We start from the raw sequence: 43513 nt of genomic DNA, 5'->3' as shown, positions 1-43513 counted from the left end.
GAATTTCCCCCGTTTTGGCCTTCAAACCTTATTTGCGGGGGAATACCTAAAGATACAAAAAAGCCAGCTAATTCGCAATATTTTGTGTATGAATTAGTTGGCTGATTTTATATTATTTACTGAATGTCCCTCTATAAACGATTGCACGTTCATAGAGGGCTTTGCTATAAGGTAAGATTAGTTATTTGGAAATCAATCCATAATCAGGATAAGTCCGTTACACCCTAATCTAAATCTGTCTAAATCTGTCTCAATCTATATATCTGTCTCAAACCGTACATGTCTTAACCTACACATATGCCTTAATCTGCATATCTATCTCAAGCCGTACATGTCTTAACCTACACATATACCTTAATTTGCATATCTATCTCAACCCGTACATATGCCTTAATCTACACATATACCTTAATTTGCATATCTATCCCAATCCGTACATGTCTTAACCTACACATATACCTCAATCAGCATCTATCTTAAGCCGTACATCCGTCTACCCCCATACATCCGCCTTCAATCTGCGTCAATCTGGGTAATCTGCGGTGAGTTCTCCCCCTTATACAGCAAAACAAGATTCGGATACACCACCCCTTCCGTGCAAGTAAACTGTATAGCAATAACGAAATGGCGGAAAAACTTGGACTGCCGGAAGAAGAAATTCGGCAGCAGACGCACATAGTTTTCCGGTTGGCGCATCATCTCCTCCATATCCGCCATCATAGTAAAATTATAATACGGAGAAAGACTGCCTACCCCCTCCTCATATACCGACGTGCCGTCCAGCACATCCTTATTCTCGACAGCATCTATATAAGCGGAAAGACTCTGCGCATCGGGCGCCAGCAACAAAGCCCCCTTATAAAAACAAGCATAGGTATAAAGCGCAGATTCCGTGATACCGGTCAGTTGCGTCAGCATGGTATTCCGCGGCAACATATACTGGCGGTATTTCCGTGCATGCGGATACAACTTATAATCGGGAGACGTGCGGGGCACTGCCGGAGCATCCTTTTCCTTCGGAGTAGCATACAGCAAACTTTGCAGATAACGTTCCGCCCGCGCTTCATCCTTCACGGCAATACTCATTACGGCACAAGGACGCTTGTACGCGGTATCCCCGGACTGGAACAAGCAAGACATGATACTCTCTCCGGCATGCTCCTTCATAAAAGACATCCACTCCTCGTCCCGTTTCCTGATGTAGTCGGAATAAGTAGCCTTAGCATACTCCTGCCGCGAAGTAAAGCCGAACATAGACTCCATATCCGAAACAGCCCATTGGTCGTAAAAGAAAGTAGAAGACGGCAGACGCTCTCCCGAAAATCCCTTTATCGGCTTCTGCCTGCGCAGCGCGTTGATAAACGTCCGGGTAGAATCCGCCCCGTGGCTGATTCCGGAACAGTAAATGGCATCCTCGTTGAACTTCATATCGAACTCCGCCCAACTCCCCAAACGCGTCTGCGGGCGGATGCCGTCCGTATCCTTGCCCATATCCACCTCTTTCATACGTACATACACCGTAGCCGCCACATTAGTGCGCTTGCCGGCATACATAGTGCGGAAAGACTGCGTATCCATTAATGACTGTCCCGAACGGCGGGCATCTATAACCTGCTCTATCAAACGTTTCTGAAAGCTGACCGCCAGAAAATCCGACGTGAAGTACGCCGCCAGGAAACGCCCGTCCGCCATAGGATAGATACGTATTTCCTCACCGTTATAGTCGAAGTATTTGGAAGGGAAAGTGCTGGAACAATACTTGCGTACGAAAGACTCCACCAACTCGTAATCTCCGGAGCCCAAACTGCAATACAACACCTGGTTCAAAGGATTATCCGGCTCGTGGAAGCTGATAAGCATCTTATTCATCTGCCTGCTCAACCCATGCGGCGTATCGCCCACCAGCGTATTGAGATATTTTTTCAGATAAACGAAAAGCTCCGATACATACAGAAAATGGTCGTCCCTGCTGCAATGCAGCCCGTTGATATCGTCCATTAAATCCGCCATGCGGTCTGTCTCGAGCACGGCAGTGGCATCCTGCGGCACTAATGTAAAGAGATTAAAATCCTGCCGGCTCTCCACCGCATTCAAGCGCAGAAACGAATATGCACCGAAGCCCGTACATAGCAACACTATGGACACAATAACGGCTATTCGTATAAGGAGTCGGAGCTTCATGGCATATATTCATCAACTGTTGGCAAAAGTAAGCAATTCTACTAATAAAACAAAACAAATGTTTTAAAAAGTTTAGAAATCTATTTTCATACCGTCATAAGCAAAGTGCATATGGGGCGGCAGCCTACGGTCTATTTCGGCATGCAACCCTGCATTATGACTCATGTGGATGAAATACGTTTCCTTAGCGCCGATACGTTCCGCCGCAGCCAACGCCTCCGATATGCTCTGGTGCGTAGGATGCGGTTGCGTCCGTAAAGCGTTTATTACCAAAACATCCAACCCCTGCAATTGTTCATACGAAGTGTCCGGCATCGTAAGCATATCCGTTACATACCCCAGGCGTCCGCCGATACGGTAACCCAGGATAGGCAGCCGCCCGTGCATCACGGCAACCGGCAGCACCTCTGTTTTCCGGATAAAGAACGGCTTGCCCGCTTCCACTTCCTGCAAATAGATACGCGGCACACCCGGATATTTCTTATCCACAAAACAATAAGGCATCCGCCCCCGCAGATGCCCGGCAGTATAAGCATCCGAATAGACAGGTATTTCCGAAAAACGGCAGAAAGGGCGCAAATCGTCCAATCCGCCCACATGGTCGTAATGTTCGTGGGTTACCAGCACGCCGTCTATCCGTTCATAGATAGAAGCACGCAACATCTGTGTCCTGAAATCGGGACCGCAGTCTATCAGTATCGTCGCATCGTCCGTATGCAACAATGCCGATGCCCGCAGACGTCTGTCCCGCGAATCAGCAGAAGTGCAGACGGCGCACGTACACCCTATTTCCGGTACTCCGGTAGAGGTTCCGCTTCCTAATATAATCAACTCCATAAACTATAAAAACTAAGGCATTATACATGCCTATACCCTATACTATGACATTATACCTTATATATACCTATGCCCCTATATATTCCCTATACTATATAAAGATTATATTATATAACTATTATACTATATAAATTATGCTATATAACTAACACTATACTATGTAACCCTATAATATATAGCTCTACAATATATAGCTCTACAATATATAACTCTATACTACATAACTCTATACTACATAACCCTATATTATATAACACTATATATATTATAATACCATACTACTATAACCCTATACTATCCTCCCCACCTTATACCTTTCTCAAATAAAGTTCACCTCCGGCTGAATATCCACCCCGAACTCCTTCTTAACGGAAGCCCTGACAGCATCCGAAAGGGCAACCACATCCTTCCCGGTTGCACCGCCTAAGTTCACGAGTACCAACGCCTGCTTGTCATGTACGGCAGCAGCGCCTAAAGCCTTGCCCTTCCAGCCGCACCGGTCTATCATCCAGCCGGCGGGAATCTTTACATGACCGGCATCCACCTCATAATGAGGCATGGAAGGATACCGGCACAGCAACGCTTCGAACTGCGCACGCGGCACAATAGGATTCATAAAGAAACTTCCGGCATTGCCCAGCACCTTCGGGTCGGGCAACTTGCTTTTGCGGATATCGATAATCACACGGCGCAAAGTAGCCAAGTCCACTGCCGGATAAGCAGTAAGCTCCTGGCGAATCGTACCGTAATCCAACGTATAATGTTCCTTTTTGCCCAGCACGAAGTTAACATAAGTCACAAACACCGACTTCATCCCAGGCTCCTTGAAGATACTTTTCCGGTAAGCATATCCACATTCATCCTTGCGGTAAACACGTTTCTCGCCGCAAATGTTCATCGTCTCCACCGACGAAATAATATCCTTCACCTCCACGCCGTAAGCCCCGATATTCTGCACCGCACTCGCACCTACCTCACCGGGAATCAGCGACAAATTCTCGGCGCCATACCACCCCCGCTCTACACAGTAAGCCACGAAATCATCCCATACCACGCCTGCCCCCACACGTACAGCCACACTTTCATCATCCTCCGCAGTCACCTCCACCCCGCCTATGCGCGAATGCAGCACAACACCGTCGTAATCCTTTACAAACAACAAATTACTGCCGCTTCCCATATGCAAAAAAGGAGAAGTGATACGCCCTCCGGCTATCAATTCCTCCAATTCCTCTACCGAGCCGTATTCCACATACGCCGTAGCCTTCACATCGAATCCGAATGTATTGGGTATCTTCATAAATCTTTAAATACTCGTATCCTCATACTTATACAACTCCCATTCTCCACCCCGCCTCCGGAAATAGAAAACATTGGAATATCCGTTGCCGATGCCGTTCACTTTCAAAATCTTCGTATTCGAATTATCCTCGTTCCTCTGTCCGTAGTTGATGTTAGACAACCTGTCCGCAGGCAACGGCGGGCGGAAAGCATACCACTGGTTCACATCGAGAGTCGTCTCCAATATGGCAAACTCATCGTCCGGGTCGATAGTGACGAACTGCAACGGGTTGGCGATGTGCCTGCTCTGATATACACTATCCGTTACGAAGCGGGTGTAGAAATCCACGAAATTCTCGCCCTCGCACTCCTCCACAGGACGCAAGTTAATAGCCTCGAGCATCCACATCCCCCTCTTGCGTTCAAAATAATACTTCTTTACCGTACGCGTATCCAGGTAAATCCACTCCACCTGCACAGACTTCAACGTCGTGTCGCCCACCATATCCATATCGCTCTCGCGGTCAAACAGCAACGTATAATAATTCTGCTTGGTGAACAAGTAATCGTGCTTCCAGAAACGCTCCTCTATCTTCGAAGACGTATCCCCGTCGTAATAAGGCAAAGGAAACACCGTCCTCTGCCGCTGCAAAACATCGTCCGAAGCGTAGTTGAAGATAAAATCGTCGAACAACTCGTCCGCCTCCGACGGCTTAGGCTCCACCTCCGCCTGTTGCAGCGTATCGGCTCTATGGCTTGCCGAATCCACCATTCCGGTAATGGTAGCGAAGGGGTCTATTTTCGGCCTCCCGTTTCCGCACGCAGACAGAAAAGCGAGAACGAACAACCCCGTTAATAATCGTTTCATCCTTTACGCACCCCTCTACGGCCGCTTATTTAGTTTTGCCCTTAATTTTTCAAGCATATCCACCGTCATGGACTCCAGGTCGAACTGCGGCATCCAGTCCCACTCCTCGCGGGCGCAAGAGTCATCCAGAGAATCAGGCCAGCTATCGGCAATAGCCTGCTTCAAAGGGTCTATCTCATAACTCATCTCGAAGCCCGGCACATGCTTCCTGATAGCGGCATAAATCATCTCCGGGTCGAAGCTCATGGAAGCGATGTTGAACGCATTCCGGTGCTTCAAGCGTGCCGGGTCGGCCTCCATAAGCGAGATAGCCGCATTAATGGCATCGGGCATATACATCATATCCATAAACGTACCCGCCTTCACGGGACATACGAACCTCTCGCCCTTCACCGCCGAGTAGAAAATATCCACCGCATAATCCGTCGTACCGCCACCCGGAGGTGTCACGTTGGAGATAATTCCGGGAAAGCGCACCGCACGGGTATCCACACCGTATTTCGTATAATAATAATCGCTCAACAGCTCGGTCGTCACCTTAGTTACACCATACATGGTACGCGGACGCTGAATAGTGTCCTGCGGCGTCTTTACATGAGGAGTATTCTCGCCGAACGAACCGATAGAACTCGGAGTAAACACGGCACAACCATACTCGCGCGCCACCTCCAACACATTCCACAACCCGTCGATACCTATCTTCCATGCCATTGCCGGACGGCTCTCGGCAACAACCGACAGCAAAGCCGCCAAGTTATAAATTGTATCGATTTTGAATTGTCGCGCCACAACCTCAATGGACTGGCGGTCTGTCACATCGGCAATTGCCGAGGGTCCCGAAGCCTTTAATTCACCCTGCGGCATAGCACTCGGAATATATCCGGCTACAACATGGTCATCACCATAGCGCTTGCGCAACTCCAATGTCAATTCCGAGCCAATCTGTCCTGTGGCCCCAATTACCAAAATATTTTTCATACAACTCTTTTATAAGGTATTCTTTCATTACCGAGGCGCAAATATACGCACTTTTTTTTCATTTTTCTATCAAAAAGATATTGTTTATTCCAATAAAAATGATGTCCTTTGTAGAGCTTCAGACAACGATGTATCACCTATTAAAATAAAAAGCTATGTATGGTAAAATGAAAGACCATCTCAGCAAGACCCTTGCTGAAATTAAAGAAGCCGGACTCTATAAAGAGGAACGCCTGATTGAGAGTGCACAACAAGCCGCTATCACCGTAAAAGGCAAGGAAGTGCTGAACTTCTGCGCCAACAACTACCTGGGACTTTCCAATCATCCCCGCCTGATAGCCGCCGCCCAAAACATAATGGAACGCCGCGGCTACGGCATGTCGTCCGTCCGCTTCATCTGCGGCACACAAGACATCCACAAAGAGCTGGAAGCCGCCATTGCCGATTACTTCAAAACAGAAGACACCATTCTCTATGCCGCCTGCTTCGATGCCAACGGCGGCGTGTTCGAACCCCTGTTCACCGAAGAAGACGCCATAATCTCCGATTCACTGAACCATGCCTCCATTATCGACGGCGTACGCCTCTGCAAAGCCAAGCGCTACCGCTATGCCAATGCCGACATGACCGAGCTTGAAAAATGCCTGCAAGAAGCCCAGGCACAACGTTTCCGTATCATCGTAACAGACGGCGTATTCTCCATGGACGGCAACGTAGCCCCTATGGATAAGATATGCGACCTTGCCGAGAAATACGACGCACTGGTTATGGTAGACGAGTCTCACTCGGCAGGCGTAGTAGGCGCTACGGGACACGGCGTGAGCGAACTGTACAACACCTACGGCCGTGTGGATATCTACACCGGTACACTGGGTAAAGCCTTCGGCGGCGCCCTGGGCGGTTTCACCACAGGACGCAAAGAAATTATCGACCTCTTGCGCCAGCGCAGCCGTCCGTACCTGTTCTCCAACTCGCTCGCCCCCGGCATTATCGGCGCCAGCCTCGAAGTATTCAAGATGCTCAAAGAAAGCAATGCGCTGCACGACAAGCTGGTAGAAAACGTAAACTACTTCCGCGACAAAATGACCGCCGCCGGCTTCGACATCAAGCCCACCCAAAGCGCCATATGCGCCGTGATGCTGTACGATGCCAAGCTGTCCCAGATATATGCCGCCCGCATGCAAGAAGAAGGCATCTACGTAACCGGTTTCTACTATCCCGTCGTACCCAAAGACCAGGCACGCATCCGCGTACAAATCTCCGCCGGACACAACAGGGAACACCTGGATAAATGTATCGAAGCATTTATAAAAGTAGGAAAAGAATTGGGAGTGCTGAAATAAACAAATAAAAAAGCGACAGGGCGATAACAGAGTAACAAGAAAAAGTTACTTCATTTTATCGCCCTGCCACCCTATCGCTTTCCTATCGAATGCCCCGCATCCTTCAATGCTACAAACAAGGTACGGCAATCAACTCGCGTCCTATCGCATGTATCGTTTCTATTATTTCATCGAAACGCTGTTTAGACGGCTTCTTCGCTCCACTTATATATTGCGCAAACAAGCTTTGCGACAAACCCAGCCTACGAGCTACCGCAGAAGCATTCAGTTCGGGGTGAGCAATAAACAAGTCGTACAAAGGATTCGATTTCTTTTCCTGGAAAAAGCCTTCAAAGCTCAAATCTTCATCCAGCTCTCTCCAATGAATGCCATACTCACTCACCTCAAAGTTCGCACGCTGTTCGGGAGTAGCGAACTTCAATCTTTGATAATCCGCAAATTCTTCACAGGCTTCTCTACCGTCAGTTGTACGTATCCATACAGCCGCATCGGTCAACCATACTTTTTCTATTACGTCCTTCATAACCGTTCAATTCGCTTTGTTAAAGAATTTATTCCAATGCTCCGCTATTACCTCCTGGTTTTCTTCAATTACAGATTCTACAAGCTTCAACTCGGAAGGCTTCAAACCATTGTTTTTTACCAACATAACAGGGAATAATGCGAATTTCGCACTGACATCCCCTTTTATTACATGAACATGAATAGGCTCATGGTCGTTAGCATAAAACATAAACCGAAAACCGAACAAGATAAATATTGTAGGCATAACTATTTCTTTTTCTTCTTATTACAAAGATAGGTAATAATTTAATTACCCACAAGAAGAAGCACGAAATAATATAAACCCACCTTTAATAAAGACAACAGAAAACAAGGAAAAGAATTGGGAGTGCTGAAATAAAAATGCGGTAAGATGATAACAGAGTGGTAAACTGATAAAATGATAAGGTAATAAAGAAAAATCACTTCATTTTATCAGCTTATCACTCTATTATTACGTTCCTATCACTTTTCTATTATATTCAAGTACTAATTCTTCTGCCAGATATTCATCACTCATACAATGCATATCAGCCACTCCGTCATTTATCAAACCATAAGTTTCCGAGTCATAGAAAAAGCCCAAGGCATCCTCATAAGACAAATGTACCCGTTCTGCAAACAACCTCACAATGCGGGCATATTTCATTTGTAGAATAGTTTTATTTGCTATCATTTTTGCTTTCTCCAATTGTTATTTCAGTAGCTTTCTTAAAAATCAGATGATGTAGAATTACACCCTGATTCAGTATACAGATTTGATGATTGGGATGCTCAAAAGCCAGTCTTCCTAAAGCATCCTCTTTGCTCATCTCACCGGCAAAATACAAATCAATCGTATTGAAAACTTTATCATCCGCTATACCACCGGAAACAATGTCATACATCACACCACCATTACCTTTACGACATGCACCTACATACTCCAACCAGGCTTCATCATATCTTTCGAATGTCATGACATTGTATTCAGACAAATCCTCATCCAATACATACTCATTAATATAAGCTCTTTGCCCCCTGCGGAGAAAACGCATAGCATATTTTTCAGCCTGCTCACGTATTGCAGTAAGATAAAAACCTTTCCCAAAATCCAGGAAGTCACGCGAATGACTCACATCCGGACTCTCTATAATATACGGTGAAGCATGATACAACGTCATTGCAAAACCCCTTTCTCTTTCATATACGATACAATATCTTCCACCAGATAATCTTTACCGAATGTATGCAGCACGTCATACCCCGGAACAATATACTCCATTAAAATACCGGAATCTCTCAACAGACGATACACTTTTCCAGCGCTCATTTTCAATGCATCCGCTACATTGCCCACGCAAAACATCGTAAAATTTAATTGTTCAAAGTTCATATTCTTTAATGCTACAAAGCAAACTATCTGATTATCTCTAAAAACAAAGATACGCAAAAAACTCTATATTTTCTGCGTATCTTCCAAAAAATCCCATTAGGGAATAATTAGTATATACTTACTTTCTCTCGCCCAACTTCGCATCGACAAAGAAAACTCCGGCAGCACCGGCTTTCTTCACCATATCTACGATACCGGCGGCAGTAGCCTCTTCTTCCACCTGCTCACGTACAAATCCCCACAGGAAATCCTGGGAAGCCTTGTCCTTCTCGGCGGCAGCAACATCCACCAGGGCGTCAATCATTTTCGATACACGGCATTCGTGCTCGTAAACCTGCTCGAATACCTCCAGCGGAGTACCGAAATCGTTGGGAACAACGTCAATCTTATCTAATTTAGCCTTACCGCCACGTTTGATGATGTACGATGCCAGTTCGCAAGCATGCTCCTGTTCCTCTTGTGCCTGCTTTTTCAGCCAGGAAGCCATACCGCAATAACCCTCCTTGTCCATATAGAAAGACATTGCCAAATAAAGGTTTGCCGACCACATCTCAGCCGTAATCTGCTCGTTAATTGCATTCTGTAATTTTTCTGTTATCATAATTGTATTTATTAAATAAATTGAAATGATTACAAATGTAACAAGAAGCCACGAATGTTGTTCACGCCAATAACATTATTTAGTAAAAAAAGTAAAACGCAACTTACCACATCTTATAGCCCCGTTACAGCGAAGCCGGGTTGGGCGGCGGCAAATCTTGCAGAATAGACATCGCATCGAAACAAGGGCACACCTTAATCCACTCCTCAGGCTCTATCTCGCCGTTACAGTTGAGGTCGGGACTAAGGTCGCGATGCCCGCAAAGGCGGCTGCCGGGATAATCGCGCAACAGCAACATAACGAGCACCCGCAAAGAATGCTTCTGGAAAGCAGTACGGGTATCGGCAGGACGCCCGTATCCGTCGAGCCCACCCTCATAGCAGACACCTATCGAATGCGCATTGAAACCGCGTGCATGCGCACCGGGACGCTCTATGGCGCGAAGCGTCTTTATATCGCCGTTCTTACGGATATAAAAATGATAACCTGCACCGGAGAATCCCCGGCGCAGGTGGTCTGTACTCAAATCATGTTCCGTATAATTGCGGTCGCAACGCGTAGCGGAACAGTGAATGACAATAAGATTGATTAATCTCATAACAAGAATTTAATTTCAAAATTCAATACTTCTGATTTCAGATTTCCGGCTTCGGAACTTTAAAACCTCAGGACTTCAAGATTTCAGAACTTTAAAACTCCCGAACCTCAGAACTCCTGATTTCAAAACCTCAAAACTCCCGAACCTCAAAGCTCCCGATTTCAAAGCTCCAAAGCTCCCGATTTCAAAACCCCAAAACTTCCGAACCTCAGAACTCCTAACCTTAAGGCTTCAAAGGCATTGCCTGTGCGCCCAAAGCGCCTAACACAGCCGAAGCCACTGCGATAACGATTTTAAGAAGCTTGTTCCACCAAGTCGATTTTGTTGCCATGTGATGTAATGATTTAATAATTAGTAACTAATAATGAATTATAACCGCACCTACCCCGTGCACCGGTCTATCCCAACGGCATATCCCAACAAGTTATCCCAACGGATTTTCCTCATCCCCGCCGGAACCGCCCTGGTTACCACCGGAAGAAGTACCGCTTTCCGGCTTATCCAGCGTGAAAGCCACATTTGCCGAACTGCGGGTAGCGGCAGTGCTGCCGTTTACCAGCTTCAACCCCTTGTCGGGCACGAAGCGAATATTCACTTTGGAAATATTCCTCACCGTGCAATCCTCCGACTTCTCCACACCGGAACAGTGAAACGTCATGTGAAGCGTGCCGAGCCGGTTGAGCTTCACCTTATCGCCGTTGGCAAGATTCGTCTGGATTTCCTCCACCAAAGCTTCGATAACATGCTTCACGTCACCCGCTGTCATGGCACAATTTTTCTGAATACTGGCGGCAAGGACATCTATATCCACCGTACCGCAAGTCTTGGGTTTCTGACGGAGATAATACAATTTCTGGGAATTAGGATTCGTTACATCCTTACGGCGCTGAAAGCGCTCTACAAGTACATCCATAAAAAATAAGGTTTAGGTTAAAAAAATGAATACAATAAATCCATGCAAAAAGAAAAGGTAATAAGGCGCCTTAATCAATGAAATACCCTTTCCTCAGGCACATAACAAAGATACGAAATCCAAGAGGCAAAGTCAAGCATTCTATCATTTATTTTCAACAGTTTACCCACTTTTTTATTCTGAAAACCAGGCAAAAAAACGGACGGTCTGTTTACCTCGTACAGACCGTCCGTTCACCCCTCACAGACCATGTGTTTACCCCGTTTGCAACGTCCGTTTCGCCCCTCGCAGACCATGCGTTTATCCCATTTGCAACGTCCGTTTCACCCCTCACAGACCATGTGTTTATCCCATTTGCAACATCCGTTTCACCCCTCGCAGACCGTGCATTTACCCCATTTACACCATTCGTTTCACCCCTCGCAGACCATACGTTTACCCCGTTTGCACCGTCCGTTCACCCCTCGCAGACCGCGCATTTACCCCGTCTGCACCACCCGTTTCTCCCAGCCCCATTACCCATACTCCCCCTACCCTTTTATATCAAATAATGAACTCCTCTATATAAGTAATGAATACATTATATATAGCCTTACCTCGCATTCCGCATCAGCCATTCCGTAGGCGGCACATACTCGCCCAACTTCGTCATGCTGGAGTTATGCGCAAAATACACATCCCCCGTCTCACCGTTGCGGTGCTTCGCCACGATTACCACACCCAGACACTCCGTAGGATACTTGCTTACCGGCTCGGTCTTGATACCCGCCAGCGCAGGCCGATAAAGCAACATCACCATATCCGCATCCTGCTCGATAGCCCCGCTCTCGCGCAAATCGCTCAGGATAGGGCGGTTGAAAGGCCTCCCGTCGCTTCCGCGGTTCAACTGGCTCAAAAGCAACACAGGCACATTCAGCTCCTTCGCCATAAGCTTCGCCTTGCGGGTAGCCTGCGACACCTCCTGCTCACGGTTGCGGTTCTTCTGGTCGGACTTCATGTCGCAAAGTTGCAAGTAATCCAAAATAATCATGTCGCACTTCCCCTTACTCTGCAACATACGCGCCGAAGAACGCACCCTATCCATACTCGTTACCGAATGGTCGTCCACATGAATGGGCAAGGCGCGAAGCTCCGAAGCAGCCCGCCGTACCTGCTCCCCCTCGCCGGCAGTAAGCTGTCCGCTGCGCAGGCGGCGGGCACTGACATCCGGCGAGGCAGCCACCAGCCAGCGGTCACCCAGGCGTTCCCCCTGCATTTCGAGACTGTACACCACCACATGATGCCCCGCGGTAGCGGCGGCACGCGCCAGGTGCAGCGCAAAAGCCGTCTTGCCCACGGCAGGGCGGGCGGCAATGATGTTCAGGTCGCCCCGCTGCCAGCCCGCAGTCAGACGGTCGAGGTCGGCAAGACCGGTAGGAATACCCGTGATACCATTTACCCCGGAAGCCTGGCGGGCATCCACCTGCTGCAACGTATCGTCTATCAAAGTATCCATATCGCGCAGGTGAGCGGTAGTGCCGCACTCCCCCTCGAGACGGTCTAACAAATTATGCGCATCCACCAGCGTGTCGCCTATATCCGTGGTTTCGTCGGCAGCAAGGGCAAGCAGCTTATGGAAACCCAATATCATCTCGCGGCGCAGATACTTCTCATGCAAAATCAAGACATGATATTCCAGATGCGCCGACGACATCACCCGCCCGCTGATGCGCGCCAGCTCATACGCACCGCCCGCCGCCTCCAACTTCCCACGGGCGGCAAGCTCATTCTTCACCGTGATGATATCTATCTGCCTGCCCTCCCGGTACATCGCCTGCAAAGCCGCATAAACCAACGCATTCTTATCAAAATAAAACATCTCCGGACGTAGCCGGTCTGCCACTATCGGCATCGCTTCGCGCTCTATGAGGCAAGCACCAAGTATCACTTCTTCAAGTTCCGCATCCTGCGGATTCAGTATTTCACTCATTACACCATGTATTACAACCCATGACCCATTCTCAATAAAGCCCGTATTCGTTACGGAAAGCCTTGTTAGAAAGATAATTCACCGCCTGCAAGCAAAACCGCGTATGGTTGAGGTGGCAATAATAATTCTCGATATTCTCCACGGCAACAGTACGCTCGCCGGCAGACAACTTGTTCCACTCCTTGCGCGCCTTGCCGGGGTTCACCCTGTCTTTGCGGGTAATCTCGTGATACTGCTCCCAGAAATCGCCGAAACCATTATCGCGCCTCACACCGGGCGTCCCCTCCTTTTCCCGCCCGCAGAGCGCCCAAAGGTCATAATCGGGGATACGGATATGCGTGGCATGACCGTCCTCCAGATGCACCAGACGCCCGTTGTCGAACATCTTCCTGAAAAAGCGCATGGTACGGCTACGGCTCCAACCCAAAATCATCGCCCACTGCACATAACTGAACAAACATTCGCCACGCGCACACACATACTCCGCCCCGTTCCTACGGTAAACGCTCTCTTTATAATTGACATACAGCAACACCCGCAGAAACGCCTCCTGCTCTCCGGCAGCCTCCGGACACTCGCATATAATGTCATGGATAAGCTGTCGGGGAACCATGACATACCCCTTTTTGCTGACTTTCATCATCTTCGTTTTTTTAGATTACGCAGCAAAGGTAGGGCGCAAAGGCAAGCCCTGCAAGCCCCGCACGCAATCCCGGTAAGTTTCGGTTTATAATAACCGTTTCCGGTGGATAATAGTCATTTTAAGCAGTTTCGGATGCGGACACCAATCCGGACACCCCGCCGGGCGCCTGTGAAAACTGTCTGCCAGGAGATTATACCCCCCGGCAGACAGCATACCGGACTCATACCGGACACATAAGAAAAAAAGAAAGAAGTGATATATTAAAATATATCATCCGGCCTTTCCTTCCGAAGAACGCTTCTGCGCCTCCAGAAAAGCTTCCCCCGGCATTCCCCACTCGCGGATTAAAGCAGCTATCTGCAACGGAACCAGCGTAGTGGCGTGCTCCGTGTAGCCATGCTTGCAAAAGGTAGCATAAAGCTGCGGATAGAGTTTTACGAGCTTGCGGAAAGCGCGTGTAGAAGAGGTTGTGTACTCACAAGGATAATAGGCCATAGCCACCTCGGATACTAAATGGCATCCGAATAATAAAAAATCATAGTTACTCTGTTTCATGCTATAAAATTAAAAAAGACGCAAAGATATGTAAAAAAGACAGCATAATGTACCGTCAAATCATTATATACCCGTGTGCCGTTGCAAGAGCGTAAGATATTTTCAGGAAATTGCCCCTATCATATTTACGCGCGACAACGCGCACACAAAAGATTGTAAACATATAAAACTAATCGAGTCATGAAAGATTTAACAACCTTTACACTTTCGGTCGTACAAGAACTGGAAGATGAAGGGCGGTTCGGCACTGCCCACGTATATCGCAGCATGCTGCGCGCATTCGTGCGTTATTGGAAAAACAGGTATCCCGAAGAAGAAATACGAATGAAGAAAGCATTCGCCGTAACCACGGTACAAGGGTTCGAAAAGCACTTGCAGGAACGGATGCTCAAGCTCAACACCTCGTCTACCTACCTGCGGATGCTCCGCGCCGTTTACAACCGGGCACTGCTGGCGGGGCTCACGGGCTACGTGCCGGGGCTGTTTGCCCACGTGTACACCGGAACCCGCGCCGACGTAAAACGCGCCCTTCCGCCTGCCGATATGGGGCGGGCGCTTGCCGTCTCCCCCACTTTGCAACACGGGCTAAAGGAAGCGCAAACATGGTTCGCCCTGCTATTCCTGCTGAGGGGAATGCCCTTCGCCGACCTCGCCCGACTACGTAAGTGCGACTTCCGGAACGGGGCTATCACTTACCGCCGGCAAAAGACGGGGCGCCAGGTACACGTGCAAGTCACTGCCGAAACCGCCGAACTGCTCCGGCAGTGCGCCGACCGCCACACAGCCTCGCCCTACCTGCTCGATATTCTATGGGACGAGAAGCGGTGTTTCCCAATGGGAAGCCGCGAAGAATACCGGCACTACCAGCGGATACTACGCAACTTCAACCGGAGGCTGAAACTGCTGGCAACCACCCTCGGACTGAGCGGGAAGCTGTCCTCCTACACCGCGCGCCACACATGGGCTACAACGGCGTTCCACCAGAAAATAGCCGTAGGGATAATCAGCAATGCACTGGGGCATTCATCGGTGAAAGTAACGGAAACCTACCTGAAACCATTCGAAAACGAAATGCTGGATAAGGCTAACCGTAGAATAATTGCTTACGTAAAACGATGTACGGCACGTTAAGAAGAGGGAGGAATAAATCCTGCTATATCGTTATAATTCAGGATATTACAAAGGAATTACTTTGCAGGTAACGGAGAGTGTTTCCAGCACAAAAGTAATTATAAAACTTGAAAAACAAAACAAAAAAGATAAAATCTTATCACGGACGGCATAAAAGTCCGGCAGGCGGCAAACAGAAACCAACAATCACCCCAACCATAAAGCAATAATTCTCCTTACCGCCTCCCCGACGGAAAGCGGGAAACAGCCGTTATATAACCCACCGATTTATACAACCCGGCAATGTGCGTGGCAGACGCTTCTGCAAAGCGCAAGCAAACGGTTCTCCGTTACCTGCAAAGTAACGGCTGAATGCCGACGGTAAAACAAACAAAAAGGTACATGATAACGCCCAACACACAAGCCGCCATTGCGGTACTTAACCACATCTATGCAGGCAAAGCCGACACCCGCCCGGAGCGATGCGTACTTACCGATGAAAAAAAGAGGACATTACTGCCCCAACTCGCCGTCGCAGGGCTTATCATCCTAAAAGCCGATGAAAATCCCGCCAGCATACAATCCTACACCCTTGCCTACAAGCCGGGTGAAATATCCCTGCTACACATTCTCGAAGCCATAGGAGAGCATCTGAACTGCAATGCTTCCGTTACCGAAGAATTTTACATGCGGTACGGAAAGGTTGCGCAAAAACTCGGAGTGGTGAATAGCATAACCAGGATATACCTGAAAGAAATAACGCTGTCGGACTTATAACCGCCAAGAAAGGAATTGAAAAGGAGAGGCTACATATTGGTATTCCTTACAGTACTGCTCTGCGCCGGCAAACTGGATGCACAGACCGTTGCTGTAAAAAGCAACCTGCTTGCAGGCATGCTCGCCTCTCCCAACATCGGCGTAGAAGTAAGGCTGTCCGAGCGGTTCACGCTGGAAACCGGTTTTCACTACAACCCCTTCTCCGCAGGAAGCGACAAGCGCTGGAAGCACTGGTTCGTGCAGCCGGAACTGCGCTACTGGATGTGCCAACCCTATGGAGGGCATTTCTTCGGGGTGAGCCTGATGTACGGGGTGTACAATGTAGGGAAGATAAAGCTGCCCTTCGGCATGTTCAGCGGAGTACGCTCGGCAAGATACGAAGGCTACTTCACGGGAGCGGGGCTGGCATACGGTTACCACTTCATCCTGTCTCCGCACTGGAGCATAGAGGCGAGCATCGGGGCGGGCTTCCTGCACACCGGATACAAGCGCTACCGCTGCCTGCATTGCGGAGAAAAGACGGGAAGCGGCAACAAAAACTACCTCGCCCCCACCAAGGCGGCGGTATCACTGGTATATATGATAAAATAATGACCCGAAATAATTACATAGCAAATTGAAAATATGAAAAACTCAATCCGTATTCCCCTGGCTCTGGCAATGCTGATGTTATGCAGCGGAACGGGCTGCGCACAGGAGTTCTACCGGGGGGAAATGTTTGTCACCGGACAACGGTTCTCGCTTGCGGACGGACACCTTAACGTGGACTTGTCCGTAGACTTCGAAGGGCTGAAGATGCCTCCGGACGAATCGCTTACCATGACACCCGTACTTATAAACGGAGACGACGAACAAGACCTGCCCGCAGTACTCATCAACGGCACGGAAAAGCAGAAAGTGTACCGGCGGGAGCAGGAATTTGCCGGAGGCAAGAACCCCGCCCCCATACCGGCGGTAGTAATAAGGAATGACGCCAAGACATCGCGCTCCTTCCGCTACCGGGTGGCAGTGCCCTACCGGGAGTGGATGAAAGACGCCATACTCCTGATGCGGTCGCAGGAATGCGCCTGCCACGGCAAGAAAGGAAACATCTACGAAGACAAGATAGCCGACGGGCTGCACCTGCCCCAAGCGCGCCCCTCCGTGTGGGATGCGGATACAGACAGGAAATACCTTGCCTGGGTAAACTTCATCGAACCCGCACCGGACAAGGACACCCTGTACACGGTAACAGGCTCCATACCCTACTTCGGAGCCGCAGCCGGCAATAAAGGAGAAAAGCCGTTGGGCGAGCTGTCCGGCAAGAAACAGGATTTCGAGATATACCACCGCCTGCGCAGCACCCTGCGGAGCATACGGCAGGAAGCGGGGACGGAGCTTGTCAAAGTGAAAGTTACGGGCTACGGCGCCCCCATAGGCAACCTGAAAAAGAACGAGACAAACGCCCTGGCGCGTGCACTGGAATTGAAGGAATACTTACAGGAAAACCGCCTGACGGCAGGCACGCCGCTGGAGATAAGCTGGATTTCCGAAGACTGGGATTCCATTGCATCACTGGTAAGGCAAAGCGATATGATGCTCCGCGAAGCCACCCTCGACCTGATAGGCAATGTAGACGTAGCCAAAGGGCGCGAACGCATGCTGATGAACCTTGCCGACGGCAAGCCCTACAAATACCTGACAGAAAAGATATTCCCCGGAGTAATGAGGGTGGATTACGAAATAGCCTACACCCGCAAGCCGCTGGATGCGGCAGAGAGCCTGCGGCTTTTCCGCACGGGCGGACAGCGGGCGCTGCGCCTGAGCGAATTTTTCGCCGTGGCGGGCAACTATCCGGAAGGCTCCACGGAGTACAACGATGCCTTAGACTTGGCGGCGCGCCTGTTTCCCGACAGCCCCGAAGCGAATATCAATGCGGCGGCGGTAGCACTTGCCAAAGGAGAGACGGCAAAAGCCCGCCGCTATCTGGAGAGGTTCGCCACCCTGCCCATGGCATACAACAATATGGGCATACTCTGCTTGCAGGAAGGCAACCGCGACAAGGCGGAGGTATATCTAACTATGGCGGCGGCAGCAGGCATAGAGCAGGCAAACAAGGCATTGCATGCCTTAAAAGAGCAATAAAGAATTATTAATCATTAAAACAAGCATACATGAAAACGAACGATTATCTACGGGCAGCACTAATAGCCGCCACCTTTACACTGGCGGGATGCAGCAGTGACGACAACGGAATAACGGAACCCCAGCCCCAGGAAAAGACCGCGAAACTGGAACTGCGCCTTACGGGAAGCACGGCAAGCACCAAAGCCACAGGCAGCGCATTGCCCACGCAAACCGAGGAAAACACGGTGAAACGTTTCACCGTAGCTATTTTCAACAGTGACAATTCGGTAAATGCCATACAGACCGTAACAAGCAACACGGCTGCGGCAACGACCGTAAACTGTACACCGGCAACGGGCTGCACGGGCATAGTGGTAGCCAACGCACCCACAGACGGCTACTTTGCAGGCGTACAGAACAAGACCGATTTCCTGAAAAAGACTATCGCACTTGCCGATGTACAGGCTAAAGACTGCCTGCCCATGAGCGGGGAGGTGAAGGACAACGGCGGCAAGGCAACTTTCGCCCTCAACGCAGGCAGCAATACCGGCATGGTTGCCGAAGTGAGTCGTCTTGTGGCAAGGGTATCGGTAAGTAGCATCAAGAGTGCTTTCGACCCCAACGGGCAATACTCGGCAGCATCCTACACACTGAAAAACATCTTCGTACGCAACGTAATAAAGGAGGCAGTACCCGCCACCGGGGGTTACAGCACAACGAAAATAACCACCCCCGCCTTCCTTACCGGAAGCTACGACAGCTCTACCGGAACGGTTGCTTACCTGGCAAATGCGATAAGCCCCGCCGTCAATGTAAGCACGGAGCATACCACCAACTACTGGTTCTATATCCTCCCCAACGAAGAAACCACCCACACGGCGCTGGTGCTGGAAGGTACGTTCAAGAAGAACGCAAGCGATACCGGCACTACTATCTACTACCCGATAGTTATCAACAGAAAACAAGCGGGAACTACCCTTACCGGAAGCTCCGGCACAGGTACATCGAACATTGCCCGCAACACCACCTATGCCATAAAAGCCGTTATCAAGAACATCGGGACGACCAACCCTATGGGAGACATCACCCCTACATCGCTCGAAGTAACGGTAAGCGTGGCAAACTGGGCGCTGAACATCACCCAGGACGTAACATTCGAATAAACATCCCCGAAGCGTAGTACTGCCATGAAGCCCCTCCGTACCTCCATACTCGCGGTAGCGTATATCTGCCTCGTTCTTCCGCCCGCATCGTGCGTGCGGGAGGATATGAGCGCGTGCATGGTCTACGAGCTGAACGTACAAGCGGTGGATGCGGAAGGCAACGACCTGAGCACAAGCGGGGTGCTGGAGAAATCGGAAGTGTATCTTTTCGGCAAGAACGGTTTTGTGCGCATGGTTCCTGCGGGAGTGTCGTCGGACTATCTTTTCGGGAACTACAAGGAGGAGAAGCTCACGCTGGTAGCCTGGGGCAATGTAAAGGAAGATACGCTGATTACCGCCGGGCTCGAACCGGGAACTCCTATCGAGGAAGCGCGCCTGAGACTGAAACAGCATGCCGAAGGGAACCACCTGCCCATTACGGATATTTTTTATTGCTGTAAGGAGCTGAATAACGTTGCCACAAGAAGCGTACAGGAAGAAAGCATCACGCTGGTTATGGAAAGAATGGCGGCAGGACTAAGCATACGTACCCGCCACCTGGCAGACCAATATCCTTACGAGGGAACGCCCTATACTTTCATCGTAAAGGGTACAGGTAGCGAAATGGATTTCAGGGGGAAGGTTACCGGAGAGAGTGCCGGGTACAAGCCGGCAACCGTTACGGACGGAGAGGGGGATGCGTATACCCCGTCTTTCCGCATATTCCCCACGGAGGAGGGAGAGCACATCGAGGTGGAGATATACAGAGGCGAAGAAAAGCTGTGCACCGTTGCACAAGACGGGGAACGGAACCCCTTACGTGCGGAGGCGGGAAAACAGACCGACATCGAAATAGACTTCAGGTACACCGTAACGACATTGGTTAAGGTGCTGCCCTGGGGAGAGACGGAACAGGAGACTGAAATGTAAGCAAAAGGGATATGACAGGGTTATCGGGACATAGAAGCAATGCCGTTGCATCGCACATCGTGGCTGCCGTAGTGGTTATCGCCGCCCTGCTTGCCTGCGATGCCGGACAGCCCGACATGCTGGCGGACGACGGCGAGGTGATGCTTATGCTCCGCCTTTCGCTGCCGGAAGCGGAGAATGCCTCCCCTACCCGTGCCATTACGTCCAACGACGAGAATGCGATAGACATCGCCCAACTGAAAGTGCTGGTGTTCAAAGCCAGCGGAACAGCGGAAACCTTCGACTACGAAGCGCCGCAAGTGCAGCTCCAGAACGGGAAGTACATGGTTACCTTGCGGCAAAGCCTGGCGGGGGAGAAATACAGACTCGTCGTCATAGCCAATGCGGGAAAGAAGCTTCCCGTTATCCCGGAGGGCACATCCAAGAGCAATGCCCTGAAAATGATAACGTTCAGCGCCAGCGGGGGTTGGAAGACTGCCGGCACTTACTTCCCCATGTGGGGAGAAGCCGCCGCAGCACAGGCAATCACCGCCACCACATCCCTGGGAAGCATCACGCTGCTCCGTGCGCTGGCTCGTATAGATGTGGGTTGTACACTTAGCGGAGAAACAGCAGCGGGAGTAAGCGGGTTCACCCTGAAAAGCGTCAGTATATACCGCACCAAGAACAAGGGGTATGTAGCTCCCGTCAACGGGGGAACAATCACCAACAATGTGGTGGCATCCGTTTCCGTACCTTCCGATACCGGAACGAATAGTGCGCTGACCTATGCCTGCACGGACGGCAAGCTGCTGATACGGACTATCTACACAGCAGAGGCACCGCAAGGAAGCAGCAAGAGCGATGATGTGTGCCTCGTAGTGGGCGGTACTTATGGGGGAAGCACGAATTATTACCGGGTAGACCTCACCAACGAGGGCAGCTACATTCCACTCAAAAGGAACTGCCGCTACATCGTGAACATCAAAGCCGTAAGCAATACGGGATACACCACGGAAGCGGCAGCGCTTACGGGAGACAAGACGTTAGTGATAGCCACGAGCGTATCGGCGGAAGCATGGGGTGGGCAGACGGCGGCAGGAACCGGAACGATAACTTTACCTTGAAACGACATGGGAAAGATGATAAGGAATATATGCTACATAGGAGTTGTCTTGCTGGCAGCGGGATGCGGAAAAGAAGAAGCGGAATACGGTTCTGGGCAAGGCATACTCATCGAGGCGGAAGCTCCCCGGACGGACGGGTGGAGCACGGAAAAAACAGTGGGTACGCGAAGCGGAGGGTCGGAAGGAATGATAGGGACACGAAGTGAGGGTACGGAAGAAATAGCAGGGACACGAAACGGAGGTACGGAAAAAACAACGAGGGTACGAAACGAGGGTGCAAAAGAAACAACAGGAGTAGAAAACGAGGGTATAGAAGAAACAACAAGTATACGAAATGAAGGCACGGAAGTTACCAGACAAAAGGGAGACGACGGGCTTGACATGGCGGTAAGTACGCTGCCCGACACGGAAATGGCTGCGGCAGGCAACGCCACTACCCGCTGGGCGAATATGGACGACAACATCGTGTTCCGGGTAGTTGCCTACAAGTCGGCAACCGCCGCAGGAATTTCCACATCGAACTATGCGGGATATGGGGATTATAAGTTATCGGGAAGTACCGTACAGACCACCAAGAGCCTAACTGTTCCCGCAGGAACTTATACGTTCGTCTGTTACTCATACGGCAATGCGAATGCCATAACCGCCTTTACCAACAGCTCTACAAGCGTATCCGCCACCAGCGGGCAGAATTTTATGACGTATGTAAAACCCGGCGTCACGATTAATAATATAGGAAGTAGATATACGTTGAGTGGTATTGTATTCAAGCATCACTGTGCACGGTATAGGGTGCAGGCAATAGCCCAAAACGGAAAAATGGGGAAGATTACGGCATGTACGGGTACGGTAGCATCCGCCAAACATACCGCTGTCTATTCCTTTACCGGCAATACGTTTACAGTGCAGGCAACTGCGGGAACGGCAAGTATTGCCTGGAGCAACCCCTCCGCAATGAATGTGTACAGTGACTATACGTATCTCCTGCCACAAAGTTCCGCAAGTATCACAGTAAAGCTGACTGTAACAATCGGTGGAAAATCGTTTGCCGACAAGAGTATCGTGCTATCGGGACTGACGTTTTCCGCCAACAGTACCTATTATAGTAATGTGTCTTTTACCACGACAGAGGGGTATATCGCCGGCGGGGCATTTTGGGCGAGCGGGAACTTATACAAAAGCAACAACCAGTATCTTCTTTACAGTGGCACGGAAATATACAACGCTCAGGCAGCAAGCGGCGCATACTTTACATGCAACAATCTCAACCCGTATCCCGACCTCACAACTCCTACTACAACATGGAACGATGCCAACGACCCATGCAGGAAGCTCACGAATGCAATAGGCAAATGGAGGCTGCCCACATTGACTGAAATGAATCAGTTAATCAGTTCCGGATACACGGTAGATGCCACCCTGAACGGAGTAACCGGTTATCTATTCGGCAATACTCTTTTTCTTCCTTACGCCGGGTATGTACCCGAGAACAGTTATGTTGAAAATGGGCTAAGGGGGTTGATTTGGTCTACCCCTGGCACAGGAATAGTATATGCAAGTGCAAACTATATCAATGGAGCAGGAATAGGCTACGCCCTTTGGAGTGCCTTTCCCCTAAATTGTTATGCCGTGCGCTGCGTTCGGAATATATAGTAGCAAGAACAACAGTGATTCCCCCCCTCCGGACAGTCACCCGTTATTCGAATACTCAACCCATAAAAACGGTCTACCCGTTTAACCAATAAGTATTTCCGACCAAAGGAAATATTTATGTTTGTTTGCATGTATTCCCTGCGCTGTGAAGCGCGGGGAATACTTTTTAGATTAAAGGCACTATAAAAATGTAGGAGTAAATTCGATACCCAAAGCGCGGGCTATACGGAAAAAGCTTGAAATCTGAATGTCAGTTTCTCCTTTTTCCACACGGGCAATATAACTTCGTGCCGTACCAACTTTCTCCGCCAACTCCTGCTGAGTTATCTTCAACTCCTTACGCCGCTCACGCAATATCTCGCCATAATACCATGCTATTGATTTTTCATGAAAAGAGGTTCGAGCATCCGTCCCTATTTCTCCATATTTCCTATCCAACAACTCACCTGCCGTATGCAATCTTGCCAACTTATTTTCATCCAACTTTCTCATAACTCAAAATCCTCCAATATCTGTTTAGCAATCTTTATTTGTTTACTATAATCAATAGCCTTACTCTGATTAAGTATATAGGCACAACAGTATAAGTATTTAAAGTCTAAAGGATAAACTCGAATGATTGTTTTTCCTGCTCCATTTCATACTGCTTAATAAGCGCATCATAGCTTAAAAATGACACACGTTTGTTCAACCGTAAATTATCGAATGCATGAAACTGCATCTTAGCTTCAAATTCAGGCTTGCGTTTTATATCGGCAACAATAGCCATTCTTACATAGAAATCTTGTAGGTCGTTGAACTTCAGTAGGGAGTTCTGAATGTCCGTAGAATGTTCTATCTCGAAAAATGAATGAGGCATATTGCGTCCGTTAAACCATATCGTATCAATGGTAGCACTACGCTTTACCATTTGAGGATAGGAATAAGGCGGCTGTTCTGCAAGGGTGGAAAGTTCGTGCAGCTTGCGTCCGTCGTAGAATTTCTTGTTTTTATCTTGTTTGGGTACGAAAGTCTGCATGTTATGGTATTTGCCTACTATTAATAAAATGCCTTGATAGTAGGTATGATTGAACATTATGACATCGTTCGAGTCTTTGTTTTTTTCGGTTTCGACGATAATCCCTCTATCTTCTATCTGTTTTCTATATTTCTCAAGTCCATATAGTCCGGGCTTTATTTTGTAAATACCTTTAGTTTGTTGCACAATACGGCGGATACTGGCAAACGGTGTTTTTGTTTTCCATTCACAGTTGCTTATTTTAAAAACTTCTCTGTTCAATTCGCCTAAAGTTGCGACTCCCCCTAACTTATCTAAAGTTTCTATAACTGCTTCATATTGTTTCATAACTGCATCATTTTATCAGCATCACAGATGAGTGTGCTTATGTAAGAATACTCCCTTATTTTATCCAATAGGTTAGTCGTCTGATAAAAGCATAATGTCTGCAATTCTTTGATTGTTTCCGGGCTGCAATTTCCGAATGTCTATAATATCTTCAATCTGCATATATATGCCGTTTTATGCTCTCTTGTTTACCTACAAAATTCATAGCTGCCGGCTGTCCCTTCAAAAGCAAGTACTCCGTCGGAAGTTTGTACTTCGGCCAACGGAATAAAGATGCGACCGTCTTTCTTTACCTGCCAATTGCCTGCTTTGAGGTCGGTGATAACGAACTTATACGTGCCGCTACCGCTGACTGTAAGGGTAAAGTCTTTGTATAGTTGTTCGCTATTTCTGGCAAAGGTCACTACGCGGTCGGCTAACTGGACGCCTACTATCCGGTCGTTCCCGATGCGCCGTACTTCGTTCAGCTTATCGCATCGGTTATCGGTAATCTGTATCACATTCAGGAAGTTGTCGGTAATGGCGGGGGTAGCGGGCGTTACTTCTACTCTCCAGGCTCCGCGCTCGTTGGCATTGTCGAGGTAAGGGGCTACGGCATCGTTGGGATAGTTAGTGCCGAACACCCAGTTTTCCTTGCCAGGACCGCCGACTTTGCCGATGCGCATATTATCTGCCTGGGGCAAAAGGACAGTGTTGTGCAGCATGCCGCTATCGCCGTCTTTGGTGCGCCGTACTGTGAAGGTGTTGCCTTCGACCGTAGGTTCTTCGATGCTGTGCAGCAGCCAGTATTTGCGGAAATCGGGGTTGGATGCCGACACTTTGTCGTAGATAATAAGTGCGGCAGGTACTTGCCCGGATTTCAGGTTGAGGAATACGAAGGAGCGTTTGGCTTCTTTCACTTTCCGGGTATATGCCTGGGTGATATCTCCTTTCAGATAGGAGTAGTCGGGTGTTTGCGCATCCGTGCCGAATCCATGTGCCAGGACTTTGCCTACGGTATATTCCTCGGACAGGAGGCTGTCGAGCGAATTGCAGGTTTTCCAGCCTTCGCCACACATGCGCTGCCCGCCGTCGTTGGCTGCAAACCGGGTCTTTCCGCCACCGCCATAGTTCCAGCAGCCGAATTTTTCGTCGGGGTCGTACACCAGCAATGAGTTATGGGCAATGGTGCGCTTGAAGTAGTTTTTGTTGTTGGGGCTGTTGTATCCGCCCGAACTGCCGCTATAAGCGCCGGCATCGATAGCCAGAGGACCTTTGTGGTAAATCTGGAAGCTGCCGCCGTCCATATGTTGGTGGTTGCCTACGAACTGTTCGTTGATTTTCATCTCGGCTATCACGCTGTTGGCATCCCAGCCGGTACGGGCAATCATCCAGCCGTAGGGAGTGCCGGAATAGCGTGTCAAAGGAAGGTCGTCGGGGGCTTTGCCTTGCAGGTCATAGTCGCGCCATAGCAGTTCGTATATCAGGCAGTGGTTCATGGATTCGTTGCCCGACTTGTCCAAACGGGGGTTACGCTCGAACTCATAGGCAAGGTATTCGTCTTTATAATAGCTGGAGGCCAGGAACATGGGTACAGGCATGGTGAGCAAGGCGGGACGGTTCTGCGGGTAATCGTCGCCGGAGGGCAGCAGTACTCCGTCGGGACGCCGGCGATAGATTATGTCGTAGAGTACGAACTTTGCCGAGGAGTCGTAGATGCTGCCGGCTCCCATTTTATCCAGAATCCAAAGCGGAAAGAGGTCGCAGGCGAAACGGACATGTATGTAGTTCGTACCCTGGTGGTAGTTTTGTCCTTCGTAGAAGTAGTTGCGTGCCGGGATGTAGTCGCGGTAGAGCATGGTAATAACGTGGTTGTACATGTCGGGGTATTCGTCGTAAATGGCGATGCCTGCCGACAGCATGTCGCGCATAATCATCCATTCCGAGGGGTGTCCTGCTATGGGTTGGTTATTGCGCGGCGGGTAACCGCATTCCATGCTTTTTGCCAGGCGGATGAATTCTTTGATATAGGCTTGTTTCTCTGAACTTGTCATCTGGTCGTAGCACCAGTCATATACCATAGCGCCGGTTATCAGCATGGCTCCGCTGGCTCTCGACAAGTCGGAACGGATGCCGAAGGAGGCGCGTTGCAATGTGTCGAGCGTGGCTGTAATGGCTTGGCGTGCCAGGCGCTTGTCGCCTTTCAGCAAATAGTCGAGCGCTTGCAACTGTGCCCGTGTGGTAACGCCGCGCATCTCGTAGTAGTAGCGGAAACCGCGGTTGGTAACGGCTGCTTCCTCGGCGGGGGTACGGTCTTTGCCCAGCTCTTTCATGAGCGAAAGGGTGCGCTGTGCCTGAGGGGTTTTCATGCGTTCTTTCAATGCCGGCAAATCGGAGGAACGGAGGTAGAGACGGGGGTGTGTTTGAGGCGGAAGGGGTACATTAACTCCTTCTATGTTCTGCCATACTACGTCTTTCGGCAGTTCTTGCGCCGAGAGGCAAAATGAACTAAGTACCAGACTGATTGAAAAGAGAATCGATTTGTGTTTCATAATGGGGTTCTTATCAGATTTAATGCTGTAAAAATACAATAAAAAAATCAAGTAGCGACAAAAAACGGGAGGTTGTGTCGAGGTTCACCAGGGATTACACGGTGGTGAAATTCGATACAGCCTCCCGCCGTTTCTTGATAAGTTTTGTATGCTTATACCAACTCGTCCGATGTATAGCCTTGCGGCAACTCGCGGCAGTTATAGCCCGATGCCATGATTTCGCCGTATGCTCCGGCAGAGCGGAGGGCTATAAGGTCGCCACGCTTCACGCCGTTCAGGTCTACGGCTTTGCCAAAGACATCGGAGGACTCGCAGATAGGGCCTACCACATCGTAGGTTTGCTGCGGGGCGTCGGAGGTGATGTTCTCAATCTTGTGGTACGCCTGGTAGAGTGCCGGGCGAATCAGGTCGGTCATGCCTGCATCGAGAATGGCGAATTGCTTGTTAGTGCCTTGTTTTACGTACAGCACCTGCGAAATGAGCGAGCCGCACTGTCCTACTACCGAGCGTCCCAGCTCGAAATGGAGTGTCTGGTATGAGCGGAGTTTCAGGCAGTTGGCGTAGGTTTCGAAATAGCTTTTGAAGTCGGGTACGGGCTGGCGGTTGGGGTGTCCGTAATCGATGCCGAGTCCACCGCCCACGTTGACGTGTTCGATGCGTATCTGGCGGGCTTCGAGCTTGTCTTGTAATTCGTTGACGCGGTTGCACAAGGCTACGAAGTCGCCCATATCCAGTATCTGCGAACCGATATGGAAATGCAGTCCGATGAATTTGACGTTTTTCATCTCTTGCGCCACATCTATCACATGGTTCATGTCTTGCATGCTGATGCCGAACTTGTTTTCGGCCAGCCCGGTGGTGATATTGGCATGGGTATGTGCACCTACATTGGGGTTGATGCGGAATGCGACATTGGCTACCTTGCCTTTGGCGGCGGCGAGTTCATTAATGATTTCCAGCTCGGGAATGGATTCTACGTTGAAGCAGAAGATGTCGTAGTCCAGCCCGAGGTTTATCTCCCAGTCGGCTTTGCCTACGCCGGCAAATACAATCTTAGCGGCAGGGAAACCGGCTTTGATTGCCGCACGGATTTCACCGCCGCTCACGCAATCGGCTCCCAGCCCGTTTTCGCGGATTATGGAAAGAACTTTTGGATTGGCATTGGCCTTTACCGCATAATGTACCGAATAATTATCATACCGGGATGCTTCGGTACGGATGCTGGCAAGGGTATCGCGCAGCACCTTCGTATCGTAGTAGTAAAACGGGGTACGCAGTTGACGGAATTTATCGATAGGGAATGTTCCTTTCATAAAATTACTATGGGTTATATCTTTGTTCTTTCTGTTATGATTGTATTTTTCTTTTATTATTCATTGAACAGTGCGTCGCTGAGTGACTGCAAGGCTTGTTTCTTATCGCATTCGCGGATAAGGAAGGATATGTTGTAGTTGCTACCGCCAAAAGAAATCATACGTACCGGTATGTCGCGCATGGCGTCGAGTGCCTTCGCCTCAAAACCGACGTTCTCCCACTCGAGGTCGCCTACCACGCAGATGATGCACATTTCTTTATCTACCGTTACCGTGCCGTATTTCTTCAAGTCGTCCAGAATTTCGTTGAGGTGTTTGGTGTTGTCGATAGATACGGATACGCCTACCTCGGAGGTGCAAATCATGTCGATAGATGTCTGGTAGCTTTCGAAGATTTCGAATACTTTGCGCAGGAAACCGTGGGCAAGCAGCATACGGCTGGACTTGATTTTGATAGCTGTAATATTGTCCTTAGCAGCTACTGCTTTGATTTTGCCTTTCTCCGTATCGTTGGATATGAGTGTGCCTGGAGCCGTGGGATCCATTGTATTGAGCAGGCGCACGGGGATATTGGCGTACTTGGCGGGCTGTACGCAGGTGGGGTGCAGAATTTTCGCACCGAAGTATGCCAGCTCGGCTGCTTCTTCAAAGTGCAGGTGACGTACCGGCGAGGTTTTGTCTACAATACGCGGGTCGTTGTTGTGCATGCCGTCGATGTCTGTCCAAATCTGGATTTCGGAGGCGTTGACGGCTGCGCCTATCAGGGATGCGGTATAATCGCTGCCGCCGCGTTGCAGGTTGTCTACCTCGCCGTAGGCATTACGGCAGATAAAGCCTTGTGTGATGTAGATTTCGGCATTGGGATGCAGCTCGAGTTGAACTTGGAGTTTATCTTTGATATAAACCGGGTCGGGCTCGGCATTTTTGTCCGTGCGCATGTATTCTAAAGCCGGAAGCAAAACGGATTTCACGCCGCTTTCTTGCAGGTAGTAGTTCATCATGGCGGTGGAAATCAGCTCGCCTTGTGCCAGTACTACTTTTTCCTCGAACAGTGTGAAAAGATCTTTTGTATAAGAACGGATATAGTCGAAATGGGATTTGATAAGTTCCAGCCCTTTCTGTTTGTATTCGGGAGTGGCGTAGAGTTCGTCGATGTGCCGGCGGTATTGCATCTCCAGCCTGTTGATTATTTCGTTGGCGCCTTCCGGATTTTTCTTATACAGATAGTCCGAAATCTCGACCAGCGTGTTTGTGGTACCCGACATGGCAGAGAGAACCACAATCTTACGTTCACCATCGGTAATCAATTTGGCTACATCTTTTATTCGTTGAGCCGAACCTACTGAAGTACCTCCAAACTTTAAAACTTTCATTTTCGTTCCTGTATTAAATGTTATATAATCTTGTTTATTTTTCTTCTGCCGGTGTTGCAATGGTGTATTGTTCCGTTACATCCGTTATCAAATGGTCGGCACAGCGGTATACGCGTCCCGGGTATTCCCAAAGCAACTGCATGTTGTGCGTGGTCATAATGACAAGCGAGCCTGCCGAACTGATGCTGTGCAGGAGTTGGGTGATAGCGAAACCGGTTTCCACATCCAGGTTGCCCGTAGGCTCATCGGCAAGGATAATTTCCGGGGAATTGAGTACGGCACGGGCTATCACGATGCGTTGCTGCTCGCCTCCCGACAGTTCGTTGGGGTATTTATAGCCTTTATTGCTCATGCCTACCAGTTGCAATACTTCGTCGATGCGGTCTTTTATCTCTGCTTTGTTCTTCCACCCGGTGGCACGGAGCACGAATTCCAGGTTGTCGTGCACGGTACGGTCGGTGAGTAACTGGAAATCCTGAAAGACGATGCCCAGCTTACGGCGTAACTGCGGAATGTGCTTGCGCTTGATATGCAGCATGTCGTATCCCAGTACTTCGGCATCGCCCGCCGCAACGTCCAACTCTCCGTAAAAGGTTTTGAGCAGGCTCGTCTTGCCCGAACCGACTTTGCCGATAAGGTAGACGAACTCTCCTTTATGCAGTTCCAGGTTTACATCGTTCAATACGCACAGTTCTTGCTGGTGTATCTCCACGTCTTTGTATCGTATCAGCGCTTCGTCGCTCATTCCTGCTTCTTGCTCTTTAGGTATTGTTTTTACTAATCAGTGTTTCTTCCAGGTTGCACTGTGGCGTTCTTCCAGCTCGCGTGCCAAATCTTCTATGCGATAGCCTTTAGAGGTAAGCAGTACGATAAGGTGGTACAGCAGGTCGGCTCCTTCGTAGATGAGACGTTCGTCGGTTCCGTTGCATGCTTCGATTACTGTTTCAACTGCTTCCTCGCCTACTTTCTGCGCCATTTTGTTGATACCGGACTGAAACAGGCTGGTGGTGTAGGAGCCTTCCGGCATTTCGGCATGGCGCTTGTCGATGAAATCCTGGAGAAGTTTCAGGAACATAACGGGTTGTTCGTTCTTTTCGCCCCAGCAGGTATCCGTACCTGTATGGCACACTGGTCCCACGGGATGTACTTGGATGAGCAGGGTATCTTTGTCGCAGTCTTCTTTCATGGAAACTACGTTCAGGAAATTGCCGCTCTCCTCTCCTTTCGTCCACAGACGGTTCTTGGTACGGCTGAAAAATGTTACCTTACCGGTTTCTACCGTCTTGTCGTATGCTTCCCGGTTCATGAAACCCAGCATCAGCACTTTGGCTGTGTCAGCATCTTGTATAATTGCCGGAACGAGTCCGTTCATTTTGTCAAAGTCCAACATCTTGAATATATATTATTTAGGTATTAACTATCGATTGCTCTGCGGCATTATGTTTTTTCCTGCCAGCCCCGCTATCTTATCGTTTCATCTTCTTGTCAAACCTGGCGCATTGCAATTCCCTGGGCGCAAAGATACGATTTTAAATCGGGAATTTTAATTTCTCCGAAATGAAAAACACTGGCTGCCAAGGCTGCATCGGCTTTTCCTTCCAGAAAGACATCGCGGAAGTGTTCTTTCGCACCTGCCCCGCCCGATGCAATAACCGGTATGGAGAGTGCGTCGGCAAGGGCGGCAAGGGCTTCGTTGGCATATCCGGTCTTTACGCCGTCGTGGTTCATGCTGGTAAAAAGTATTTCGCCTGCACCGCGCTCTTGTGCCTCTTTCGTCCAGGTGAGAAGTTCTTTGTCTGTTTCCACACGGCCACCGTTGAGGTAACACCACCAGCCCTTTTCGGTCTGCTTGGCATCGACAGCCAGCACACAGACTTGCGAACCGAAGTGTTTGGCTATCTCGTCAATCAGTTCCGGACGGCGAATGGCCGAGGAATTGACGGATATTTTGTCTGCACCGGCGTTCAGGAGCCGGTCTACATCGCTCAGCTCATGGATGCCGCCGCCTACGGTGAAGGGAATGCTGATGTTGGCGGCAATGCGCTTTACCAACTCGGCAAATGTCTTGCGACCTTCGAAACTGGCGGTGATATCCAGAAAAACCAACTCGTCGGCTCCTTGCTCGCTATAAGCGCGCGCCAGCTCAACCGGGTCGCCTGCATGACGCAGGTTTACGAAATTGGTTCCTTTTACGGTCTGCCCGTCTTTAATGTCGAGGCAGGGGATAATTCTTTTCGCTAACACAATGTTTTTTTATTTACGGTTTATGATTTCAGATTTGTGTCTATGGTTCATGGTTATGAATTCAGAGTTCATATGTATGATTTCCGATTTTAGATTGATGATTTCATGGTTACGAGACTTTACGTTTATGATTATATGTTACGATTTCATGGTTATAATCTCAGGGTTATAGGTTTATGCTTATAGGTTCATACTTATGGCTTTATGCTTATGGTGTCACGTTTATGGCTTCACGTTTATGGTTTCATATTTAGGTTTCACATTTATAGCTTCATGTTTATGGCTTCATGTTTATGGTTTCATACTTATGGCTTCACATTTATAGCTTCATACTTATGGTTTCGTGTTTATTACTTAAACAGATAAACGTGACGCCATACGACATAAAGCTGAAATCATAAATCCAAAATCTGTTCCAGTTCCTTGAAAGTTATACGCCCTTCGTACAACGCCTTACCGAAAATAACGGCAGGTACGCCTGCCGCTTCCAGCCGGCGGATATCGTCGGCACAACTCACCCCCCCACTGGCAATGAGGCAGAGTCCGGGATGCGCTTCCAATATTTCCTTATACAGAGCCGTAGAAGGACCTTGCAACATACCGTCACAGTTAATGTCCGTACAGATAACTTTGCGGATGCCTTTCTCTACATAATCTTGCAGGAAGGGGAACAACTCGCAAGGGCTCTCGTCTTTCCAACCGTTGACGGCAATTTTACGGTCTTTTACATCGGCGCCGAGAATGATTTTCTCCGGACCATATGTTTGCAGCCAGTGGCAGAAACGTTCGGGGTTCTTCACGGCAATACTGCCGCCCGTCACCATTTGCGCACCGTTTTCAAACGCAATCACCAAATCTTCATCGCTCTTTACGCCGCCACCGAAGTCGATAATCAAGGAAGTGCGCGAGGCTATCTGCTCCAGTGTGCGGTAGTTCACCACATGGTGGGAAGCAGCACCGTCGAGGTCTACCACATGAAGGCGACGGATGCCGTGCGCTTCAAGTTCTTTGGCTACTTCTACGGGATTCTCATTATACACCTTCTTGCTATCATAGTCGCCCTGAGAAAGGCGTACGCACTTTCCGTCGATGATGTCGATAGCGGGAATCAGTTCTATCATACCTTTTTATTTAATAACAACAGCTACAAGTCCAGGAAGTTCTGCAAGATGCGTTCGCCCACACTCCCGCTCTTCTCGGGGTGGAACTGGGTGGCATAGTAATTGTCCTTGTGCAAGGCGGCACTGAACGGAAGTATGTAGTCCGTCACGGCAGCCGTGCAGTCATTGACCGGAACATAGAAGCTATGTACGAAATAGACGAACTCTTCCTTCGTAAATCCTTTGAACAAATCGCTGCCGGTCTGCGAAATCGTGTTCCAACCCATATGAGGCACTTTATCTTCGTGCCTTTGCGATACAAAACGTTTTACATCGGTATCAAAGATGCCGAGACAATCCACGTTTCCTTCTTCCGAGTGACGGCACATCAGTTGCATGCCCAGGCAGATGCCCAGCACCGGCTGGCGTAGCTCTTTTATCAGCCTGCCCATACCGCCGGCGTTCAGAAACTCCATAGTCGTTTCTGCCTCGCCCACTCCGGGAAAGATAACTTTATCCGCAGCACGCAGCACTGCTTCATCCGCCGTTATCTCCGCCTCGACGCCCAAACGTTTCAAAGCATAATCTACCGAACGGATATTACCCGCATTATATTTAATGATTGCAACCTTCATTAGCTACCAAATTTACAGTGATTAGTGCCCGGTGGCTGTTTTACGTTTCCTGCGGCATACCGGCACGACTTCATAAATAAACCACCAGCCTCTAACCGCTAATTGAATATCACGGTTTTATTCTTATATGCCAATATCTTGCGCTCGATATGCTTCTGGACGGCACGGGAGAGGACAATCTTTTCCAAATCCTTACCTTTATTTACCAAATCCTGCACGGTGTCCTTATGCGTGATGCGCACTACATCTTGTTCGATAATAGGGCCTGCATCCAGCTCCGTAGTAACATAGTGGCTGGTAGCGCCGATAATCTTTACCCCTCGCTCGAACGCCGCATGATAAGGTTTCGCTCCCACGAATGCCGGCAGGAAGGAGTGGTGGATATTGATAATGCGGTTGGGATAAGCATTTATCATCTGCTCGGAAATAACCTGCATGTAACGCGCCAGCACGATGAAGTTTACTTTATGCTTGGCAAGCAGTTCCATTTCTTTTTTCTCCTGCTCTTCCTTCGTTTCCTTAGTGATAGGGAAAAGGTGGAAGGGGATGCCGAAACGTTCTGCCACGTGCTGCAAGTCGGGATGATTGCTTATTATAAGAGGTATCTCTACATTCCACTCGCCCGCCGTATAGCGCGCCAGCAAGTCGAACAGGCAGTGCGACATCTTCGACACGAAGATAGCCATGCGCGGCTTTGTGTCCGAGAAGTAAAGACGGAAACTCATTCCATACTTCTGCGCATACAGTGTTTCAAAATAATCCTCTATTTTCTCCTGGGGAACCAGGAAGTTTTCCAATTCCCACTCGATACGCATGAAAAAGATATTCTCTACATGGTCTACATACTGGTCCAGATAGATAATATTCCCTTTGTTCACCGTTATAAAGTCCGTCACTTCTGCCAGGATGCCCGGTTTATCGGGACAGTGAAGCAACAGTTTGGCTGTTTTCATCATCCTAAAATCTCTTTTTATCGTTTTCCAATTACAACATTCTTGTTTTGAGTTCGCAAAAATAACGATTTATTGCAAAAAAACGAAGTTTTCGAGCAGAAAGTTTAAAAACAGGTATAAAATGTTTCGTTTTCTCCAAAAACGTATTTTCAACCGGGTGCTAAACATTACATAAACAGTGTATAAACGCTTTTCTAAATAGTTGTTAAATAGCAGTACTCCCACTCTATACAATATTCTCACAATGAGGATATAAAGCCAACACTGCCAAAAGCTGTCGAAAAAAAGTTCGTCACAGCTATTGCAGGTTCCCAAAAAACACCTACCTTTGCAACCGCAATCGAGAGAGATAGCAACGATACAATGAAATTATGGTGCGTTAGTTCAGCTGGTTAGAATACATGCCTGTCACGCATGGGGTCACGGGTTCGAGTCCCGTACGCACCGCGAAAGCAAATAGCAAATTAAATAAAAAGCTCTGAAATCCTCGAATTTCAGAGCTTTTTATTTTTCTCCGCTTCAACTAAGATAACGGCTTAGGCAATCTTCACACGGCTTGCCCGCGATTGGTAAAAAACTGACAATAACCGAGTTCAATAGAATTTCCCTCCATTATAGTCTTTATCTACCAATGGCTTTCCTATATCTCGCAAGGCAGGGAAATCCCTATACAGTCGTGTTATCGATATACTTGATAACTTTGGCAGGTACTCCCCCTACGATTGCATTTGCCGGAACATCTTTTGTTATTACCGCACCGGCAGCCACCACCGCATTATCGCCAACCGTTACCCCTTGCAGGATAGTGGAATTGGAACCGACCCACACATTTTTACCAAGCACGATAGGCGCAGGATAGGTGGTATGGCGGTGTTCCGGTGCAAGTCCGTGGTTGAGTGTTGCAAAAACCACGTTGTGCCCTATCTGGCAGCCGTCGCCCAGCGTAACGCCGCCGTGGTCTTGGAAATGGCAGCAGGCATTGATGAACACATTATTGCCGACTTCGATATTTTTCCCGAAATCCGTATAAAACGGCGGAAACACACGGAGCGAAGACGGAACGGGTTTCCCGAAAAGTTCGGACAGCAATGCCCGTACCTCGTCCGGAGTATGATAGGAAGCATTCAGCCTAAATGTGATACGCCGCGCCTCATTGCTCATTTCATCCATAAAGAGATGTATATCTTCCGTATCGAGGGCTTTCCGTGTTTTTACATATTCTAAAAAATCATTCAGTAACATAGCAGATATAATTAAACCGTTTTTTTGATTATTGCATTGTTCCTTTCAAATGGCATACTTGCGCCCGCACAAATCACTCACGAAGTCCGGAGCATCGAAATCGCCCACCACCGGCAATGCCCTGTCGCAAGAGGCAATCAGCGCCATATCTTCGTCCGACAGCCGGAAATCGAGCGAGTGGAAATTCTCCTCCATACGTTCCCTGTGCACCGATTTCGGAATTGCGGCGATACCCCGCTGCGTAAGCCAGCGGAGAGCAATCTGCGCAACGCTTTTCCCGTATTTCGCAGCCAGCAGAGCCAGTGCCTCATTCCGGAAGAAATCATTCTTCCCCTCGGCGAACGGCGACCATGCCTCCACCAGCACACCCTTGCTGCCGGCATACTGCTGCATGGCCTGCTGCTGGTTAAAGAGATGCGTCTCTACCTGGTTCACTGCCGGAACGACTTCAAAATGAGCCATTAAATCTGCCAAACGTGGAATACGGAAGTTACAAACACCCACAGCGCGGACACGCCCCTCACGATAGAGCCTCTCCATAGCCTTCCATGCCCCGAACACATCCCCGAAAGGCATATGGAGGAGATAAAGGTCCAGATAATCCATTCCCAGGCGGGCAAGAGAACGGTCGAACGCCCGCAGCGTCTGCTCGTATCCCATATCCTGAATCCAGACTTTGGAAGTGATGAAAAACTCGCTGCGGGGTACACCGCTCACCTCCACGGCTTTACCCACCGCTTCCTCATTCAGGTACACCGCCGCCGTATCAATCAGGCGGTAACCCGTGGCTATCGCCTCGCCTACACACCGCCGGCACAAGCCGGCATCTTCCATTTGATACACGCCATATCCCAGCAGCGGCATCCGGACACCATTATTCAATGTTACATATTCCATATAATATAGTGTTAGTTTATAAATCGTTATTCGTAATCGCACTGCAAATGTAGGCGGATAGTCATGGAGGGGATGTAGACGGATTACGGACATTTGTAACCTATTTACTGATAATCCGCCAAGCGATATACTACGTATAATTTTATTCTTTACATTTGTGCAGGACTAAATGAATACGCCTTATGAAAGAAGTTATCAAACTGGATACGGTAGACCAGTACAACCAGCTCTTCGGGCTCGAGACGCTGCATCCGCTGGTAAGTGTAGTAAACCTGTCGGAAGCCACCGGGTTCCCCACGCATTTTACGCTGAACTACGGAGTGTATGCGCTTTTCCTGAAAAACACGAAATGCGGAGACATCCGCTACGGCAGGCAGGTTTACGACTATCAGGAAGGAACGGTCACCAGCTTTGCACCGGGGCAAGTCGTTGAAACGGAGATGCAGCAAGGAATAAAGCCGGACGCCCACGGGCTCCTGTTTCATCCGGATTTGATTAGGGGAACTTCTTTGGGGCAAGACATCAAGCGCTATTCGTTCTTTTCGTATGCCTCGGCCGAAGCCCTGCACTTGTCCGAGGAAGAAAAGGGAATATTCATGGACTGTCTGGAGAAAATAAAAATGGAGCTCCAGCATCCAATCGACAAACACAGCAAGCGCCTGATTTCACGGAATATCGAACTGCTGCTGGATTACTGCATGCGTTTCTACGAAAGGCAGTTCATCACCCGTTCGGAGAGCAACAAAAGCGTGCTGGTAAAATTCGAAACCTTGCTCGACGACTATTTCCAAAGCGACAAGCCGCAGACGGACGGGCTTCCCTCGGTAAAGTATTTTGCAGACAAGGTATTTCTGTCTCCCAACTATTTCGGCGACCTCATCAAGAAAGAAACGGGAAAAAGCGCACAGGAATACATCCAGACCAAGATGATAGACCTTGCCAAAGAAATGATTGCCGGAACGGAAAAGACCGTCAGCCAGATTGCCTATGAGCTGGGCTTCCAGTACTCGCAGCACTTCAACCGCATCTTCAAGAAGAATGTAGGATATACGCCCGGAGAATACCGGAAGTTGCAAGCCTAACCGTACCGGGCTTGCTTCTTTTATTCATTACTTTTAATATTCTTTGGAACGGCATCGGCTATATAGGTGATATATTATGACGAAAGAAATCCTTAAAAACCACTCTGTTTGCGGTAACCGGAAACTCAGTAGGGTGCAGAAAGGGACGGACGTCCGCATGCTTCCCGGCAAGGGGGCAGGCATCGAACCGAAAGACAAGGAATACGGAATGCGGCAGTAACGCCGTTACAAAGCAAGATATGCGGGGAACACCCTTATGGAAAAAAAGACACTGAATATAGAGACTGTACACCAATGCAACTGCTGCCTGGGGTATAAGACGCTGCATCCGCTGGTAAGCGTCATCGACCTATCTCCGGCCAGCCTGGAACAGCGCACCGTAAAATGCGGGTTCTATACGATTATCCTGATAGAAGGGGAAGCCGGAGACTATGCGTACGGGCGCAAATACTACGATTACTCCAATGCCTCGCTGATATTCCGCACGCCGGGAGAGTCCATAAAGCTGGATACGGACAACCTGCCTGCCCGCAAAGGCAGGCTGCTGGCATTTCATCCGGACTTGATAGCCTGCACGGCACTGGGCGGGCACATCGGAGACTACTCGTTCTTTTTCTATAAGCCGGACGAATCGCTGCACCTTTCGCTGCGCGAAAAGACGAAAGTCATGGAGTGTACCGACCACATCCGGGAGGAGCTTCAGCATGCCATAGACTGCCACAGCAAGACCCTGATTTCGCGCTACATCGAACTGCTGCTGGATTACTGCACACGCTTCTACGAGCGCCAGTTTATCACCCGTTGCGAAGCCAACCAGGTAATCCTGCACAGAACAGACCTGCTGCTGGATGAATACATCCGGTCTGGCAAGTTGGAAAGCGGCATACTGCCCTCACTGGAATACTGTGCAGACGCCCTTCATCTGTCGCCCAGCTATTTCAGCGACCTGCTGAGGTTCGAAACCGGAAAAAGCATCCGTGAATATTTTCAACTGATGCGGCTGGAGGCTTCCAAAAGGATGTTGCTGGATAAAGACAATACGGTAGGCATGGTAGCCCGGAAATTAGGTTATGCAAATACACCGTATTTCGCCGCCCTGTTCAAGAAGCTGACAGGAATGACGCCCGCAGAATACAGGCACGCGCAAAACTGACAACACCCCTGCCCGCATACGGAGCCGGGGAGGGAAAGGCTCCGGTACAGATATGCCGAAGCCGTACCCCGTCATTCGCTCTCTTTCGGCGCATCCGCACACGGCGGATTTCCTATTTCCCGGAAGAAGGGCTTATGTAATCTTCCTTGATAAACTCGTCGTATACCCTCTTAGGGTGGTCGAACGGAGCGACCCCGATGCGGTCTTCCTTGAAATTCTCACGGCGGAACTGTTTCAGCTTTACATTATCCTCGGCATATTCCCTCAGTTTTCTCTTTTCGTGTCCGTACAGCGAACTGTCGAGCACCTCCGATTCCAAAAGGCTCTCTTTGGGAGTGATTACAGGCAGCAGTTTCTGTTCCAACAAGCCCCGGTAGGCTCCATTGTACTCGCACCAAACATTGTCTCCCGTTACAAATATACGGTAAGTGTAACTGGACCACGCCGTCTTGATGTTGATTTCACGCGCATAAATCTCGATTGATGCTTCCGAATCATAACTACGATCGCGAATTACAACCGATTTCCTTCCCGAGATGTCCTCCTTTACAACGGTTGTCCACCTCTCGCTATTCAGAATTTCGTCAACGATTTCCGACAGCTTTTCCTTGATTTCAAATTGTATTCTCATTTTCTTTGCCTGTGGGTCAGGACTTATTAAAACACTCCCTATTACAACGTTCTAAGTTAATGAAATTCCATATAAAAAACAACTAAAAACCGATTTTTCATGCTCTTTATGTAATAATTACGGATAATCGGCCGCCATACCGCATAAATATGTTACAGATATTCCCATTTATCCACGCATATCCTAAACCAAGTATCCCTGCCGGTTGTTGTACCTGCATAACTCTAAAACTTAACAGATATGATTAATTATGTGGATAAAATGGCAGATGCCCTGGTGGATGTATTGAAGTATTCTAACCAAGACGTAGCCTGGGTAGAACCCGGCGACATGAAACCCGGCGACGGAGTACAACCCGAATGGTTCTACCCGGCAATAGAGAGCGCAGAGTATTCCGAGATTACCGCTATCCTGCAATACACCCAGCAGGAGGCGGTTTTCGAAGACGAGATAGGCGAGTTGATGCTGGGCATCGCCCTGGTGGAGATGAAACACTACGCACACATACAAGATGCTATCGTAGCATTGGGCGGAACCCTGCCCAAGCCTTACGACAACCGGCATGTAAATCTGGGCGAGACACCCGTCGAGGCGCTCACCCTCGCCGCCCGTTCGGAGGTTGCCACTATCGGATTCTACCAATCGGTAAAGGAACGTATCACCGCCGCCACTCCTACGGCAGACATCGCCCGCAAGCTGCTCACGAAACTGATTGCAGACGAAAGCCTGCACCTCCGGTTGCTTACCCGGCAACTAAGGCAAACGGTAGGCGACGGCAAGGAGTACGATGAAATAATGAAGAAGATATCGGATAACAGCGAGGACATCTCCGCCTATATCAATCCAGATAAATAACTTCCCCTATCACGGGCATCAGTACATCCAGCGAATCCTTTTCTTTCAGGTCTGCGGCATTCTTCAACGGTTCATCCCAACGGTGTCTTGCCAAGGCATACTTCGAGTGATGAACCGTGAGGTATCTCTCCGCTCCCAAGTCCTTGGCTGCCCGGGCAAGGTAGCCGGGCATGGTATGGATATACTTCCATGCCTCATTATACTGCCCATTCTCCAGGATAGCCAGGTCGATGCCCGGATATTTCTTACCGATTTCCGCAAAACGCGTATCGTATCCGCCGTCTCCGCCCATGTAAATCTTCTGCGAGGGAGCCTCTACAAGAAAAGAAGCCCAAAGGGACTGGTTGGATTTCAGGAACCGCCCGGAGAAATGGCGTGAAGGCAGGCAGTGCATAAGGAAACCTTCGTCGAACACGGCATCTTCGAACCAGTCCAGCTCTACCAGGCGCGCCTTGTCGAATCCCCAATATTCGAAATATTCGCCTACCCCCAACGGGCAGACCACCTTGCCTACACGCTCCTTCAACTGCACGACGGTATTATAGTCCAAATGGTCCCAATGGTCGTGCGTGACAACCAGGTAATCGATACCGGGCATGTCCTCCGGCTTATAGATATCGGTTCCCGCAAACGGCCTGTTAAGGAAAGAAAGCGGGGCGGCCGAACAGAATACGGGGTCTACCAGTATCCGCTTGCCGTCCAACTGGATATAATAAGAAGAATGACCGAACCACACCAGTACATTCTTCTCCCGTCCTATGCTTTCCAAATCCGTCTTAACGGCGGGGACTTCCTTTTGTGGGCGTACCCCCTCCGCTTTCTTGAAAACAAAATCCCATAAAGCCCCCAGGCGACCCCTGCCGGATGTCATCATCGGCGTTGCATGCAGGTTACGGAACTGCCCCTCTTTATAATGAGGCGATTTCTTAATCCGCTCCAACCGCTCTCCCTGCGGAATTCTTCCGAACTGCGGCTGGTTGACGAACACGACGCCCGCCACCCCTACCGCGATAACGATGCCTGCTATTATTCCTATTATCATATGTTTTCTCTTCTTTTTCTGCGATTTCATATTCCGAACACATTAAACCGTCTGCAAATATAGCCCGGTTTCTCGGGTTTACCAATATACGGATTACGGATGTTGTTGCCTATATTACGGTTTTTCTTAGATAAATCACTACCTTTGCGGCAAATTTACGGATAAACGAACTATAAACAAGAGGGAAATGAGCGTACACGATTTATGTTGCATAGGTTATATCACACAAGACAAGATAGTTACCGCCAAAAGTACAGTATATATGCCGGGCGGCACATCTTTCTATTTCGCACATGCCATTAAGCGCCTCGACCCGAAAGGCTTTTTACTGGTAACCGCCCTTGCCGATGCAGACAAGGCCGCCGTGGAGGATATACGGGAAGAAGGCATCGAAGTAAAGACACTGCCCACCGCTCATTCCGTCTGTTTCGAAAACATATACGGAGAGAACCAGAACGAACGGACGCAGCGTGTCACGGCAAAGGCCGACCCGTTTACAATAGAAGGCCTGCGGGATGTCAGCGCCCGGATTATCCACTTAGGCAGCCTGCTTGCCGATGATTTTTCATTGGACGTCATCAAATACCTGTCGGGCAAAGGGCTGCTGTCGGTAGACGTCCAGGGGTTTCTGCGCAAGGTAGACAACGAAAAGGTGCTGCCCGTGGACTGGGCGGAGAAAAGGGAAGCCCTGAAACATATCCATATACTGAAAGCCAACGAAACTGAAATGGAAGTCCTTACCGGATGCAGTAACCCCCGCGAAGCCGCCCTGCTCATAGCCGACTGGGGCGTGAAAGAAGTGCTGCTGACGCTGGGCGACAAAGGTTCGCTGATATACGCCAAGGGGCAGTTCTATGAAATCCCCGCCTACTACGCCCTGCAAATAGTGGACGCCACAGGCTGCGGAGACACCTACATGGTAGGCTACCTGTACATGCGGAACAAAGGAGCATCCTACCGGGAAGCAGGCTGTTTCGCCGCCGCCATGTGCACTATCAAGCTGCAAATGCACGGGCCGTTCTGCGGAACCGAATCCGAAGTCAGAAAGATAATCAATCCCGCATAACGGACAGGTGGAGGAGCCGCACCGGACGACACACAAAAGTATCGCCGAAAACAGGCACGTATTTGCTTATTATTCCTACCTTTGCGGAAGATTCACATACTATGGAAAAAAGACTATTGCAGGAAGCAGACAAGGAGAGGCTGTTCGGCATCCCCCTGTTCCGGGATTTGCCGCACAACATCAAGCTATCGCTGCTGGATAAGCTGGATTATGCCGTGTACGATGCCAAGAAGAAAGACATCATAGCCTCACAAGGTATCCCCTGTAAAAAGGGATATTCAGTAAATGTCCCTAAAAATCAAGATGGCATATGAAGATGATAGAGCATACTCACTTCATATGCCATTTTTATAGTCCTATTCCTGTAATTTCTCACACAATCTTACCCTACAAGACATGACGCTCGGGAAGAAGTCTGAAGACATCTTCTGCCTCTGCCTGTAAAATCATATCATGCCGCTTTCACCGTCCTGTTCCTGATCTTGTCTATCATCAGTACGGCATTTGCCGTATGTATTCCAAAGAAAATCCACAGGATTTCC

At 49.2% G+C, this 43513-nt stretch carries 47 protein-coding genes and 1 tRNA gene; 16 read left to right on the top strand and 32 right to left on the bottom strand.

Annotated features, from left to right (window positions below; all coding sequences use genetic code 11):
• Positions 1-513: 513 nt before the first annotated feature.
• The 5 genes from C233_RS0116040 to C233_RS0116020 form a co-directional block, all read right to left on the bottom strand.
• On the bottom strand, positions 514-2181 hold the full coding sequence (locus C233_RS0116040; RefSeq protein WP_025068988.1) for a hypothetical protein: 1668 nt from the start codon (positions 2179-2181) through the stop codon (positions 514-516).
• 72 nt (positions 2182-2253) lie between these two features.
• Entirely contained in the window at positions 2254-3018 is a 765-nt protein-coding gene (locus tag C233_RS0116035) for an MBL fold metallo-hydrolase (protein WP_018668582.1), read from the bottom strand.
• A 319-nt stretch (positions 3019-3337) separates the two neighbouring features.
• Positions 3338-4318: a UDP-N-acetylmuramate dehydrogenase gene (murB, locus tag C233_RS0116030; RefSeq protein ID WP_018668581.1), complete on the bottom strand. Its 981-nt coding sequence runs from the start codon at positions 4316-4318 to the stop codon at positions 3338-3340.
• A 6-nt stretch (positions 4319-4324) separates the two neighbouring features.
• Positions 4325-5167, bottom strand: coding sequence for a DUF4348 domain-containing protein (locus C233_RS0116025; RefSeq protein WP_025068989.1), 843 nt, complete (start codon positions 5165-5167; stop codon positions 4325-4327).
• A 15-nt stretch (positions 5168-5182) separates the two neighbouring features.
• Positions 5183-6145, bottom strand: coding sequence for an NAD-dependent epimerase/dehydratase family protein (locus tag C233_RS0116020; protein WP_018668579.1), 963 nt, complete (start codon positions 6143-6145; stop codon positions 5183-5185).
• A gap of 155 nt (positions 6146-6300) precedes the next feature.
• On the opposite strand from C233_RS0116020, the gene kbl reads away from it, so the two are divergent.
• Positions 6301-7488 (top strand): glycine C-acetyltransferase, encoded by a 1188-nt coding sequence (gene kbl / locus C233_RS0116015; RefSeq protein WP_018668578.1) that lies wholly within the window; start codon positions 6301-6303, stop codon positions 7486-7488.
• Between the two features lie 109 nt (positions 7489-7597).
• On the opposite strand, the gene C233_RS0116010 is transcribed toward kbl, so the two are convergent.
• The 12 genes from C233_RS0116010 to C233_RS0115960 all read right to left on the bottom strand — a co-directional run bounded on the left by C233_RS0116010 (position 7598) and on the right by C233_RS0115960 (position 14685).
• Positions 7598-8011: a DUF2442 domain-containing protein gene (locus C233_RS0116010; protein WP_018668577.1), complete on the bottom strand. Its 414-nt coding sequence runs from the start codon at positions 8009-8011 to the stop codon at positions 7598-7600.
• Between the two features lie 6 nt (positions 8012-8017).
• Positions 8018-8257 carry a DUF4160 domain-containing protein gene (locus C233_RS0116005; RefSeq protein WP_018668576.1) on the bottom strand — a complete coding sequence of 80 codons (240 nt, stop codon included), beginning with the start codon at positions 8255-8257 and terminating at the stop codon, positions 8018-8020.
• A gap of 228 nt (positions 8258-8485) precedes the next feature.
• Positions 8486-8680 (bottom strand): DUF3791 domain-containing protein, encoded by a 195-nt coding sequence (locus tag C233_RS0116000; protein ID WP_241217576.1) that lies wholly within the window; start codon positions 8678-8680, stop codon positions 8486-8488.
• 13 nt (positions 8681-8693) lie between these two features.
• Entirely contained in the window at positions 8694-9194 is a 501-nt protein-coding gene (locus C233_RS0115995; RefSeq protein WP_018668574.1) for a DUF3990 domain-containing protein, read from the bottom strand.
• Positions 9191-9406 carry a DUF3791 domain-containing protein gene (locus C233_RS0115990; RefSeq protein ID WP_025068990.1) on the bottom strand — a complete coding sequence of 72 codons (216 nt, stop codon included), beginning with the start codon at positions 9404-9406 and terminating at the stop codon, positions 9191-9193. The genes C233_RS0115995 and C233_RS0115990 overlap by 4 nt, the downstream gene beginning before the upstream one ends.
• 118 nt (positions 9407-9524) lie before the next feature.
• Positions 9525-10007: a ferritin gene (locus C233_RS0115985; RefSeq protein ID WP_018668572.1), complete on the bottom strand. Its 483-nt coding sequence runs from the start codon at positions 10005-10007 to the stop codon at positions 9525-9527.
• 124 nt (positions 10008-10131) lie between these two features.
• Entirely contained in the window at positions 10132-10605 is a 474-nt protein-coding gene (locus C233_RS0115980) for an N-acetylmuramoyl-L-alanine amidase (protein ID WP_025068991.1), read from the bottom strand.
• 223 nt (positions 10606-10828) lie between these two features.
• A complete protein-coding gene (locus tag C233_RS24210; RefSeq protein WP_154656078.1) occupies positions 10829-10936 on the bottom strand; it encodes a smalltalk protein in 108 nt (35 codons plus the stop codon).
• Positions 10937-11029: 93 nt separating this feature from the next.
• Positions 11030-11518: an HU family DNA-binding protein gene (locus C233_RS0115975; RefSeq protein ID WP_018668570.1), complete on the bottom strand. Its 489-nt coding sequence runs from the start codon at positions 11516-11518 to the stop codon at positions 11030-11032.
• Between the two features lie 592 nt (positions 11519-12110).
• Positions 12111-13487, bottom strand: a complete 1377-nt coding sequence (gene dnaB / locus C233_RS0115970; protein ID WP_018668569.1) for a replicative DNA helicase — start codon at positions 13485-13487, stop codon at positions 12111-12113.
• 31 nt (positions 13488-13518) lie between these two features.
• A complete protein-coding gene (locus tag C233_RS0115965; RefSeq protein WP_244149077.1) occupies positions 13519-14127 on the bottom strand; it encodes a hypothetical protein in 609 nt (202 codons plus the stop codon).
• Between the two features lie 273 nt (positions 14128-14400).
• Positions 14401-14685: a DUF4248 domain-containing protein gene (locus C233_RS0115960; protein WP_025068992.1), complete on the bottom strand. Its 285-nt coding sequence runs from the start codon at positions 14683-14685 to the stop codon at positions 14401-14403.
• A 180-nt stretch (positions 14686-14865) separates the two neighbouring features.
• Here C233_RS0115960 and C233_RS0115955 point away from each other — a divergent pair, with 180 nt between their 5' ends.
• The 8 genes from C233_RS0115955 (at position 14866) to C233_RS0115920 (ending at position 23509) form a co-directional block, all read left to right on the top strand.
• The gene (locus tag C233_RS0115955) at positions 14866-15816 is read left to right on the top strand and encodes a tyrosine-type recombinase/integrase (protein ID WP_018668566.1); all 951 of its coding nucleotides are present in this window, start codon (positions 14866-14868) and stop codon (positions 15814-15816) included.
• A 381-nt stretch (positions 15817-16197) separates the two neighbouring features.
• Positions 16198-16572: a hypothetical protein gene (locus tag C233_RS0115950; RefSeq protein WP_025068993.1), complete on the top strand. Its 375-nt coding sequence runs from the start codon at positions 16198-16200 to the stop codon at positions 16570-16572.
• Positions 16573-16587: 15 nt separating this feature from the next.
• Positions 16588-17163 carry a DUF3575 domain-containing protein gene (locus tag C233_RS0115945; protein ID WP_025068994.1) on the top strand — a complete coding sequence of 192 codons (576 nt, stop codon included), beginning with the start codon at positions 16588-16590 and terminating at the stop codon, positions 17161-17163.
• Between the two features lie 33 nt (positions 17164-17196).
• Complete coding sequence (locus C233_RS0115940; RefSeq protein ID WP_018668563.1) at positions 17197-18696, top strand: DUF3868 domain-containing protein; 1500 nt, start codon at positions 17197-17199, stop codon at positions 18694-18696.
• A 29-nt stretch (positions 18697-18725) separates the two neighbouring features.
• On the top strand, positions 18726-19841 hold the full coding sequence (locus tag C233_RS0115935; protein WP_018668562.1) for a fimbrial protein: 1116 nt from the start codon (positions 18726-18728) through the stop codon (positions 19839-19841).
• Positions 19842-19865: 24 nt separating this feature from the next.
• Positions 19866-20750 carry a FimB/Mfa2 family fimbrial subunit gene (locus C233_RS0115930; protein WP_018668561.1) on the top strand — a complete coding sequence of 295 codons (885 nt, stop codon included), beginning with the start codon at positions 19866-19868 and terminating at the stop codon, positions 20748-20750.
• 11 nt (positions 20751-20761) lie between these two features.
• Complete coding sequence (locus tag C233_RS0115925; protein WP_018668560.1) at positions 20762-21856, top strand: FimB/Mfa2 family fimbrial subunit; 1095 nt, start codon at positions 20762-20764, stop codon at positions 21854-21856.
• Between the two features lie 6 nt (positions 21857-21862).
• Positions 21863-23509 (top strand): hypothetical protein, encoded by a 1647-nt coding sequence (locus tag C233_RS0115920; RefSeq protein ID WP_018668559.1) that lies wholly within the window; start codon positions 21863-21865, stop codon positions 23507-23509.
• Positions 23510-23689: 180 nt separating this feature from the next.
• Here the strand turns inward: C233_RS0115920 and C233_RS0115915 are convergent, their stop codons facing one another.
• From C233_RS0115915 to purU, 11 genes are all read right to left on the bottom strand, one after another.
• Positions 23690-24001: a helix-turn-helix domain-containing protein gene (locus tag C233_RS0115915; RefSeq protein ID WP_018668558.1), complete on the bottom strand. Its 312-nt coding sequence runs from the start codon at positions 23999-24001 to the stop codon at positions 23690-23692.
• A 106-nt stretch (positions 24002-24107) separates the two neighbouring features.
• Positions 24108-24854 (bottom strand): hypothetical protein, encoded by a 747-nt coding sequence (locus C233_RS0115910; protein ID WP_018668557.1) that lies wholly within the window; start codon positions 24852-24854, stop codon positions 24108-24110.
• A gap of 188 nt (positions 24855-25042) precedes the next feature.
• The gene (gene hepB / locus C233_RS0115905; protein WP_018668556.1) at positions 25043-27385 is read right to left on the bottom strand and encodes a heparin/heparin-sulfate lyase HepB; all 2343 of its coding nucleotides are present in this window, start codon (positions 27383-27385) and stop codon (positions 25043-25045) included.
• 152 nt (positions 27386-27537) lie between these two features.
• On the bottom strand, positions 27538-28698 hold the full coding sequence (lysA, locus tag C233_RS0115900) for a diaminopimelate decarboxylase (RefSeq protein ID WP_018668555.1): 1161 nt from the start codon (positions 28696-28698) through the stop codon (positions 27538-27540).
• Between the two features lie 56 nt (positions 28699-28754).
• Positions 28755-30071: an aspartate kinase gene (locus C233_RS0115895; protein WP_026314890.1), complete on the bottom strand. Its 1317-nt coding sequence runs from the start codon at positions 30069-30071 to the stop codon at positions 28755-28757.
• Between the two features lie 34 nt (positions 30072-30105).
• A complete protein-coding gene (locus C233_RS0115890) occupies positions 30106-30816 on the bottom strand; it encodes a cell division ATP-binding protein FtsE (RefSeq protein ID WP_018668553.1) in 711 nt (236 codons plus the stop codon).
• A 36-nt stretch (positions 30817-30852) separates the two neighbouring features.
• Positions 30853-31461, bottom strand: a complete 609-nt coding sequence (gene hisIE / locus C233_RS0115885; protein WP_018668552.1) for a bifunctional phosphoribosyl-AMP cyclohydrolase/phosphoribosyl-ATP diphosphatase HisIE — start codon at positions 31459-31461, stop codon at positions 30853-30855.
• A gap of 95 nt (positions 31462-31556) precedes the next feature.
• Complete coding sequence (hisF, locus tag C233_RS0115880; RefSeq protein WP_018668551.1) at positions 31557-32315, bottom strand: imidazole glycerol phosphate synthase subunit HisF; 759 nt, start codon at positions 32313-32315, stop codon at positions 31557-31559.
• A 395-nt stretch (positions 32316-32710) separates the two neighbouring features.
• Positions 32711-33436, bottom strand: a complete 726-nt coding sequence (gene hisA / locus C233_RS0115875; RefSeq protein WP_018668550.1) for a 1-(5-phosphoribosyl)-5-[(5-phosphoribosylamino)methylideneamino]imidazole-4-carboxamide isomerase — start codon at positions 33434-33436, stop codon at positions 32711-32713.
• Between the two features lie 23 nt (positions 33437-33459).
• Complete coding sequence (gene hisH / locus C233_RS0115870; RefSeq protein ID WP_018668549.1) at positions 33460-34050, bottom strand: imidazole glycerol phosphate synthase subunit HisH; 591 nt, start codon at positions 34048-34050, stop codon at positions 33460-33462.
• Positions 34051-34148: 98 nt separating this feature from the next.
• The gene (purU, locus tag C233_RS0115865) at positions 34149-35006 is read right to left on the bottom strand and encodes a formyltetrahydrofolate deformylase (RefSeq protein ID WP_018668548.1); all 858 of its coding nucleotides are present in this window, start codon (positions 35004-35006) and stop codon (positions 34149-34151) included.
• 370 nt (positions 35007-35376) lie between these two features.
• On the opposite strand from purU, the gene C233_RS0115860 reads away from it, so the two are divergent.
• Positions 35377-35450 (top strand) — tRNA-Asp (locus C233_RS0115860).
• A 219-nt stretch (positions 35451-35669) separates the two neighbouring features.
• On the opposite strand, the gene C233_RS0115855 is transcribed toward C233_RS0115860, so the two are convergent.
• Both C233_RS0115855 and C233_RS0115850 read right to left on the bottom strand, forming a co-directional pair.
• Positions 35670-36245: a sugar O-acetyltransferase gene (locus C233_RS0115855; RefSeq protein ID WP_018668547.1), complete on the bottom strand. Its 576-nt coding sequence runs from the start codon at positions 36243-36245 to the stop codon at positions 35670-35672.
• A 45-nt stretch (positions 36246-36290) separates the two neighbouring features.
• On the bottom strand, positions 36291-37142 hold the full coding sequence (locus C233_RS0115850; RefSeq protein ID WP_018668546.1) for an aldo/keto reductase: 852 nt from the start codon (positions 37140-37142) through the stop codon (positions 36291-36293).
• 182 nt (positions 37143-37324) lie between these two features.
• Between C233_RS0115850 and C233_RS0115845 the strand changes: the two genes are divergently transcribed.
• The 3 genes from C233_RS0115845 (at position 37325) to C233_RS25175 (ending at position 39377) form a co-directional block, all read left to right on the top strand.
• Complete coding sequence (locus C233_RS0115845; protein WP_018668545.1) at positions 37325-38224, top strand: helix-turn-helix domain-containing protein; 900 nt, start codon at positions 37325-37327, stop codon at positions 38222-38224.
• Between the two features lie 76 nt (positions 38225-38300).
• Positions 38301-38444: a hypothetical protein gene (locus C233_RS24205; RefSeq protein ID WP_018668544.1), complete on the top strand. Its 144-nt coding sequence runs from the start codon at positions 38301-38303 to the stop codon at positions 38442-38444.
• 447 nt (positions 38445-38891) lie between these two features.
• A complete protein-coding gene (locus C233_RS25175) occupies positions 38892-39377 on the top strand; it encodes a helix-turn-helix transcriptional regulator (protein ID WP_373278746.1) in 486 nt (161 codons plus the stop codon).
• 112 nt (positions 39378-39489) lie between these two features.
• Here C233_RS25175 and C233_RS0115830 read toward each other — a convergent pair whose 3' ends face one another.
• The gene (locus tag C233_RS0115830; RefSeq protein WP_018668542.1) at positions 39490-40008 is read right to left on the bottom strand and encodes a hypothetical protein; all 519 of its coding nucleotides are present in this window, start codon (positions 40006-40008) and stop codon (positions 39490-39492) included.
• A gap of 240 nt (positions 40009-40248) precedes the next feature.
• Here C233_RS0115830 and C233_RS0115825 point away from each other — a divergent pair, with 240 nt between their 5' ends.
• Positions 40249-40863 carry a ferritin family protein gene (locus tag C233_RS0115825; RefSeq protein ID WP_018668541.1) on the top strand — a complete coding sequence of 205 codons (615 nt, stop codon included), beginning with the start codon at positions 40249-40251 and terminating at the stop codon, positions 40861-40863.
• On the opposite strand, the gene C233_RS0115820 is transcribed toward C233_RS0115825, so the two are convergent.
• On the bottom strand, positions 40847-41905 hold the full coding sequence (locus C233_RS0115820) for an MBL fold metallo-hydrolase (RefSeq protein WP_018668540.1): 1059 nt from the start codon (positions 41903-41905) through the stop codon (positions 40847-40849). The two genes, C233_RS0115825 and C233_RS0115820, sit on opposite strands and share 17 nt — an antisense overlap.
• A gap of 187 nt (positions 41906-42092) precedes the next feature.
• Between C233_RS0115820 and C233_RS0115815 the strand changes: the two genes are divergently transcribed.
• The gene (locus tag C233_RS0115815; protein ID WP_018668539.1) at positions 42093-42971 is read left to right on the top strand and encodes a PfkB family carbohydrate kinase; all 879 of its coding nucleotides are present in this window, start codon (positions 42093-42095) and stop codon (positions 42969-42971) included.
• 101 nt (positions 42972-43072) lie between these two features.
• Positions 43073-43285, top strand: coding sequence for a hypothetical protein (locus C233_RS0115810; protein WP_154656077.1), 213 nt, complete (start codon positions 43073-43075; stop codon positions 43283-43285).
• Positions 43286-43513: the final 228 nt, after the last annotated feature.

The sequence above is a fragment of the Bacteroides gallinarum DSM 18171 = JCM 13658 genome, assembly GCF_000374365.1.
Classification (GTDB): Bacteria; Bacteroidota; Bacteroidia; order Bacteroidales; family Bacteroidaceae; genus Bacteroides; species Bacteroides gallinarum.
The sequence above is the reverse complement of the archived record's forward strand: the minus strand, read 5'-3'. Positions and strand labels throughout refer to the sequence as shown.

Coding starts and splice junctions, on each gene's coding strand:
- C233_RS0115995 (WP_018668574.1), bottom strand. CDS start 9,194: ATGACGTTGTATCATGCTTCACCGTATATTATAGAGAGTCCGGATGTG.
- C233_RS0116005 (WP_018668576.1), bottom strand. CDS start 8,257: ATGCCTACAATATTTATCTTGTTCGGTTTTCGGTTTATGTTTTATGCT.
- C233_RS24210 (WP_154656078.1), bottom strand. CDS start 10,936: ATGGCAACAAAATCGACTTGGTGGAACAAGCTTCTTAAAATCGTTATC.
- C233_RS0115825 (WP_018668541.1), top strand. CDS start 40,249: ATGATTAATTATGTGGATAAAATGGCAGATGCCCTGGTGGATGTATTG.
- C233_RS0115830 (WP_018668542.1), bottom strand. CDS start 40,008: ATGAGAATACAATTTGAAATCAAGGAAAAGCTGTCGGAAATCGTTGAC.
- murB (WP_018668581.1), bottom strand. CDS start 4,318: ATGAAGATACCCAATACATTCGGATTCGATGTGAAGGCTACGGCGTAT.
- C233_RS0115895 (WP_026314890.1), bottom strand. CDS start 30,071: ATGAAAGTTTTAAAGTTTGGAGGTACTTCAGTAGGTTCGGCTCAACGA.
- C233_RS0115980 (WP_025068991.1), bottom strand. CDS start 10,605: ATGAGATTAATCAATCTTATTGTCATTCACTGTTCCGCTACGCGTTGC.
- C233_RS0115820 (WP_018668540.1), bottom strand. CDS start 41,905: ATGATAATAGGAATAATAGCAGGCATCGTTATCGCGGTAGGGGTGGCG.
- C233_RS0115890 (WP_018668553.1), bottom strand. CDS start 30,816: ATGAGCGACGAAGCGCTGATACGATACAAAGACGTGGAGATACACCAG.
- C233_RS0116020 (WP_018668579.1), bottom strand. CDS start 6,145: ATGAAAAATATTTTGGTAATTGGGGCCACAGGACAGATTGGCTCGGAA.
- C233_RS0115955 (WP_018668566.1), top strand. CDS start 14,866: ATGAAAGATTTAACAACCTTTACACTTTCGGTCGTACAAGAACTGGAA.
- lysA (WP_018668555.1), bottom strand. CDS start 28,698: ATGAAAGGAACATTCCCTATCGATAAATTCCGTCAACTGCGTACCCCG.
- C233_RS0115810 (WP_154656077.1), top strand. CDS start 43,073: ATGGAAAAAAGACTATTGCAGGAAGCAGACAAGGAGAGGCTGTTCGGC.
- C233_RS0115855 (WP_018668547.1), bottom strand. CDS start 36,245: ATGTTACTGAATGATTTTTTAGAATATGTAAAAACACGGAAAGCCCTC.
- C233_RS0115930 (WP_018668561.1), top strand. CDS start 19,866: ATGAAGCCCCTCCGTACCTCCATACTCGCGGTAGCGTATATCTGCCTC.
- hisA (WP_018668550.1), bottom strand. CDS start 33,436: ATGATAGAACTGATTCCCGCTATCGACATCATCGACGGAAAGTGCGTA.
- C233_RS0115990 (WP_025068990.1), bottom strand. CDS start 9,406: ATGAACTTTGAACAATTAAATTTTACGATGTTTTGCGTGGGCAATGTA.
- hisH (WP_018668549.1), bottom strand. CDS start 34,050: ATGAAGGTTGCAATCATTAAATATAATGCGGGTAATATCCGTTCGGTA.
- C233_RS0115960 (WP_025068992.1), bottom strand. CDS start 14,685: ATGAAACAGAGTAACTATGATTTTTTATTATTCGGATGCCATTTAGTA.
- C233_RS0115910 (WP_018668557.1), bottom strand. CDS start 24,854: ATGAAACAATATGAAGCAGTTATAGAAACTTTAGATAAGTTAGGGGGA.
- C233_RS0116010 (WP_018668577.1), bottom strand. CDS start 8,011: ATGAAGGACGTAATAGAAAAAGTATGGTTGACCGATGCGGCTGTATGG.
- C233_RS0115940 (WP_018668563.1), top strand. CDS start 17,197: ATGAAAAACTCAATCCGTATTCCCCTGGCTCTGGCAATGCTGATGTTA.
- C233_RS0115920 (WP_018668559.1), top strand. CDS start 21,863: ATGGGAAAGATGATAAGGAATATATGCTACATAGGAGTTGTCTTGCTG.
- C233_RS0116000 (WP_241217576.1), bottom strand. CDS start 8,680: ATGAAATATGCCCGCATTGTGAGGTTGTTTGCAGAACGGGTACATTTG.
- C233_RS0115915 (WP_018668558.1), bottom strand. CDS start 24,001: ATGAGAAAGTTGGATGAAAATAAGTTGGCAAGATTGCATACGGCAGGT.
- dnaB (WP_018668569.1), bottom strand. CDS start 13,487: ATGAGTGAAATACTGAATCCGCAGGATGCGGAACTTGAAGAAGTGATA.
- C233_RS0115815 (WP_018668539.1), top strand. CDS start 42,093: ATGAGCGTACACGATTTATGTTGCATAGGTTATATCACACAAGACAAG.
- C233_RS0115925 (WP_018668560.1), top strand. CDS start 20,762: ATGACAGGGTTATCGGGACATAGAAGCAATGCCGTTGCATCGCACATC.
- C233_RS0115975 (WP_018668570.1), bottom strand. CDS start 11,518: ATGGATGTACTTGTAGAGCGCTTTCAGCGCCGTAAGGATGTAACGAAT.
- C233_RS24205 (WP_018668544.1), top strand. CDS start 38,301: ATGACGAAAGAAATCCTTAAAAACCACTCTGTTTGCGGTAACCGGAAA.
- C233_RS0115985 (WP_018668572.1), bottom strand. CDS start 10,007: ATGATAACAGAAAAATTACAGAATGCAATTAACGAGCAGATTACGGCT.
- hepB (WP_018668556.1), bottom strand. CDS start 27,385: ATGAAACACAAATCGATTCTCTTTTCAATCAGTCTGGTACTTAGTTCA.
- C233_RS0115850 (WP_018668546.1), bottom strand. CDS start 37,142: ATGGAATATGTAACATTGAATAATGGTGTCCGGATGCCGCTGCTGGGA.
- kbl (WP_018668578.1), top strand. CDS start 6,301: ATGTATGGTAAAATGAAAGACCATCTCAGCAAGACCCTTGCTGAAATT.
- C233_RS0115965 (WP_244149077.1), bottom strand. CDS start 14,127: ATGAAAGTCAGCAAAAAGGGGTATGTCATGGTTCCCCGACAGCTTATC.
- C233_RS0116025 (WP_025068989.1), bottom strand. CDS start 5,167: ATGAAACGATTATTAACGGGGTTGTTCGTTCTCGCTTTTCTGTCTGCG.
- C233_RS0115935 (WP_018668562.1), top strand. CDS start 18,726: ATGAAAACGAACGATTATCTACGGGCAGCACTAATAGCCGCCACCTTT.
- purU (WP_018668548.1), bottom strand. CDS start 35,006: ATGATGAAAACAGCCAAACTGTTGCTTCACTGTCCCGATAAACCGGGC.
- C233_RS0116035 (WP_018668582.1), bottom strand. CDS start 3,018: ATGGAGTTGATTATATTAGGAAGCGGAACCTCTACCGGAGTACCGGAA.
- C233_RS0115845 (WP_018668545.1), top strand. CDS start 37,325: ATGAAAGAAGTTATCAAACTGGATACGGTAGACCAGTACAACCAGCTC.
- C233_RS25175 (WP_373278746.1), top strand. CDS start 38,892: ATGGAGTGTACCGACCACATCCGGGAGGAGCTTCAGCATGCCATAGAC.
- C233_RS0116040 (WP_025068988.1), bottom strand. CDS start 2,181: ATGAAGCTCCGACTCCTTATACGAATAGCCGTTATTGTGTCCATAGTG.
- hisIE (WP_018668552.1), bottom strand. CDS start 31,461: ATGTTGGACTTTGACAAAATGAACGGACTCGTTCCGGCAATTATACAA.
- C233_RS0115950 (WP_025068993.1), top strand. CDS start 16,198: ATGATAACGCCCAACACACAAGCCGCCATTGCGGTACTTAACCACATC.